The organism is Brevibacterium sp. VCM10 (assembly GCF_000583215.1).
Taxonomy (GTDB): Bacteria; Actinomycetota; Actinomycetes; order Actinomycetales; family Brevibacteriaceae; genus Brevibacterium; species Brevibacterium linens.
Window position 1 is genome coordinate 1 of sequence record NZ_JAJB01000019.1, and the last position, 57,671, is coordinate 57,671.

Consider the following 57,671-nt stretch of genomic DNA (forward strand, 5'->3'; position numbering starts at 1 on the left):
CCGAATGCCGCTTCCCTACATGAATGTCGCTAACTGTACCTACTTGACAACCCAACGGTCTCTCGCGTCATCCCATTGAGGTACCTTAAACAGCAGCGCGGATGTCGGGGCGAAATCTTCTGATGGTAACAACGGCGTATAACTTTCTTTGGGAGTCCCCCAGAAAAAGGACGATATCGAGTCGACATTCAAGGATCGAGTCGAATAGTTTCTGGCTATTCTATAGAAGTAGAAGAAGTCTTGAGACGAAAAGAATTCGATGTTCGTGCTTGCTCTTGTATGCTCGATGGGCACCAAAACCGCTGCCGAGCCATCTACGTATGACCCTTCGGGAAGTACGCTCGCGCGAGGATAATAGGAAAGGTTGGGCACCACAAGGGCTTTCTTGCCGGCTACCATCGACTTGAAGCTAGATGGTACTAACGAATTGTCTCCATATTCTATTGGTACATTGTTGGTTTCGATGGCACCATTTTTGATGTTCCGGGCTCTAATTATTGCCACGTCACCGGTCGGGCCTGTGTGCGATTTAGTGATCTTCCTATCCCGGTAAGGGGTGTGTGTGCCAAGATGAAGTTTCTTAACCACCTCATCGAAAAAAGAGTTCCGGTAGATCACCCATGACGGAAAAGTGGACGTCGTAATGTAGTGCTGATTAACCCGTTTTCTCATTTTGAGAGGTGTGGATGTGATTTGCGTGGTTGACGGAACTGCTGCTGATGATATTGAGAGTCCGATCGTCTCAATATTAATTGTGTGGAACGCGTCCTCTCCATAGTCGTCGATTGCTGTTATTGCGAGTTGATCAGCTATGTGGCCACGAATGGAGTGCATTTCTCTCGAGCTAAGGAATGATTTCGGAATTACGAACGATACTTGTTTTGCTATCCTCATAGACTTTTCGAGGAACTTACCATATATCTCGCGTATTCCAAAGCTTGAGTCAACTTTCGGGTTGGATGGCCCTGTGAGACCAAATGGCGGGTTACCAATTACGTAGTCATAACCAGACCTTGTAAATTCGGTTAGGAAGTCTTGCTTGAAATAGTTGATCGTAAAATTATCTGGTACACCGACGAGGTCAAGCAGCTGTTTGGTCTGGTCTAGTGCATCATCGTCGATGTCGACCAAGTCCAGCGTTACTGGATTCTTGTCGAATTTTGCGAATAGCTCTGGTAGGAATGCCCCCGCACCGACTGATGGTTCCAAGATTCTCAATGGGCGTTTAGGCTTAGGCGGCCCTACACTGCTGAGTAGATTAAAGACCGTGTCTTGGCGAGTGTAATAGGCTGCGTGTTTCTTGGCTTGCTCCGACGTTGGTTGCGTGTACCTCAAGTACTCAGCTGTGTTAGGCGTTGACTTCGATTCTGGGTCGAGCTTAGGTGGCCTACCGGCTTTCAGCATAGTTGGGCGGCAGTCCCTGATGTTTGATGCAATCGACTTAAAGACCGGTGTTGGTACGCCCTCGCCAAGACACTGCCGAATATTTATTTCATGAGTTCGAAGGAATTCGCGTTTACTATCTAACGGCAGTTCGTTTAGTTCTTCGAGCGGAAAGTTTGCCCATTGGAAATCGTCTGGCACTCCCATCATCCGGGACAGTTCACGAATACTGAACACTCGGTCGTCTTCGGGGTGAACTGTTGATTGGCTGGCCAGGATGTCGTTGCGCGTGTGTACGCACGGTGCCACTTTGCCCCATAGCGCTCGGCGGTACTTATCGCCGTTGGACGACTTGTTTTCAACTATTCGTCCGTCAATGATGCGATGTGGGCGTAGTTTAGCTGGCGCGTTCTGGAACGCCGATTCGCCCGGATTTAGGTCTTTAATCCACGGGCGCATTCGGGGGTCGTAAGAGCGGAATCCATGATATATGTCGTCCTTGGAAATCTGTCCCATAGTAGCTAGTCGAGGCAGATCGGAGATTAGGTTCTCTAGGGTGGGAGCGGGGACTCTCGCGGGCCATATTGAGTTTGGTGTAACATCATGCAAATCTCGCCGGACTCCGATCACCAAAGTTCGGGTGCGGCTGGACGGCGACCCGAAATCCTTGAGGTTGATGACATCGGATTTGATGCTGTACTCGCCTGCGAGGTGCCTCTCGATAGCATCTTTTATGGTACGTGTTTCCCCATCGCTATCTAAGCAGGCGGAAGTCAAAAAGGCTCGTACGTTTTCGAGTACGAAGAACTTTGGCTTCAAGGACTGGATAATCTCTAATGAGTGGACTACGAGAGAATTTCTCGCAAGTTCGTTGCCTTTTTTGTGGTTTGCGACTGACATTCCTTGGCAAGGCGGAGTTGCGATAACGGCAGTGAGTTCTTGTTTCTTCTTTTTAGTCCAGTTGTTCACCTGGGCGAAAAGCTCTTCGCGAATGAGTTCCTGACTGAGGTCGCCCAGGATGTATGCGTCCGCTGCTGTTGCTACGGAGTTAGCTTTTTGGACCTCAAGCCGCCGGGGCAGCAGTTCTGCAGTCGCTACACATTCGAACCCGGCTTGCTTGAAGCCGAAGCAGCCGAGTCCTGCGCTACTGAATAGGGAAACGTAACTCTGATTGGTGTCCATCGTGTTTCAGGGTACCCCACTGAACTGACATGATGTTGTCGCGAAGGAGGTTTTCGATGTGATTGTTGTTTATTTTCCTTCGTTGGGTTCATGTGGGCTGATGGGATGCGTGATTTTATGGATGAACCCGTCGATTGGAGAGCGACTAGAGGGGTTCGAGTCCTGCGTGAGCGCGGTGCGACAGCTGTGCGTATGTCTCCCACGCGAAAGTCGCGAGCCAATGGGACGACACATACTCGTCTGACACCGCGGCTTCTAGGCCGGGCGCTATCAGTGATTCGACTCGTGTGAGCATGCCTTTTGCTTGAGCCATGAGCTCATCGTGGCCAGTATCTTCAGCGATCACCTCCAGCCTCGGCGCCAACCGCATCACCGATGCCGCGACCGAGAGTCCCAGCCCGTAGAGGTGGCTCTGGTGTCCATCGGTCGGGTCGAGGACCTTGACCGGGGTGAGCGCCGGTGATTCGGGAGAGAGCTCGGACAAGAAACCGGGCAGCCACGTTGCCAACTCGTCCTCGGTGAAGGCTTCGGCCATGAGGTCGGCCTCGCATAGGCCGGGGGAGAGGAAGTCGTGGCCGCTGCGCTCCTGGCTGAAGTTCCAAGCGGCGTCTTCCGAATAGAATCGGCGTGCCGCACCTGCGATGACATCGACGACATCGTGGCGGTCAGCCGCCCGGGCACCGATGAGAATCCGACGCAGCCCGAATGCGGTGTTCGAGTGCACCCCATGACGAACCGGCTCGGCCACCTTCGGCAGCCACGTCGCTGATAGATCGAAGACGGTATCCGCGAGTACTTGAGTGTTTGCGCCGAGTGCCCGCAACTCCGCAAGGTCATTGGCATTCAGCACCCGATTGAGCTCGACCGCCCACGCCCAGCCATACGGCCGCTCCCACGAAGGATTCTCATGAAGGAAGGCTGCCTCGGCGAGCATATTCTCCTCGCTCAGGTGTGAAGCCAGAACCTCAATCGCGCGTTCGCGCCAACCCGCTTCCTGCGCTACCTCCGTCTCCAGCAGTGACGCCAGCAGGTAATGCATGTGCACGCTCGAATGCCAGTCATAGGAATTTGCGAACGCCGGGTTCTTCTCGGCCGCGGGCACGATATCGGCCAAACTCCGCGCCAGATGATGGGAGGCAAACGGATACTCACGGGTGATGTTGTTCAGCGCCACCTCGGCGAAGGGGTGGACATAGTCGTCAATCTGCGGCATGGATCCTCATCGGCTCGGGGTCTTCCACTCTACTGGGATGATCACCGGACCAGGTGGCGAACCGCAGCGGCTAGGCTGGATCGGACCAGGATCAGTCCAAGTCGCGACGAGCAGGAAGGAGAGGCAGGCAATGACGCGGACCCCCGCAGTATTCGGCCCGACGGTCGATCAGCACACTCGGTGCGTTCACTACGCGACCGAACTCGACATCATCGCTATCCGCTTCGCCTGTTGCGACCGCTACTATCCTTGCCACCTTTGCCACTCGGAGGTCGCGAACCATCCCGCACAGCAGTGGCCACCAGAGAAGTTCGATCAGCCCGCCATCCTGTGCGGGCACTGCTGGACCGAACTGACGATCACGGCCTACAAAGCAGCCGACAGCTGCCCGAACTGCGAGGCCGCATTCAACCCCCGCTGTGCCGCCCATTCGGACTACTACTTCGGTTCCTGATCTCACACAGATCACCCCTTCGGTCGGCGGCTGAAATGTGAGATTCTGAAACCACTATGACTGAGTCGAACGCCTCCGCAGATCCCAACACCGCCTCTCTTCCCCTCACCTCGCCGACTTCGACGAACCAGATCCCCACCAGCCAGAACCTCCCCACCCGCACTGAGACCGACTCGATCGGCAGCCTCGAGATCCCCGACACCGCCTACTGGGGTGTGCACACTGCCCGGGCGAACGAGAACTTCCCCATCGCCCGCCGCCCCATCTCCGTCTACCCCGACTTCGTCCGCGCCTTCGCCTGCGTCAAACAGGCCGCAGCCCGAGCCAACGCCGAGATCGGTGCGCTCGACGACCAGCGTGCGAACCTCATCGACGCCGCCTGCGAAGAGATCAAGTCCGGCAAGCTCCACGACCAGTTCGCCGTCGGCGTCGTCCAGGGCGGAGCCGGCACCTCGACGAACATGAACGCCAACGAGGTCATCACCAACCGTGCCCTCGAGATCGCCGGCCGCTCCAAGGGCGACTACGCGTTCATCCACCCCAACGACCACACGAACCACAGCCAGTCGACGAACGACACCTACCCGACCGCGATCAAGATCGCGCTGGCGTTCTCACTGCAGAACCTCCTCGGCGAACTCACGCTCCTTGCCGATGCTTTCGCCGCGAAGGGGCGCGAGTTCGCCCACATCGTCAAAGTCGGGCGCACCCAGCTCCAGGACGCCGTGCCGATGACGCTCGGCCAGGAGTTCAACGCCTTCGCCACCACCCTGCGCGAGGACGTCGAACGTCTCGAGGAAGCCGTCGCCCTCCTCGGCGAAGTGAACATGGGCGCCACCGCCATCGGCACCTCGATCAACGCCCCGGTCGGGTACAAGGAAGCGGTCATCAAGCACCTGCGGCAGATCACCGGACTCGACCTGAAAACGGCCGGCGACCTCGTCGAATCCACCTCCGACACCGGTGTTTTCATCACCTTCTCGGGTGCGCTCAAGCGCAGCGCGCTGAAGATGTCGAAGATCGCCAACGACCTGCGCCTGCTGTCCTCGGGGCCGCAGGCCGGCATCGGTGAGATCAACCTGCCCGCCCGCCAGGCGGGATCGTCGATCATGCCCGGCAAGGTCAATCCCGTCATCCCCGAGGCGGTGTCCCAGGTCGCGTACTCCGTGGCCGGCGCCGACGTCACCGTGTCGATGGCCGTCGAAGGCGGGCAGCTGCAGCTCAACGCCTTCGAACCGATCATCGCCCACTCGCTGTTCCAATCGATCACGTGGTTAGAGCGCGCCGCCCAGACCTTCCGCATCAACTGCGTCAACGGCATCACCGCCAACGAGGCGCACATCGAAGACACCGTCGACCGCTCGGTCACCGTCATCACCGCGCTCGCCCCGGTCATCGGCTATGTCGCCGCAGCAAAACTGGCGAAGGAAGCATTGGCGAAGAACGAACCCATCGCCGATCTCGTCGTCGAGCACGGACTGCTCGAGCGGAATGAGCTCGGCGAGATCCTCCGCCCCGAACGGCTGACCGGCATGTCCGCCGATGATTCCGTGGACAACACCGCCACTAGCGCCGAGGCGGTTCCCCGGGATGAGGTGACCACCGAGCTTCCGATCATTCCCGACCCGGAGGGGTGAGCGGGCCGCGGAGGGCCCGCAGCTCCCTGTGCCGGATCAGGACTCGGGGGACCGCCAGGCATCGTAGGAGCCGGCGAGCTCGGCGACCCGGTATCCGGCACGGCGCAGGGCGCTGGCGGTGATGCTGCTGCGGGTGCCGCTCTGGCAGTAGGTGACGATCCGGCCGTCGCTGGGCAGGCGGTCGAGTTCCCACAGGGCGCGGCCGCCGCTGAGTTGGGTCGCACCGGGGATGTGGCCGCCGGCGTGCTCGTTCTTCGAACGGACATCGACGAGGCGGATGTCGGCTGCGTCTGCCAGGTTCGCCGGGGCGACCAGCTCGACCGGCTGCAGATCCATTCCGGCAAGCGAGGTCACGTAGCCGGTGACCGTGTCGATCCCGACCCTGATGAGATGATTGCGGAACTCTGCCGCCTGCTCGGCGTCGTCGGCGAGGACGATGATCGGCGTTGACTCTGAGGCCGGGTCGAAGACCCAGGCTCCGAAGCTCGCGGCCTTTCCGGACCCCGGGATGTGCAGGGCCCCGGCCGGGGTCCCGGCATGGACGTCTGCGGTCGGACGGGTGTCGATGAAAGCCGCCGAGCCCTCCTCGATCCTCTCCTGCACGCGACCGGCGTCGAATTCCTCGAGCTCGCCGAGTGCGCCGAGGAGTGACGGGCCCTCCCGGTTCTCGGTCTTCATCCTGGCGAAGTAGGCGTGGGCGTCGGGCTGCCCGGACAGCAGTTCGTCGACGAAGCCCTGCTCATCGCCGCTCTCGAGGAACGGCGACCACCAGGCGAAAGCGCGCTCGTAGCCGACGGTGGTCGTCGGAACGGCCCCCAGGGCCTTCCCGCAGGCGCTTCCGGCGCCGTGGGCGGGCAGGATCTGCACGTAGTCGGGGAGGGTGAGCAGGCGGTCGCGGAGGCTGGCGAAAAGGTCGCGGGCACCGGCGAAGCGGGTGTCGGAGCCGCCGGCCGCCTCGTCGAGGAGATCCGGGCGTCCGATGTCTCCGACGAAGACGAAGTCGCCGGTGAGCATGAACCCCGGTGCGTCGGCCTGGGCACCGTCGGTGACGAGGAACGACAGGTGCTCGGGAGTGTGGCCGGGGGTGTGCGAGGCGCGCAGGGTGATGTTGCCGAGGGCGATCTCGTCACCGTCGTGCAGGCGCACCGCGTCGTCGAAGCCCGCCCCGTAGGACCAGTCGGGTCCGCCTTCGTCGGAGACGTACATCGTCGCGCCGGTGGCTGCGGCGAGTTCGCGGTTGCCGGAGAGGTAGTCGGCGTGGATGTGGGTCTCGGTGACGGCGGTGATCGTCAGTCCATGGCGGTCGGCGAAGTCGCGGTAGACCGCGATGTCCCGGCGGGGATCGACGACGATCGCTTCCCCGCTGGCCTGGCAGGCGATGACGTAGCTGGCGTGGGCGAGGTCGGCGTCGAAGATGCGTTCGAGGAGCATGGGAGTCTTCTTTCCGTGGTCGAGGGGGTGTCTGGTCAGCGGCCGAAGAGGCGGGAGAAGAAGCCGGGCTTGGCCGCTCGGGCCGCATCCTCTTCGGCCTGGGTGTGCTTGCCGTTGCACCACTGGCCGGCCGGGACCGTGCTCTTCACCGACTGGATGTGCTGTCCGCATCCTGCCCACGTGGTCTTTCCGCACACTCGGCACGTCGCTGCTCGACACATAGCTGTCTCCTTCTTCGGCCATCGCGGGCCTGTTCATCATTGGTTTCATATACCCTCGGGGGTATGCATTCAATATACCCTTAGGGGTATAGTTGATGTCAACATCGAGAATGTGAAAGGACGACGATGAGCGAACGCGACACAGCTCTGACCGAGCCGACAGGGGCAGAGGGAGACCCGGGGGAGCGGATGCTGGCCGACCCTGCTGCGCAGAAGAAGATCCTCAACCGACTGCGTCGGGCACAGGGGCAGCTCGGTGCGGTGATCACCGCGGTCGAGGACGGAAGTCACTGCCGCGACGTCATCCATCAGCTCTCAGCGGTGTCGAAGGCCCTCGATCGGGCCGGTTTCCTCATCATCTCGACGGCGCTGCGGGAATGCCTCGAGGACGACGAGGACGATGTGCGCACCGACGAGCTCGAGAAGCTCTTCCTCTCCATGGCGTGACGGGGTGCCTGACGCAATGCCTGACGGGGCATGTGCCTACGGCCCCTACCCCTCGAGCAGCCCCTTGATGTCTGCGGCCGTGACCGTCTGACTGAACGCCTGACCGCCGGGGCCGCGACCCTGGTAGGTGCCGGCGTCGGACATGAGGTCGTCGAAGAGTTCGGCCTTGCGCTTCTGCAGCGCCAGCACCTTCTGCTCGATCGTGCCCTCGGCGACATAGCGGTAGACCATGACGTTCTTCGTCTGCCCGATCCTGTGCGCCCGGTCGATCGCCTGATTCTCCGAGGCGGGATTCCACCACGGATCCATGAGGAAGACGTAGTCCGCCTCGGTGAGGTTGAGCCCGAACCCGCCGGCCTTGAGACTGATGAGGAACACCGGCACCTCACCCGACCGAAACGCATCAACGACCGCCCCGCGATTGCGCGTCGACCCGTCGAGGACGACATAGGGAATCCCGCGAACGTCGAGCTCCGCGGCGACATTGGTCAGGAACGACGTGAACTGGCTGAACACGATCGACCGATGCCCCTCGGCGATGACATCGTCGAGCCGCTCCAGGAGCGCAGCCAACTTCGACGACGGCACCTCAGCGTGTTCGGCATCGACGATCGAGGGGTCGAGTGCGAGCATCCGCAGCAGGGTCAGCGACCGGAAGACGATGAACCGCTGCTTGTCGTATTCGCTGTCGATGAACCCGAGGATCTTCTTCCGCTCCTTCTGCAGAATCCGATCGTAGAGTCTCCGGTGCGCGGGACTGAGTTCGACAGAGATGACCTGCTCCTGCTTCTCCGGCAGGTCAGCGGCGACGAGATCCTTCGTCCGCCGCATCATGAACGGCCGGATCCGCCGCTGCAGGCGCTGCATCCGTCCCGGGTTCTCACCCGACTCGATCGGTCGGACGTATTCCTCCTCGAACCGATGCGGGCTTGGAAACAGTCCGGGTGCCGTGATCGAAAACAGTGACCACACGTCCTTGAGCGAGTTCTCCAACGGAGTCCCGGTCAGCGCCAAGCGGAACGGTGCCCGTACTTCCTTCGCCGCCAGGTGCGTCTGTGCGGAGGAGTTCTTCACGAACTGCGCCTCGTCGAGTATGAGCCCCGCCCACTCCATCCGCGAGATCGGGGTCTCCTCTAATCTCAGCATCGCATACGACATGACGATGACATCGGCACCACGGACCACCTCGGCGAGGTCGATCCCACGCGCCCGAGTCGACTCCGCGATGACGCGGACATCGAGGTCAGGGGTGAACGCGGTCGCTTCCTTCACCCAGTTCGGGACGACCGAGGTCGGAGCGACGACGAGGAACGGAGCGCTCGCTTTCGCGTGCGCGATGAGCGCGAGCGTCTGCAGGGTCTTGCCCAAGCCCATGTCGTCGGCGAGGATCCCGCCGAGGCGGCACCGGTAGAGCAGTGCCAACCAGCGGAATCCCTGCACCTGATACGGGCGCAGTGTCGCACCGTTCAGGTCGGGGACCCCGGTGGCGGGCAGGTGTTCGAGGTCGGCCAGGGCACGCACTGAGTCTCGCCAGGTCACGGCTGGTTCGGACCCGTCGGCGAGGTCCTCGAAATCCGACCACAGACCCACATGCATGCGGGAGATCTTCGGTGCTCCGGGCTCCCATTCGGGGATGAGGTCCGCCTCGGCGAGGAGGGCCTTGAGCTTGTCGAAGATCGGCTTGTTCAGCGAAAGGAACGAGTCGTCGGAGAGCTTGATCTTCTTCGTCCCGGCTGCCAGCGCCTTGTACAGCTTGACGAAGGGGACCGGGCGGCCGTCGATGCTGATCTGGAAGCCGAGGTCGAACCAGTCGTTCTTGTCCGATTCGACCGAGGTGATCTTCACGTTCGGCTCCCCGCCGAGCTCCCGGTACGGCTGCTTCTTCCCGCGCGTGATGACCTTGACGTGTTCGATCTCTTCGAGCCCGGGCAGGACGTTGACGACGAAATCCGCGGTGTCGGCGTCGTCGAGTTCGACGTCTCTGATGGTCGGCAGGGCGGAGCCGGTTTCATGGGTGTCGGCAAGGAGTTTGTCGACCTCGGTGACGACGGCATCTTCGAAGTCGAGTTCGCGTTGCTCCGCGTATTCCCTCGCCGAGGCGGCGCTGAGCCTCAATCGGTCGATGACGGGAAAGGTGCGGCGGGGTCCCTGGTATTCCCAGTACCAGCGTAAGGAGAGTTTGTCGCCGGCGCCGAATGCGGCGAAGACGACGAGGCGGGGGTGGCCGTACTGCGGGAAGGTGACGGTGGCGTCGCTGCTGATGACCTCGGCGCTGGAGCGCAGCTGCGGGTAGTACTCCTCGAAGAACTCTTCGGCCTCGGCCGCGGGGATCGTGATCGGCCCGGGGGACTGGAGCACGGGCAGCGCGGATTCCTTCGTTGGGGTCTCCGCAGGGGCGAGGGTGACGGTGAAACCGCTGGTGACGTCGATGCCGAAGAAGCCGTGCGTCCAGATCGGTTTGATCAGCCCGGGGGTATATTCGCGTTCGTCGATGGTCGCCCGAGTCTGCACGTTCAGGCGGTTCTGGCTGCGGCGGATGTCGATGGCGGCTTTCGCGTTGTGACCGATGCGGATGGTCATGGCCGGATTGATGCCGACGAATTCGATGCCGAGTTTCTTTCCCTGCGTGAAGTGATCCCACAGCAGGGGAGTGCGGAAATCGCCGAGGTGGTACGGCGCACCGTCGGGCGTGAAGTCGGTCTTCCCGCGGGTGCGTAGTCCCGCGAGTTGGGTGAACCATTCCTGGTGGGCCGGGTCGATGTCGAACTGCCGGGCCATGCGGTCGATGGTGCGCCAGGTCAGGGACTTCTTCACCCAGTTGCCGGATTCGCTGAGCATGAGCGGGCGGATCGCGAGGCTCGGATTCGCGCCCGGGGTGACGTCGTCCTTGTCGAGGACGACGGAGTGCTGGGCTTCGAACCATGTGCGGGGGATGACCTGGACGAGCTCGAATCCCAGGGCCACGGGCGTGTGTGAGTGCGGAGCCGCCTCGGCGAGTGGGGCGAAGGCATCACGCCAATCGGCGGGGATGGCGGTGGGGGTCGGTCGATTTTCGGGCACGGAGACATCCTCTCACCGCTCACCGTCGTCGGTCGTCGTTCGGTCGTCCTCGTCCTGGGCATCTTCGTCTGAGGCGTCCGCGCGTGAGCTGCGGTCGAAGAGGACGATGAAGGTTGCGACCGCGAGCACGAGTCCGGAGGCGACGACGGCGATCGGTCCGAAGCGGAAGGGCAGCACCTCGTGGAGGAGGCCGCGCAGCGTCGACGTCGGATCCGCCAGCGTTGCAGCGGTGAAGATCGCGACGAGGACGGAGACGCCGAGAGCCGCGAGGCGATTCCATCGGCCGTCGACGTGGTGGGACAGGAGCCGGCCGGCCTTGATGATCCGCCCGGTGCGCAGGATCCGCAGGGCACCGATGAGGCGGATGAGGCGGAAGAGCTGCACGGGTCCGAGGGCGAAGAGCACGCCGAGGATGATGAGGATGGTGAGGACGATGAGCCACAGGTGGCGGCGCAGCCACGCGACACGGTCCTCGGAGACGATGAAGAGGATGAGCGTCTCGCCCACGAGCACGAGCCCGGAGAGGAGATTGACGATGCGGCCGGCGGCGCTCCACGGCTCCGAGAGGAAGGAGAGGAACACGGCGGGAATCGACACGAGTGCGGCGATGAGCACCGGCATGGCCAAACGGCTGCGCCAGCGGTCTTCGCGGGACGCAGGCGTCGGATGATCAGTCATGGCATTCCCAGGATACGGGCCTCGGTCGGTGTCAGGGGCGCGGAGTAGCCTGGTCCCTATGAATGAGAACAATGAGGTTCACACACAGTTCTTCGACTCCTACACCCGTGCCCTGATCGATCGGGAGGCGGCGGCGATCGCCGAGCACTACGCGGTGCCGGCGCTCATCGAGTTCCCTGGGCAGCGGATCCTGGTCACCGATGCGGGACAGACCCGTGACTTCTTCGCACAAGCCGTCGGGCAGTACGACGGGGTGACTGAGGTCGACACCGCTGTCGAGGTGGCTGCATCGACCGCACACAGCATCTGGGTCGACGTCACTTGGACCTACCACGGAGGTGCCCCCGACGAGCGGAATATGTACCAGCTCGTGCGGACCGACGAGGGCTGGAAGATCGCCGTGCTCACCCCGCTGGAGTACGGATGAACCCTGCGAGACGGGAGAGGGGGACGTTGCATGACTGAGTATCCGCAGCTGCTGCACACCGTCATCGACACGACAGAGCCGAGACGATCAGCCGAGTTCTACCGACTCCTGCTCGGCTACATCTATCGCCCTGGTGACGAGCCGTCGACAAGCGAGGTCGACGAAACAGACTGGTTGGTGCTCACCGACGCACAGGGGCATCGGAAGCTGGCTTTTCAGCAGGTCGACCAGTTCGAACACACCACTTGGCCGCGGCCCGATGTGCCGATGCAGATGCACCTTGACTTCACGGTGTCGGACCGGGATGCCCTCGAGTGCCAGCGTGAGCGGGCGGAGGACTTGGGTGCCCGGCTGCTGCTCGACCGCGCCGCCGATGACGACGAGCCGCTGTACGTCTTCGCCGATCCCTCCGGCCACCCGTTCTGCGTCTTCGTCGGATGAGCGTGGACGAGTACACCGACGACGAGAAGTGGCTGATCGTCAAAGGACGCCGGTGGCGACGAACCGATCCGGGCCTGGAACCGCGCGTGGTCGAGGAGCTCAAGAGCCACCTCGGTGCGGCACGAAACGCTGTCGGGAAAGCGAAGAAGGCGGGTGCGGAGGACGATCTGGCCGAAGCCCGGCGGCGGGTGAACGCCGCGAAGATCGGGCTCGGCGAACGTGCCGACTACTGGTGGGAGATGGCGATAGAGGATCGGCGTGCGCGTGCGGAAGCGGCCCTGAGCGAACTGCGGTGAGTTCGCTCAGGGCCGCCGGAAGCGAGCGGGCGCTCCGCAGGGTTGTCCAGCGGATTCCCGGCAGCGTTCAGTCCTGCGAGACCGCTGCGGCGAGATTGCCGAGTGAGGACTCGAGGTCCTGTTCGCTGACGACGGGGAAGCTGATCTTCTTGAGCAGCTCCTTGTCGGTCACCGCGCTCCAGTCGTAGGTGACAGAGACCTCGGTCGAGTGCCGACCCAGCGGCGTGAGTTCCCAGACCCACTCCCAGCCCGGAGGTTCTTCGCCTGCCGGCGCGGTCTTCCAGGCCAGCAGCTTGTTCTCCTCATAGCCGATGACGTGGTTGTCGGTCTTGTAGTCGCCGCCCATCTGATCCCACTGCATGTTCATGGTGAACTTCTGACCGGTCCTGGTGATGCGATCGCTCGTGTCATCGGAGACCACCATGCCCGAACCGTCGAGCTGCGCGTGACGCTCCGGATTGTTGAGGACGTCGAAGATGTCCTCGGGTGCCGCATCGATCGTTCTCGAAGCGCTGATTTTCGTATCGGTCATTGACTTCGCCTTTCGTTGACGGTCATCAGATCTCAGGGCGCCGGCACGGGAGACCGGTGCCCGGTCGCCACGCTATACCGTCTCCGGTGCGGCGGCTAGAGGGGTCGGCCGTGGCGGATGCGCGGCCGGCAGGTCTCAATCCGGTGACGCCGAGGCGGTATTGACGGAGAGCTTCGAGCGCGCTGATAAAATGCTGGGAAGAACTGCAGTGACGATGCGCAGAAGCATCGTTCGACTCCGAAGGGAGGGTCCTCATGGGCTCCCTGTTGATTATGATCATCGGGCTGGCGATGCTCATCGCCGGCTATCTCCTCTACTCGAAGTTCCTCGGGCGCAAGATCTTCAAGCTCGACGACTCCTTCACCACTCCGTCGCACGAACTCCACGACGGGGTCGACTACGTGCCCACGAACAAATACATCCTGTGGGGCCACCACTTCACCTCGGTGGCCGGAGCCGCGCCTATCGTCGGCCCGGCGATCGCCGTCATCTGGGGCTGGCTGCCCGCCTTGCTGTGGGTGACATTGGGCACCGTCTTCTTCGCAGGCATGCACGACTTCGGGACGCTCTGGGCCTCCGAACGCAATAAGGGACGGTCGATCGGAGCCCTGTCGGCGCGCTATATCGGCAAGCGCGGGGCGAACCTCTTCCTCATCGTCATCTTCCTGCTGCTGCTCATGGTCATCGCGGCCTTCGCCGTGGTCATCAAGAACCTGCTCATCAGCACCCCGTCTGCCGTGATCCCGGCCTGGGGTGCGATCGGCGTGGCGCTCATCGTCGGTGTCTGTGTCTACCGTCTGCGGGTGCCGCTCATCCCCGTCACCATCGTCGGCGTCGTCCTGCTCTACGGCCTCATCGTGCTCGGCAACTATGTTCCGGTCGCCCTGCCCGATGACTTCCTCGGCGTGGGACCGGCGACCTTCTGGATCGTCGTGCTCTTCGCCTACGGGGCGATCGCCTCGCTGCTTCCGGTGTGGGTCCTGCTGCAGCCGCGCGACTACATCAACGGCGTGCAGCTGTTCATCGGACTCATCCTCCTCTTCGGCTCCGTGCTCACGGCGACCCTGTTCTCGGCGACGAAGCCCGAGATCGTCGCCCCCGCCATCAACACCGCAGTGCCGGAGGGCACCCCGAGCATGGTGCCGCTGCTGTTCGTCACGATCGCCTGCGGTGCGATCTCCGGGTTCCACGGCATGGTCGCCTCGGGAACGAGTTCGAAGCAGCTGGACAAGGAGACCGACGCCCGTTTCGTCGGCTACTTCGGGGCTGTCGGCGAAGGTCTGCTCGCCCTAGGCACCGTGCTGGCCATCATCGGCGGCATCAAGTCCACCGCAGCGTGGCACGAGATCTACTCGGCCTTCGGCGAAGGCGGAGTCGGCGCCTTCGTCCAGGGCGGCGGCGCCCTCATGGAGCACGGCCTCGGCCTGCCGGCATCGCTGTCGGCGACGGTGCTCGCAACCATGGCGGTGCTCTTCGCCGCGACGACGATGGACACCGGCATGCGTCTGCTGCGCTTCGTCATCCAAGAGGTCGGCGATGCCGTGAAGATCAAGATCACGAACGTCCCGGCCACGCTCCTCGTCGTCGTCATCGGCCTCGGCCTCACCTTCTCCCAGGGGCTCGGCGGAGAAGGCGGACTGCGGATCTGGCCGCTGTTCGGCACGACGAACCAGCTCATGGCATCCCTGTCGCTGTCGATCATCGCCGTCATCCTCATCCGCAAGCGACGCAACCCGGCACCGGCCCTCGTGCCGCTCGTGTTCGTGTTCGTCATGTCGTTCTGGGCGGCCATCGAGCAGCTCGTCAGCTTCACCACGCCGGGAAGTCAGGACTGGCTGCTCTTCGCCATCGACGTCGTCATCATCATCGCCAGCATCTGGGTGGCGATCGAAGCGATCCAGGCGATGCGGCGAGCATGGGCGGAACCGCCCGAGGACCCGGACGCCGACGAGAAGCTCGTCGCGACCCGAGAGAACGTCTGAGCCGATGTCCCAGTCGCATTCCGGGAGCTCGGGTGGTCTCGGACAGTGGTGGTCGTCGTTCCGGGACGGACTCGTCGAGTTCTACGTCGGCCCCTACCGGCAGACCCTCAAGCGCGAACAGCAGGCCGAGGACGACTTCTTCACCGTCGTCGTCCTCGGCGAGGCGCTCGGGGTGCCCGACCCGGCGGCCTACTACACGGCCGAGCTCATGCCCGCCCTGTGGGAGAACTTCCATGCCTGGCATCGCCGCATGGGCCTGCCGCGTTCGCCCCTGGACCACATCGCATGCTGCTAGACATCGCGCGCGACCGCCGGTGCCTGTTCGTCGGCGGCAAGGGCGGGACGGGGAAGACGACTGTCTCCTCGGGCCTGGCCATGGCCCGGGCCGACGACGGCGGACGCGTCCTGCTCGTGTCCACGGATCCGGCGCACAACCTCGGCGACATCTGGGGACAGGAGCTCGCGGACGAACCTCGGCGGGTCCATACGGGTGAGCGCGGATTCGTCGATGCCCTCGAGGTCGACCCCGAAGCGACGATCGACGCGCACTTCGCCTCAGTCGAACGGATGATGACGCGGATGCTGCCCGAGAGCACTCACCGCGCGGCTCGGGCGCATCTGGCCTCGGCCAGGTCGGCTCCCGGCAGCCACGAGTCGGCGGTGCTCGAGCGGATCGCGACGATCCTCGCCGAGGCGGCCGACTACGACCTCGTCGTCGTCGACACGGCGCCGACCGGCCATACCCTGCACCTGCTGGCGCTGCCGGAGCGTCTGACCGATTGGGCGGAGACGCTGCTGTCCAACCGCGACCGGTCCGAGCGTTTCGCCGCCGCGGCCCGCCATCTGGTCAGCCCCAAGGAGGAGACGCCGACGCCGGATGCCGAACTCCGGCAGAGGCTGCAGGCTCGTCGCGATCGCTTCGCCGCGCTGAGACGGTCCATCTCCGACTCACGGCAGACCGGGTTCCTCATCGTCACGATCGCCGAACAGCTGCCCGTCGCCGAGACGCTCGGTCTCGTCACCGACCTCGGCGGAATCGGCATCGAACTGTCCGGGATCGTCGTCAATCGACGCTCACCGGCCGACGCCGGAGAGTTCCTCGCGGACAGACGACAACGGGAGGACGAACACGTGGCACGGCTGAGGTCCGCGGTGCCGACGGTTCCGCTGGCACAGCTGCCGCTGACCGCGACCGAACCGACCGGGGTCGGGGGGATCACCGGTCTCGCGGCTCTGCTCGCCGAGCGCTGAGCCCAGCGGGACTCTGCGCGCTGCGGTGGGCGTTCGCCCGTGTGCCGAGCGTGGCCGTTCCGATCCGGCTCCACCTGTGCATCCGTTCCAATTAGACTGGTGCGCATCCGCGATCGACACGGCACCGGCGGAAGGACCTGACCGTGGGTTGGAGCACGAGCGAACTGGCGCGTCTGGCCGGCGCCACGGTCAACACCGTCCGGCATTATCACAAGCTCGGGCTGCTGACTGAGCCTGAACGGATGAGCAACGGCTACAAGCAGTACGGTGCCTCCCACCTGCTCCGACTCCATCAGATCCGGCGAATGCGCGAGCTCGGGATTCCGCTGTCCGATATCGGCGCGGTCGACGACGACCACGAGCAGCAGCAGATCGCGCTCAAACAGCTCGAGGGTGACCTCGATGAGCAGATCGCAGCTTTGGAAAAGGCCCGCGCCGAGGTGGTCCAACTCCTCGAACACGGGGCGCCGATCGATACGGCCGCGGGTTTCATCGACATCGCCGCGCGGATGTCGAGCGCGGATCGCAGCCTGATGAACATCTACTCGAGCCTCTACGAAGACTCCGCGTTGGCGGAGATGAGAACCATCATGTCCGAGACCACACCCTACGATCGGGAGATCGACGAACTCGCCGAGGATGCCGATGAGGACACGCGGACGCGTCTGGCCGAGCAGATCGCTCCGAGCATGAAACGCCATCTCGAGACCAAACCCTGGCTCCTCGCGCCGACCGATCGGATGACCGGGGACGTGAAGATGGGACAGGCCGCGATCATCGGAACGATCAGCGAGCTCTACAACGACGCGCAGATCGACGTCATCCAGCGCGCCTTCATCTCCGTCTTCCCGACGCTCGAGATTCCAGACGAAGATCGCGAGAGGTTCACCGCTTTCATCAAGCACGTTGCCGCGCAAGTGGAAGAGAGCTGAGGCAGGGGGACTGAGGCGCAGGAAGAGGAGTGAGGTAGGGAGCTGAGGGAGAGGGCTGAAGACAGCGACTGGGAAATATAACTGAGGATTCGCAGGGTTCGCCGATGAGGGCTTGACCCTGTTCCGAGAACACAGTCTGTACTGAACGTATCAACCGTCAGATCTGGCTCTTCCGGGCCGGGATCTGACCAACACGTTCAGGAGGACACCATGAACCCGATCATCGAATTCTTCCAAGGTCTCGCCGCTCACGTTCCCGACCTGCTCCAGCCGTTCATCATCGCCGCCGCCGGAGCCATCCCCTTCATCGAGGGAGAGATCTCCTCGATCATCGGCGTCTGGGCTGGGATGAATCCCGTGCTCGCCGGCATTGCCGGGGCCATCGGCAACTTCGTCTGCGTCACTGTCATCGTGCTCCTCGGGGCACGGGCCCGTCGCGCGGTCGTGAGCCGTCAGAGGGGAAAGCGAGAACTCGCGGCCGTCGGCGCAGGCGGTGGGGGCGGGTATGCCGGTGCCGTGACGGCTGAGTCCGCGGCGTCGAACTCCGGTGCCGATCTGTCGGGGACCGATGCTCCCGCCGACCTCTCGTCGATTGAATCTCCCGTCGATATCACTGCAGGCAGAACGGCCGCGGAGGGCCACCTCGGTGAGGGTGAGAAGTCCGAGTCCAAAGGGCGAGTCAAGTTCAAGAAGTTTCTCACCCGTTTCGGCGTCCCCGGGGCGAGCCTGCTCGGACCGCTGGCGATTCCCACTCAGATCACCTCGACGATTCTCGTCAGCACGGGTGTGAAGACGTCGTGGATCCTGCTGTGGCAGGGCATCGCGATCATCGCTTGGACGACCCTGACCACTCTCATCGCCACCGGCGCGCTCACGCTGCTGGCCGGCTGAATTCGGCACATTCGCACTGCGCGAGAGAGGAAGCTCCGTGACTTTCGCCCACCGCCGCCCGGTGCTCGGCGCGCAGGAGCCCGAAGATCGTAAGATGGAGTGGATGTCTGATTCCGGGAAAGCTCACACCTCGTCACCGGCCGTGCTCGGAGCGCTGCTGTTCATCACCGCACGCAGCCTCGACGACGCCGACGTTCCCGGCACGCCGGCGAGTGCCGACCCCGCTCAGCTGAGCCCGGCAGACAAGGAGATCCTCGCCGAGGTGGAGCTCGCCCTGACCGCCCAGACCGACGATTCCGGTCGGTCCGAGAGCTCAGCCCCGACCGACGATTCCGCGCAGTCCGGAGCAGCCGCGCCGACCGACGACTCGACGTCGTCGGTGACATCGACCCTCGCCGAGGTGGCTGCAGCGGTTGCGTACGTCCGTGGCCGGGCGGAGGTCCCGAGTCTGACCGCCAGCCGGTACGACCAGCTGCGCAAGACGGTGCTCGAGAGCCTCGGTGCCGCCTCAGCGCAGGGGGCCACGAACTGGCCGCCGACCAGCCAGACCGCGGTGCAGAGGTTCGGGTCGTGGAACGAAGCGCTCAAGGCAGCAGGTCTGGCGACGAACAAGACCGGCCGAGCCAAGGGGCAGCTGCGCTTCGATGCAGATGCCTATGCCACGGCGATCGCCGAGTTCCTCGCCGACTGCGAAGCGCGCGGCACCGCCGCGACCTACAAGGCCTACACGGAATACGCCGCCGAGCACAAGGGCGAGGTGCCCTCGGCAGCGGCGGTGCGGAAGTTCTACGGTTCCTGGAGCGCCGCGCTCGCTGCCGTGCGGTGAGGGGAAAGCGCAGGAACTGTGCGGTTCTGCCTCGTGACCGACTGATCACCGGTACGGCTGTCCCGGAGATTGCGGGACTTGTCTGACGGGGACTTCTTCGCTGTCGACCCCACCGGTGCTACCGTGGACAATCGAGAATGACGGGGCTGTCGGCATCGGTGGTTTCGTGCCATGACCGACGACGGAAAGACAATTGATCGTGATCTCGACCAAACTCACCCGGGGCCTCGCCGGTGCGGCCCTCTGCGCTCTGGCCCTCTCAGGCTGCACCTCGTCGCAGGATTCGGACTCCAACGACAAGGACTCGGCGGCCGACGGCGGGAACGGCAGCAGCGACGGCGCGACGCCCAGCGTTGAGAACATCGATCCCGACGACGTCATCGTCAAACAGGACGTCACTGTCCCGGGATCCGACAAGAACAAGGCGACCATTGCCATCCACTCGCTCGAGGTCGACGGGAAGACGCAGACCTTGACGATGGTCGTCACGCCGCACTTCACCACGGCCGACAGCGACGCTTCGATCAGCGTCTACGACGTCTGGGGCGAGAACAAGTTCGACCCGCAACTTGTCGATACGGACAACCTCAAGGTCTATTCCCCGATCTCGGACACCTACGAAATGTGGGCCTCGGATTCGGTGTTCACGGAGACGAAGAACAACCGGCCGATGATCGTGTGGGCCGTCTTCAAGGCTCCGGAGAACGACATCGATGCCGTCGACATCCGGGCTCAGGAGAACTGGCCGAAGTTCACCGACATCCCGATCACGGAGTCATGATGCGTCGAGGGAACACCAGGAAGTGCACCGCTGTTCTCGTCGGCGTCGGACTGCTGATCGGTTCCGGGGCAGGCGCGACGGCCGGTGCCGGCGCCGGCATCGCCGCCGAATCCGATCCGACGTCCCCGGCGGACCTGCCTGAACCGACACAGGAGCAGCTGGATTACTCGGTCCAGCGGTGGGAGCCGAACAACGTCCAGGAATGGAACACCTCGGAATCCGTCGTCCCACTCGTGACGAACGAGAAGGACGGCGACGACGCGGTCATCACCCTGGCCAGCGACATCCTCTTCGACTTCAGCAGCGCCGAGATCTCCGACAAGGCTGAGAAGGCCATCGCGAAGACCGTGGAGAACGTTCCCGACGGTACAAAGGTCACAGTCTCCGGATACACCGATTCGATCGGCGACGATGCGGCGAACAAGAAGCTATCGAAGAAGCGGGCACAGGCTGTGGCCGATGTCATCGCCGACTCACGGTCCGGCCTCGACCTGACCGTCAAGGGCTACGGGGAGGCCGACCCTGTCGCAAAGAATACGACGAAGAAGGGTGAGGACAACCCGCAGGGACGGGCGAAGAACCGACGCGTCGAAATCAGCTACGACGACAGCTGAGTGTCGGGCAGTGCCTGTTGAGGGCCATGCTTCATCGACCGCGCATCGTCCCACCGACCGCTCGCGTTATACACTGCGCGGTCGACGCTAAGTTGAGCGCTCGGCGGCCCAGCTACCGCTGGCTCATCGCTCGCGGGCCCAGCTCCCGCGGGCTCATCGTTCGCCGGCCCAGCCACCGCGGGCTCAGCTCCAGCGGGCTCATCGCTCGGGGGCTCACCGGCTCGCGGCATCACCGAGCTGCGGCGAAGGCCTCCAAACGGTTGCAGGCGGTGGTGATGGTCTCGTCCGAGACTGCGAAGGTCAGCCGCAGGTAGCCCTCACCGGCCGGGCCGAAGGCCGAACCGGGAATCGTCGCGAGATTGTGGTCCTCGAGCAGTCGGGTGGCGAGGTCCCATGATGACAGGCCCCACTCTGACACGTTCACCCAGGCGTAGAACGTCGCCGCCGGTGGCAGCAGACTCAACCCGTCGATGGCATTGATGCGCTCGACCATGAGCTCACGCCGCCTGGCATACGAAGCGACCATCTCATCGACCGCGTTCTGCGGTCCCTCGATTGCGGCGACCGCTGCCTCCTGGACGAAGCCGGGCAGACTCGAGGTCAGGCCCTCCTGCAGCAGTGCCATCGGCGCGATGAAATCCTCCGAACCGATGACGAAACCGCACCTCCACCCGGTCATCGCATAGGTCTTCGAGAAGCTGCCGATGGCCAGGAACCGATCGAACTCAGCCCCCACCTCGGCGGTGGATGGTTTCACCTCGGCGATGGAGGTGTACTCCGCCTCGAAGACCATCTCGTCATAGACCTCATCGGAGATGACGGTGAACCCGTGCTCATCGGCCAGCGCGGCGATCTGCTCGAGGTCGGCCCGATCCATCACCGAACCCAAGGGGTTCGAGGGACTGTTGATGATGATCGCCGCGGTCTTGTCCGTGATCGCTGAGCGGACATCCTCGGCGCGGAGCTTGAAATCGTTGTCTTCGGTGACGGGAACGGACACGGCAACCCCGCCGAGGCGGTGCACCTGCCCCAGATAGTTCGGGAAGCTGGGGTCGGGGATAATGACCTCATCCCCTGGGGATACGGTGACATCGAGGGCGAAGGTGAGTGCTTCCATAGCACCGAAGGAGACCATGACGTTCGCAGGCTCGATGCTGCGATTCCACCGGGCCGAGTACTTCCGCGCGATCGCGGCCCGCAGTTCGGGGATGCCGGCGTTCGCGACGTAGCGGGTGTTGTCGTGCTCGATCGCGCGGATGCCCGCGGCCTTGATGTGCTCCGGGGTGGTGAAGTCCGGCTCGCCGACGGTCAGCTTCACGGCATCGGGGAAGTCGAGGGCGAGATTGAACATCTTGCGGATGTCTGAGGCCGGGTAGGTCTCTGCCATGGGGGAGATGCGGGAGTCCGTCATGGCTTCAGTCTGCCCTGAAACTGCGGCGACAATAGGGCCAAGTCACAGCGCGAGACTGTCGTGGTCGGCTGTGCGCGGTCATGTTCTGCCGACCGCTCGACTCAGCGTCGAGCGCTCGAGATATAGCGCGGTACAGCGACGGCAATGTGAGCGGTCGGTGAAGTGGGCCGCTAGCGTGGGGCGCGCGGCCGCCCGCTACTCGTGCAGGACTCCGCCCCGCCTACTCATGCAATCCGGCCAGGCGGGATCCGAACCGTGCGAGCAGGCTCGTCTTCTTCGCCCCGGTCGCTGACTCCCACGCATCGGCGAGGCCGAAGATCTTGTACATCGACCGGATGCCCAACCACCGGATCGGTTCGGGCTCCCACTGCCCGGAGACGTGGTCGTTCCACGGCAGCGCGGTCAACGGCGTCGCGGCTCCGGCGGCCCGATCGAGCAGGGTCTTCGCCGCCAGGTGCGTCGCCGTCACCCCGTGCCCGGCATAGCCGCGGGCCACCCCGATGCGCTGGGCCGGGTCGAAGAAGACGCCGGCGCACCAATCCCTGGTCACCCCGAGCGCACCCCGCCAGGCATGCGCAACCTCGAACTCGAGGTCCGGGAAGAGCGAGGACAGGCGCCCGGCCAGGAGGTTCACCACCTCGGCGGGGACCTCACCGTCGCCGGGCAGACCCGACCGGAAGGCATAGGGCGCCCCACGGCCGCCGAGCGCGATCCGGCCATCGGCCGTGCGCTGGGCGTAGATGAACGTGTGCGCCGTGTCGCCGAGGCATTCGCGGCCCTCCCAGCCGATCGATGCCCACGCCTCGCCCGGCAGCGGTTCGGTCGCGATCATCGACGAGAACACCGGGATGACCTGGCGTCCGTCCAGTCCCGGCAGGTCGCCGCCGACCGTGTCCGAATACCCCTCGAGACACACGAAGATCGTGTCCGCGTGCACCGGCCCGCGGTCCGTGGCGACCGAATTCTTTCGGATATGCCTCGCCGAGGTGGCCTCACAGATGGTTACGCCCTGTTCCCTGAGGACGTGGCCGAGTCCGCGGGTGAGCAGTGCCGGGTCGATGGCGGCGGTACCGGGGAAGTAGAGGCTGCCGAGCGCGCCGTCGACGTTGATGCGGGCACGCGTCGCCTCGGCGTCGAGGAACTGCATGTCCTCGGGCCCATATCCGAACTGCTCGTTGCCGGCCTCAAGGTCGCGCAGTCGGGACAGCCCGGCTTCCGACTGAGCGATGTCGATATGGCCGCCGCGCACCTGGTGGGCATCGATGCCTTCGGTCTCGCAGACGTCGAGGACTTCGTCGATGGAGTCGAAGAGTGCGGACTGGAAGGCCCGGACGCTCGCCACGCCGTCGAGCCCGGCCGAGCCGACCGGCCCGGTGGGATCGTCCCTCCGGGAACGGTCGACTGCCTCGGCGAACTTGGTGCGGTTGCCCGGCAGCAGGGTTGAGAGCCATCCGCCGTTGCGGCCGGAGGCACCGTAGCCGATGTGGCGGGCCTCGATGATCGTGATCGCCCACTCGGGGTGGGCCTGCCTGGCGTAATAGGCCGACCACAGGCCGGTCAGCCCGCCGCCGACGATGACGAGATCCTGCTTCTCGCGCGGTAGTGGGGCGGGGTCGACGGCTTCGGCGGGGGAGGCCGCCAGCCAGTGCGAGGCTTCGCCGTTGAAGTAGGACATGGATCATCTCCTGAGCTCGAGACAGACCAGACGGTCGCCTACGGAAACAGTTCTATCCCACGACTGATGGGAAGTAAATAGTTGCGTCGGTTGAGATCGGATGCTGAAACGAATTCATTGCCCTACTGATTTCTTCGTCATGGCGGAGAGTGGGCGGGCCATCTGCTTACACTGGTCGCATGAGCGCAATGGAGCCGATCAACACCCACGATGTCCCACTCAGCCACGAACCCATCGAGGGCTGGCAGAATGTTCCGGCCGCCTCGGCGGGAGGAACCGACACGGTCGGGTCGGTCGGGTCGGAAGGGTCGGCCGCCTCGGCGATGGAGTCGGTGACGACGGGATTCGCCGAACTCGGCACCATCGGCGGCGCCGACTTCGGACTGTGGGAGATGAGTGCCGGAGCGATGCGGGATATCGAAGGCGACGAGGTCTTCCTCGTCATCTCCGGGACCGGCCGCATCGAATTCGACGAACCCCGGCGTGACCCCATCGAATTGGCGCCGGGGTCGCTGGTCCGCCTCGATGAGGGGACGAAGACGCGCTGGTACATCGACGGGGCTCCGCTGCGGAAGCTGTTCATTGCGCCGCACGAGAGCTGAACCCGACGCGCGAACCACCCCGGACACGGACACCGCTGACAATCCCAGGTCAGGTGCTCTATCGTGAGTGAACCGGTGCACACCGTGCCCTGGGGCGGTTCCGTCCTACGGCGCGCAGCACCCACGGACACCCCAGCCCCGACACCACAGTATTGCCCTCGAAGAGATGGACCACGAAGAAGGAGCCGACGATGAAGACTGCTCGCCGCTTGGACAACCTCGGCACCGAGACCGCGTTCCGCGTGGCCCAAGCCGCGGCCGACTGGAAGGCTCGCGGCAATGAGGTGTTCCCGTTCCACCTCGGCGATCTCAATTTCCCGCTGGCCGGCCACATCGTCGAAGCCCTCGACCAGGCGATCGCCGACGGCAAGACCGGCTACTGCCCTGGACCGGGAATTCCGGAACTGCGGGAGGCGCTCGCCGATGACATCGGCTCGCGGCGCGGAATGACGATCGACCCCGCCGAGGTGGTCGTGACCACCGGAGGCAAGCCCGTGATCACGAAATTCCTCCAATCGGTGATGAACCCCGGCGAGGGTGTGCTCTACCCGAATCCCGGATTCCCCATCTACGAGTCCCAGATCGAATACCTCGGCGGTACGGCCCTGCCCTACCGGTACGTCCCGACCTCCGACGGGTTCGCCATCGACCTCGACCACCTGCGGGCATCGATCGATGAGAACACCACGGCCATCATCTACAACGACCTGCAGAATCCGATCTCCGCGGAATCCACCCCGGGTGAGCGTGAGGCCATCGCTGCGATCGCGCAGGAATTCGACCTGTGGGTGCTCTCCGATGAGGCGTACTTCGAGATGCGCTATCGCGGGAAGTCTCAGTCGATCGCCGCGCTGCCGGGCATGCGTGAGCGCACCGTCATCCTCTACACGTTCTCGAAGAAGTACGCGATGACCGGGTCACGGCTCGGCTGTGCGGTGGCGCCGAAGGAAGTCGCCGAGGCGATCTCGCTGATGAACACCAACGACGAATCGTGCACGAACCAGTACGTGCAGTGGGCGGGCATCGCTGCCCTGCGCGGACCGCAGGGGCCGGTGGGGCAGATGTTGGAGGTGCTGCGCAAACGGCGCGATGCCACCTGTCGACTCATCAATGAGATCCCCGGCATGAGTGTGGCGACACCGGGATCGACGTTCTACGTCTTCCCCGATGTCACCGAGGCGATGGAGTCGAAGGGGCTTGCGACTCTGGCGGACTTCTCCACCGAGGCGCTGCATGCCACGGGTGTCTCATTCTGCACCCGCGAGCACTTCGGCTCGCCGCAGCCCGGGGAGGACCGGTCATATATCCGACTGGCCTATTCGGGTATCGATGAAACCGCGATCACTCGCGGCCTGGGCCGCCTCAAGGAGTGGATCGAATCCTGAACCGGCCGGGGCCGGCCGTGCGGTGGGGCGGCCGGCAATGGCGATTCGGGTGCAGCCGAGAGTGCAAGCCACGCACGACGGCGGCTCGGCTAGTTCCAGCTGCTCCGGGCAGGCCGCCGAGTGCTCGGCAGTGCATTGTCGCGGCGCCACTCGTGGAGCCAGTCGGGCAGTTCAGGTGCATTCTCCGGCACCCCGAACGCCTCGATGAGGTCGTCCCTGGTGAGCGGGCCACTGTCTGAGATCACGCGTGTGGCGACATAGGCGCGGGTGTAGATCTCTCCGTCGACGACCAGACGGTGTTCGAAGAACACGGTGCGGTCATCGATTCCGCAGACCTTGGTCTCGAGGCTGTAGCGCTGCCAGAGTTTCAGCGACTTGCGGAAGCTGATGGTCTCGGCGCTGACGACGCCTGTCCAGCCGCGGTCACGCATCGCCTGCCATGCTCCGCTGCGCACCATCATGTCGAGTCGACCGAGGTCCATGATCGAGAAGTACTTGCCGTTGTTGAGATGCATGAAGATGTCGATCTCGCCCAGGTGAACGCGCATGGGCAGGGAGTACGTGTCCCAGATATCGCGCGCAGTGCGTCGATGGGACCTGAGTAGGTGCAGAATCATGCGGAAGAAGTGCATGCAATCTATGTTACTTTACGGTATCTTTCTGCGTGGAGGCTCTGCATCTCGTCGGGTAGGCGGCACTGCATTCTGCTGGGTGGGCGTCACCACGGAGGGGAACGTCACCACGGATCAGGCGTTACCAGGGGCGGGGGCGCGGCCCCGGGCTTGGAGATCCGCCTCGGGTGAGGCGTCACCACGGATGGGAAACGCTGCCATGGACCTGGGGAGCCGCCTCGGCGAGGGTTTCCGTCAGTTCTTCGCGGGCTGGGGTTCGCGACCGGGGATGAACGGTGATTCTTCGGGTTCGGGGTGGCGTTTCCACTGGACGAGCATGATGATGACGCCGAGTGCGACGGCGCCGATCGCGCCCCAGACATTCGTCCGCAGGCCGAGGATGACGAAGCTCGGGTCGAGGCGGATGGATTCCCAGACGATGCGGCCGGCGCCGTACCACATGAGGTAGACGGCGAAGAGGCGTCCCCACTGGAAGAAGATGTGGCGGGACAGGTAGAGCAGGACGAGGGCGCCGAGGCTGTTCCAGATGACCTCGTAGAGGAACGTCGGGTGGAAGAGCGTGCCAGGGGGAGTGCCCAGCGGAATGGCCGGGTTGCTGGGATCGATCTCGAGACCCCAGGGCAGGGTGGTCGGCAGGCCGAAGAGCTCCTGGTTGAACCAGTTGCCGAAGCGCCCGCAGGCCTGGGCGAGGATGAGGCCCGGGGCCAGGGCGTCGAGCAGGGTGGTGAGTTTGAGGCCGAGCCTGCGGCACATGATCCACGCGCCCAAGGTGCCGCCGATGAGCGAGCCGAAGATGGCGATGCCGCCCTCCCAGATCGCCCAGACCGAGCCGGGTTCGAACGGATTCCAGGGATTGCGGCCGGGTCCGAAGTAGTCCGTGTAGTGCGTGATGACGTGGTAGATGCGGGCGAAGACGATGGCCATCGGGACGGCCAGAGTCGCGATGTCGAGGACCTGCCAGTCCTCGACGCCGCGCTTGGTCAGGCGACGGTTGGTCAGCACGATGGCGATGATGATGCCCACGAGGATGCACAGCGCATAGAAGTGGATCGTCAGCGGTCCGAGTTGGAAGCTCGAGATGGACGGGCTGGGGATCGCTGCCGAGACGTCGTGCGGAAGTGTGGTCTCGGCGAGGAGTGCGCTCGTGGGAACTGCAGGCATGAGCCCAGTCTATTTGTGGTGGCTGGGAATCGCGCATTTGCTGGAACTGAGCGCGCGGCAGGCAGTGGCCGGTGGTGTGGGCCGACGGGTGCGTGTTGACACAGCGGTGCTCTTGAAGCAGTCCTGCGCAGCTACGTGCCGAAGAGGCCGTCGATGATGTCGTCGGTGATGAACCTCGAGTGGAGGATCGGCGTGCGAGCGGGGTCGATGCTTTCGGGCGGTCGCCATGCCGGTCGCCCGTCGGTGAGCATGAACACTTCCCAGTCGGAGCGGTCCGTGAGGTGGTGGTGGAAGGAGCAAAGACAACACATGTTGTTGATGTCGGTCTTGCCGCCCCTGGCGTGCGGCACAACATGGTTCACATCGCACCATCCAGGGGGCGCGTCACATCCGGGGAACACGCATCCGCGGTCTCGAGCGGTGATGATCGCGGTCTGCTTCTTGTTGGCGAAGCGCTGATCTGTGCAGACTTCCACCGTGCGAGCCTTTTCGTCCATCAGATGGAAGAAGACAGTGCCGTTGAGACCACGTCGAGTGATGTCGTCCATAGGGAAACGGTCGCCGGAGCCTGTGGTGGCTTCGCCGGTGCCGTTGGCGATGTCGGACGCTTTTGCTGTGACGACCAGAGCGTAGGGCGAGCCCTTGGCGGCTTCTTTCATGCTGATGCGCGAGATGAGAGTGGCGAAACGCTCGTAGATCCAGGCCTTCGCTTTAGGCTGCTCGCTCATGAGATCGACGGACGCTCCATCGGGGCGGACACCGTGGCCGGCAGGAACGGACCGATTGGCAGAGGAGTCTTCGGATTCGCCGGCGGCCTCGATGACGGCCCACGGTGGAGCATCGAAGCGATCTCCGGTGAGGACGGCGTCGAGAGGCTCGAACTTTTCCTCGGCGCTCGAGGATCCAGCTGTGCTTGTTGTGTTGTCTGTCGCTGTGGCGTCTTCCGCGGATTGGATTCTTGAGGTCAGCAGTCCGTGCAGTTCGGATCCCGCTACAGGGTCGAGGACGCCCTCCAGCCTCCAGTCTCCGTTGCGCTTGGGCCGGGCAGTGATGAAATAGGCGGAACGGTCGCTGGGGTCGAGCGGCTCGGCGCCGTCGGGGTCGATGACAGCGAGCATCTGACGGAAGATGTCGCGGAGCTCGCTGACAGTCACCGACTTCCCGTACTTGACGAGGTCGGTTTCCACGCGGGACCTCGTCTCGTGGTCCACCCAGGCGGGCAGCACCTTGAGGCAGTCTTCGATGACAGTGAGATGTTCCGTGGGCAGGGTGCCGAGGTGGAGCTGTTCGGCGACGAGCGGGTGTTCGGGCTCAAGCGGTTGGCCGTCGAGAGCGACTCGTCCGCCGAGATTCTCCGCGAGCTTTGCCCGACGGTTCGCTTCTCGACCCGAGAGGTTGAGACGTTCCTGGATGAGCGCCTTGGTCGACTTGGCGCCGCTGTCTTTGGGGGTGCCGACGCGTTCGTAGACGGCAACTGCCAGTGTGGACAGGGATTCACTCAGCCGACGCAGCGCCTCTGCGCCGTCGATGACCTGCAGGGCTTCGCCGGGCCCCATCGGCCGGTCGAATGCCCGAAGCCCTGCGACCAGTCCGGTCAGTGAGGCGATCGAGTCGGTGATCTCGGGAGTGCTCGCGGCAAGATCGTTCCAAGCGGAGTCGGTGAGGACTGGGTGGAGCGAGGTCCGTCGTTGAAAGTCTTCTTCGGCCTCGGGCTGAGCGGCGGCGGGGGTGCTTGTGGTGGCCGGGGCGGCGGAATCAGTGGATGCAGGCTGCGTGGTTGAGCGGTTTTGCTCACTTGTTTCGAACAGTGCGGTCGGGTTCGGCTGTGAAAGCGAGTCCGTCGGAGCGTTCGGCTCGATCTCGGTGGATGATGCTGAAGCGTCGGCTGCATTCGGGTGTTCGGTGTCGGCAGTCGACGCAGCTTCGTTCTGCTCTTCGCCGTCGGTCGAGACGGGGTCAGTCGCTACGGGGTCTGTCGAGACGGGGTCGGTCGATACGGGATCAAGGGCCTCGAAGACCTCGGCGAAGTGGTGGCCGCTGAGGTCGAGGCCGGCTGCCTTGAGCTGCTCAGCCAGAGATTCAGGGCGTGGTGACTCGCTTTCGGGGTGCATGGGGACGTTGTCCGCGGTGTCACGAACGGCACGAGAAGGGACGTTGGTGGGATCTGCGGGGACCGAGGCGTTCGGTGGCCGTCGACTCGCCCCGCCGCGTGAGTCAGCGGCAGCGCGGCGGTCGCGCTTTCCTGACTTGCGTCGCTTGCGGTCGGGGGTGAATGTCATCGCTGTCGAGTTCCGTTCGCCGTTGAAGGTCTCTTACTGAAATTATATGCAGTCGTGATGGAGAAAACAATAGAAACTTCGAAAAAGATTCGATTAGAATTTTCGTTACACTTGAGAATGACTATTGAGATGATGGTTACCGCGTCATTGACGTGTTTGAGGGTGATTCTATCTGTCGGCACCGACACGAGATCGACGTGAAACTGACCCGAGATCGACGCGGATTGCCGCGGCCGTCAAAGGCTCCGCGGCGAACCGCCTCGGCGGGGCTGTGTCTGCATGCATGGCCGCTGCGGGTGGGATGATGAGGGATTATGGCACTCGATTTCACGCTCGTGCAGCTGCGGTACTTCCAGGAGGTCGCCCGGCGGGAGCATATGACCGAGGCGGCGAAGCAGCTCAACGTCACCCAATCGGCGATCTCGACGGCGATGGCGCAGCTCGAGCGGACCCTCGGCCTCGACCTCTTCATCCGACAGAAGAACCGGTCGGTTGTACTCTCCCCGGCGGGAAAGCGCTTCCTCACGGAGGTCACACCGTTCCTCGAGTCCTCCGACAACCTCGGTGAGACCGCGCTCGGGCTCTCTCGGTCGCTGAGCGGTCAGCTGACCGTCGGCGTGTTCTCGCCGATTGCTCCGACGAGGCTGCCGCTCATCCACGACGAGTTCGAGAAGCGCTATCCGGACGTGCGGGTCAACTACCTCGAAGCGGACCTGGAGGAGCTGCAGCGTGCGGTCACGGCCGGTGACTGCGACATCGCCCTGACGTACATGCTGGGACTGAGCGACCGCTTCGACACGTATCTCATCGATGTCGTCAGGCCGCACGTCCTCGTATCACTCGAGCACCGCCTCGGGGCCGGAGGGCGTCCCCGCCCCGTGCATCTGCGGGAGCTGGCAGACGAGAACTACATCCAGCTCGATCTTCCCTACTCTCGCCAGTACTACGACGAGCTGTTCCGGATCGCCGGGGTCGTCCCGCGCATTCGCCACTCGTTCTCCGGGTACGAGACAGTGCGCTCGTTCGTGGCGATGGGGCTCGGCTATTCCCTGCTCAGCCAGAGCGTCTCCTCGGGGACCTACATCGGTTCGAAGACCGTCGACATCCCGCTCCTCGACGACTTCCCGAGCATCGACCTCGCATTCATCTGGCCCAACGACGTCCGACTCAATCGGCGGGGCCGGGCCTACTGCGAGCTGACGAAGGAGATCCTCGGCCCGGCGTCGGGTCATCAATCGGATCTATGAGCTACCCAAAAAGTAACTGTTGGACTGATGTGATCTGTGCCGCAAAGATGGTGCCAACCATCACGCGACTCCAGGAGCACCTCGATGTCCACCCCAACAGTTGAGCAGGGACGCACGTCCACGAGCATGCAGCGGAAAGTGCTGCTCGGCGGCAGCATCGGCCAGTTCGTCGAGTTCTACGACTTCACGTTGTACGGACTCTCGGCAGTCATTCTGTCCGAATACTTCTTTCCCGACGGCGACCGGATCACCGGCCTGCTGGTCATCTTCGCGACCTTCGGCGTCGCCTTCGTCATGCGCCCCCTCGGCGGACTCTTCTTCGGAGCCCTCGGGGACAAGGTGGGCCGGCGGAAGACGCTGACCATCACGATCTTCCTCGTCGGAGCCTGCACGGCGCTCATCGGCCTCCTGCCCGGGTTCGACACGATCGGATGGCTCGCCCCGATTCTGCTCATCCTCGCCCGACTCGGCCAGGGCTTCTCCGCCGGCGGCGAATCCGTGGGCGGACCCTCCTTCGTCTACGAACACGCCCCGGTGGCCAAGCGCGGTCTGTGGATCAACATCACTTTGGCCGCAACCGCTCTGCCCTCGGTGTTCGCCGGCGGTCTCATCCTGGTGCTGTCGACGGTGATGAGCGATGCGTCCTTCGATTCCTGGGGTTGGCGAGTGCCGTTCCTGCTGGCCCTGCCGCTGTCGGCCGTCGGTCTGTGGATCCGGTCGAAGACCGACGAATCCGAGCTGTTCAAGCAGACTGCTGCGGAACGCCCCAAGGAGTTCAGCCCGATCCGCGAATCCTTCCGCGAGAACTGGGTCGGCATGCTCCAGGTCTTCTTCGTCCTCGGCGTCACCGCACTCGGCTTCTACATGCTCTCGGCCTACTTCGTCACCTACATCCAGACCACGGGAGACCTCAGCCGTGAGCAGTCGCTGCTTATCAATGCGATCGCCATGGCCAGCTACACGATCTTCCTGCCCATCGCGGGCCACCTCGGTGATCGGTTCGGTCGGCGCCCGATGCTCATCGCGGGCACGATTCTGCTGGCGGTCACCTCGGTGCCGGCATTCGGCCTTGTGACCAGCGGACACATGGGGCTGGCCTTTCTAGGGCAGACCATCTTCGTCCTCGCCCTCTGCTGCTACGGCGGCGGCTGCTACACCTTCTTCTGCGAGCGCTTCTCGACGAAGACGCGGTTCACCTCGGCGGCCATCAGCTACAACATCTCGTACGCAGTGCTCGGCGGCACCGCACCGTTCGTCGGCACCTGGCTCGTCGACATCACCGGCGTCAACACCGCTCCCGGCTACTACATGGCCGCAGTTGCTGCCCTGTGCCTCGTCCTCATCTTCGTCACGCGTCTGCCCGAGACCCGCGGACGGTTGGGGTGAGCGCGGGTGAGCCTGCATTGACATCGAGTTTCGTCCACTTTCACATCACATTTTGTACAGATCATCGGGATGAAAAGCGATGAACTGAACGAAAAGCGATGTGCGAGCACCACCCGAGCCCCAACCGAGCCACCCGCGCCTGCCACCCGCGCCCCCAGTCCCTTGCAAACCACTACCCACCCTCATGAGAGAAGCGATCAGCAATGAACCATCAGGCAGTCCCGTCCTCCGATGCGGCCTTCCTCGCAGACTTCCACTTCGTCGCCACCATAGGTGCCACCGACAACAACGGCGTCGATCGACAGGCGCTGACGGCCGAAGATAAGCAGACGCGTGACTGGATGCGCGGCTGGGCGGCCGACAACGGCTTCGACGTGCGCGTCGATGCGATCGGGAACATGTTCGCGTGCCTCGAATTCGTTCCCGGCGCCCCGTACGTCCTCATCGGCTCCCACCTCGACTCGCAGCCGCTCGGCGGGCGCTTCGACGGAGCCTACGGAGTCATCGCCGCCCTCTTCGCGGCCCTGCGAGTCAAAGAGGAGCTCGCCGAATCTGGTCTGAAACCCGCGTACAACCTCGCCGTCGTCAACTGGTTCAACGAGGAGGGCGGTCGCTTCGCCCCGTCGATCATGGGCAGCTCCGTCTACGCCGGGCTCTTCGACCTCGACGAGATGCTCGCCGTCACCGACCTCGACGGCACCACCGTCGCCGAGGCGCTCGACGCCATCGGCTACGCCGGCACCGACACCCCGCCCGAGGCGATCTCCTACGCCGAGATCCACATCGAACAGGGCCGCATCCTCGAACGCGAAGCCACGGACATCGGCGTCGTCGAGGCCAGCTGGTACACGCAGAAACTCGACATCGACGTCCTCGGCGAACAGTCCCACACCGGTGCCACAGCCATGGCTGACCGGCATGATGCGCTCGTCGCAGCCGCGAAGGTCGTCCTCGCGGTCGCCGAGGTGGTCGATGAGTTCGAGGAAGAAGCCCTCGTCTCCTCGGTCGGCCAGCACGTCGTCGAACCGAATTCGCCGATCGTCGTTCCCCGCCGCGTCCATATGGTCGCCGACCTCCGGTCGACCGATCCGGCCATCGTCCAAGCCGCCCGCGACTCGCTGAAGTCCCAGATCGCCGAGATCGCCCGCGCCCACGACATCACTATCGACGCCCGCGACTTCGACATCCGCGACAAGCGCCGCTTCCCGACCGAAGGCGTCGAACTCGCCGAGAAGGCTGTCGCCAACGAGGGCCTGAGCATCCGCCGGTTGGAGACGATGGCCGGTCACGATTCGGTGGCGATGAATCACCGCGTGCCCGCCGTGATGATGTTCGTGCCCAGCGTCGACGGCGTCTCCCACTGCGAACGCGAATTCACCACCGACGACGACATGCTCCGCGGAGTCCGCGTCCTCACCTTGGTGGCCGGCGAACTCGTCCGCGGTGAACTCGCCGACGTCCGTGACGGTGCCGTGTGGGTCGGTTCCTCCGTCGCCGAGGCGCGCGCATGAGCACCGATAATCGGCGCATCCGCTACGGTGACAGCAGCGACCTGCTGCGAACTCATATCGAGGTGACCCCATGACCGCCAATGCAACCGGTCCAGCCACAGCGCCCGACCTCACTCAACCCTGGACCCTGTCCGCCACGGAGGCGCTCGCCGCGTTCCGGGCCAAGGAGCTGTCCCCGGTCGACTACCTGAGCTCGCTCATCGGTCGGATCACCTCCGACGATGAGCGCATCAATGCGGTCACCGAAGTCGTCGAGGAGGCGGTCACCTCGGCGCGGGACGCCGAGACGTTCTATGCGAACGCCACCGATGATGACCTCGCCGAGGCGGCCGCCGCCCGTCCGCTGCTCGGACTTCCCGTGATCGCCAAGGAAAAACACGCGCTCGCCGGCCGCGGCCTCACCCAAGGGCTGCTCCACGAACGCGACACCATCGCCGACAACGATGCCGCGATCATCGCCCGCATCCGCACCGCCGGGGGATTCGTCCACGCCCGAGCCACCTCGCCGGAGTTCAGCTGCGCGACGATCACGCACTCGCCGATGTGGGGCGTGACCCGCAACCCGTGGAACCTCGACCTCTCACCCGGCGGGTCCTCCGGTGGGTCCGGTGCTGCGCTCGCCGCTGGGTTTGCGCCCCTGGCCACCGCCTCCGACATCGCCGGTTCGACGAGGCTGCCCGCCGCGTTCACCGGCACAGTCGGGTACAAAGCCCCCTATGGTCGGATACCCGGAGCGCAGCCCCTGGCCGCGGACTGGTACCGCGGGGATGGGCCGATGGCGCGCACCGTGGCCGACGCCGCCCTCCTCGCCCGCGTCATGGTCGGCGTCGATCCGAGAGATCACGCGACGATCGCCTCGCCCGGGTTCCTCGACGACTTCGACCCCGCCGAGGCGGCCGACCGACTCCGCGGACGCAGGGTCGCGCTGTGCGTGCGATTGGGGGACTTCCCCGTCGGGAAGGACATCGAAGCGAATACCCGCGCGGTCGCCTCGGCGCTGGAATCGGCAGGGGCGGACGTCCAGGAGATCGCACTGCCGTGGACGTCCGAGCGGATCTTCGAGACCGCGTTCACGCACTTCGGAAACCTGCTCGCGCCCGCCATGCGAAAGGCCACTCGCGGCCATGAACACACCCTGGCTGAGTACACGGTGCGGTTCATGGCCGATGCGGAAGCCGTCGCCGCACGCCGGTCCTTCTATGACGGACTCGCCATGGAAGCACAGATCCAGGCGGAGCTCGCCGCAGCCATGGACGGTTTCGATGTGCTCGTGGCGCCCACCTCGGCGGTGGCGGGGTTGGAAGCCGGAGCCAGCTACCTTGATGGGATCACCATCGACGCCGGGGGAGTGGGGCGCGAGGGGCACTCAGATGCGGGAGGCGCCGGTTCGAGAGGTGCCGGAAACGACGGACAGGTGGGCAGTGCGGAGCACCCGGTCGAGGGGTCCCGACTCGACCATTATTGGCAGGCGCACATGACGATGCCGTTCAACATCTGCAACCGGGTGCCGATCGTCAATGTGCCCTCCGGGATGGCCGACTGCGGGATCCCCACCGGCGTCCAGGTCGTTGCTCACCCCTTCGACGACGGAACTGCCTTCGACGTCGCCGCAGCGATCGAAGCGCTGCGCCCATGGGCCGGACTGGCGCCGACAGTTCAGATAGGCTCATCGGATGGATGAGCAGACTCTCGCCGAGGTGGAGCGTGCCGGAACGCAGTTCAACGCCGTCACAGCGATGACCGTCGACCGCGCGAATGCCCTCACCGCGGAATCGATCGACCGCCGCGATTCCGGGCAGCCGCCTCGGCGATTGGAAGGGATTCCCTTCGCGATCAAAGACGTCATCGACCTCGTCGGATACCCGACGACAATGGGATCGAACGTGCGCAGCGATGATCCCGTGACCGCCTCGGCGACGGTCGTGGAGCGACTCGAAGCAGCGGGCGCGATCCCGGTCGCGAAGACGAACTGCCAGGAGTACTCGTACGGAATCCTCGGCGACGAGTCGGCCTTCGGCCGCGTCGTCAATCCTGTCGATGCGGCACTGTGCACCGCCGGGTCGAGCTCCGGATCGGCCGCGCTCGTCGCCGCCGGGGCAGTGCCGTTGGCGCTGGGCACCGACACGGCCGGGTCCGTGCGAGTGCCGGCGGCCTGCCAGGGGGTGCTCGGGTTCAAGCCGACCTTCGGCGTCGTGCCCGTCGACGGTGTCTTCCCACTTTCGCCGGCCTTCGACACCGTCGGACTCTTCGCCTCCGACCTCGGCGTGCTGACCACTGCTTACGACGTGATCGCTGGAGCCGGTTCGGGTGATGACCGAGGGAACAGTGCACACACCATCGATGTCAGTCTCCTCGGTGATGGGTCGAACCTGGCGCTGGACCTGTTCGCTGGCGTTCCCGCCCTCACGATCACCTCGGCGAATGGGCCTGCCCTGGACGAACTCCTCGACGATCTTGCACCGATCTACGACTTCATCCGCCTCTATGAGGCGTACGAGGTCCACGCAGACCTGTACGCCGAGCACTCAGCGGACTACCAGCCAGGGGTGGCCAAGAAGATCGAGGCCGGCAGAGACCTCGGCGAGACCGAATACCGGAAGCAGCTGGAAGCGCTCGCGGACCTGCGGAAACGGTCGCTCACGGTCTTCGAGGGCGCCGATTTCCTGCTCACCCAGGCCATCGACGGTCCAGTGATCCGCTGGGATGAGATCGACTCCGGCACGGCGGCGAAGTTCATGCGCTATTCGATGCCATTCAACGTGCTCGGCTGGCCGGCCTTGACGATCCCGCTGCCCAGGGCCGGAGGCGGCGAAGGACCGCAGGCGGTGCAGCTGGTCGGCCGCCCCGGCGGTGACCGCGACCTGCTCGCCTTCGCCTCTCAGCTGGTCTGACTAGACCCGTGGCCGGTCTGACTTGGGGATCAGTCCGATTGCATCGGGGATCGCCTGATCTGACTCGGTGCCACCGGTCCGATTCGGAGATCGGCCGAGTCGGGCCCACCCTCGACTAGGCTGAACTCGAACAGCCGCCGCGTCGAACGAACCGGAGCCGGGCCGATGAGACCCACGCACAGTCAGATGCTCACCCTCTCCGACGACTCGCGCGCAAATATCGCGGGAGTCCCTGCGCTCATCGTCAGCGGCATCCTCGTGTTCGGATTCGACTTCGACCCACTGGGTTCTGGCCCGAGCATGGCTGCATCGCTGGCCCTGCCGCACGAGGTCATCAACCTCTTCCTCGTCTTCTGGCCGCTCTTCGCGCTCACCTATCTGCTGTGGACGCATGCAGGGCTGGGAGACCTCGACGAGACCGAGCTCATCGTCCACTCCCGGTGGGCGGTGGTGAACCGTCGCCGGTGGTGGTCGAAGTGGTTCGGGATGGGCGGAGCGGTGTCCTGGGCGACAATGGCCGCCTACCTCGCTTTCATCTTCAACATCTTCCTCGTCACCTCTGGCTCGGGCGGAGACATCGTCATCTCGGCCGGGCTCGGCATTGCGAATGTCATCGCCTCGTGGGCGGTGCTCGTGTATTCGTTCGCACTCGAGTTCATGCGTCTCGACCTCAGCGGCGGCGGCAGCCCGGGGGAGCGGCAACTCGAATTCGAGATGGAAGGCCCACGCGAGTTCGGCGACTACCTGACCTTCTCCGTGCTGTCATCGACGATGACGGCCGCGCTCCCCGGCCGAGGGGTGTCGCGGAAAGCCTGGCGATTGGTGCGCACGAACGTCATCGTCGCCTTCGCCTTCAACTCCGTTGTTGTTGCGACCCTCGTATCGATGATCCTCTCCTACGTCATGTGACCGTCACCGGCACAACCCAACCCTGTGAATATCGCCGAGGCGGCCCACCCCGTTCAGGGGTGGACCGCCTCGGGCGTATGGGCTCCTCAACCGGGCGGGCCGCCTCGGTGAGGACAGATTCCCCAACTGGGTGGGCCGCCTCGGTGAGGGTGGGAGGTCACAGCCTCCAGCAGCTGTCGAGCGGAGCCTTGCCCGCGAAGGTGCGACTGGTGAAGGTCTCGATGCGGGGCAGGGCTGCGACGTAGCCGCCTAAGTGAGTGGGCCCGAGATTGTCCTCGAAGGCCAACCTTGTGACCGGCTCGGCACCAGGTCGACGCGAGCTCCTTGCCCTGATCGAACGAGATGACGTCGTCGAGGCGGCTGTGGTTGACCAGCAGCGGAACATCCGGCACCGCGGCCTTGCCCAGCCGCTGCCGGTCAACGATGTCCGTGAAGTGCTCGTCGATGATGTCGGTGAACGACTCGCCGTTCTTCGTCAGCGACTTTCCATCCGTGAAGGCTGTCGAGAGCAAGGCTTCGACGGTGCACTTGTCCGCTGTTTCGGCCACCATCTTCTGCCCTTTCTCGTTGAGGAAGTCGCTTGTATCGATGTCAGCCTGATCGGCGAACCCGACGACGCCGTAGAGTGCGAATGCCGTATAGACGCTCGAGAGCCCGGACACCGTCTTATGCAGATCGACCGGCACGGCGCCGGCCGAAGCGGAGGCGATGTTGAGCTCAGGCGCCCACTCCTTCTGGAGCTCCAGGGCCGCCGTCGTGGCATGACCGCCCTGCGAGTAGCCGCGCAGCTGGAGCTTGGTGTCCTCATCGATCTCGCTGCCATCGACCTGCTGGACGGCACGTGCCGCATCGAGGACCGACCGACCCTCTTCGACGCGATTGACGAAGTGGTGAGTGCCCTCGGTGCCGAGACCCATGTAGTCGACGACGACGACAGGATGCTTCGCGGCCAGCGCCGATGCGACCGAGATGCCTTCGTATTCGGTTCCCATGCCCATCTGACGACTGGGAGCGCACTTGTCAGCGATGCCCTGAGTCCCCGGTGAGATGACGACGGCATCGTCGGCGTGACCGCTCGCACTGTTCGGCGTGAGCAGAGTGGCGGTCGCGGCTCGGGCCTGGCCCTTCTCATCGGTGGTCTTGTACATGAAGACCGTCGACTTCGCGTCATGCTTGATGAGCTTCACCGGGTCGAGGTAGAAATCGGAGTCGGCCTGCTTGAGCACCGTGCCGTCCGCGCTCGGCAGCGAGTCCGGGGTCCGATAGAAGTCCTCGGGGACTCCTGATGCCGGCAGGTCCTCCTGCGCGGCGGCATATTCGACATCGGCGGGAGTGAGTTCGTCGGTCTTCTCGACGGCCTTCTGCGCCTCTTCGACGCTGATGCCCTCGGGGACGCTGTCGCGATCGAGCGTGCTCGGATCCTCCGCCGCACGGTCGTCGAGGAACTCTTCGGCTTCGTTCTCGGTCTGCGGAACGAGTTCGGCGGCCTGGGCCGGAGCGGTCGTCGTGCACACGGTGAGTGCGAGGCCGACGACGGCTGCGGCGCTCAGGGCCCGCAGGCGACGACGGGAACCGTGTGAGGAGGTGGTCGGCAGTGCTGTGGTTGGCGTGCTCATAGGCGGTGGTCCTGTTCTGCCTGGTCTCTCGGCATTGAGAAGGTGCGGGACAGTGGTGTCGATGCAGACCACGATGGTGTGCATCGTGACGGTGAGAGCAGTGTCGCGACGGGGTGCCGTCGGCCAGGGTGTTCACCGTCGGACGCCCTGATTGTGACGGGCACCACACACATTACTTGATAGTAGGACTGAGCGGTAGTTAAGTGACGAACGTGGTCTGTCGCCAGGTCAGGTGAGGTGCGAGCGGACGACTTCGACGATGACGAGGAGCGCGCCGACGATCGAAGCGCCGACCGCGAGGCGGTAGAGGAGTCGACGGTCGGCGCGTCGGATGACGAAGTTCGACAGCCACAGACCGATGAGCATGAACGGCAGCAGAACCGCCGCCGCGATGAGGTGCCTGGTGCCGACTTCCCCGCCGATGGTCAGCCCCGTCAGGGACAGGATGCTGCCGAGAGTGAAGTAGGCGCTCATCGTCGAGCGCATCGATGACGGGTCGAGTGAGCGCATGATGAGACTGATCGGCGGTCCGCCGATGCTCGTGGCCGTGCCGAAGATCCCCGAGGCCGACGAGGCGATGAACATATTGCGATGCGAGGCCGCCGGTGACCAGCCGACCAGGCTGAATGCGGCACCGGCGAGAACGGTGATCGCGAGCATCAGGGACAGTCCGGAATCCGGCAGTAGCACCACGGCTGTGGTACCGATCGCAATGCCGGGAAGCCGTCCGAGGGCACCCCAGCCGACGAGCTTCCAATCCACGTCTTGACGCTCACGGGCAAACGCGGTGAAAGAGGTGAGGGTGGCCAGGAACAGAAGCGCCGATGGCAGCAGGTCGGGGCGCAGAAGCGCGAGCACCGGTGCGGTGATCATGCCGAGGCCGAATCCGATGGAGCCCTGCAGGCAGGCTGAGCCCAGCACCACGATCCCGATGATCAGGTACTGGATGATCTCCATCGGTTCCTCATTCCTCCACCCCGGCCCATTGGACCATGCGGCGCATATTGCGCGTTCTGAGCAGCCATCTTATGCGCATAACGCACAAATCGGCATCTTTCTCGTCGAACCTCTTGCGCACAACACGCATGTATGGGCTAGTCTTTACGAAGATTGCGCACGGTGATGACGCGGACCAATCCTTGCATCATTCATCGGGCAATCGCTCAGATGTCCATCTACACATGGGAGTGCAGCCATGGCCGCCGATGTCCATAGCGTGAAACGCAGCTCTGTCAATTCGATGCCCGCGCAGAATCCGCTGCCGCGCGGCCTCGGTCTCGTCACCTCGGTCGGGCCCGGTCTGGTGCTGGCCATGTCGTTCCTGGGCACCGGCGACCTCGTCAGCTCCTCCGTCTCCGGTGCCTCCTATGGGTACGCGCTGCTGTGGACGCTCATCCTCTCTCTCATCGCCCGCACGTTCATCATCTCGTCCATTGCGAAGTACACGCTGATGAACAAGCACGGTGACACGCAGATCCTGGACGGCTTCGCCCGCCTCTCGCCGGTCCTTCCCGGAATCATGGGTGCCGTCGTGCTCATCGCCGGATTCATCACCCAGGCCACCTTCCTCCTGGCCGCAGCCGTCGGACTCCACGAGCTCACCGGTGGTCAGTGGGGTGGAGCCTGGGGCCGGTTCTTCTGCGCGATCTTCATCGTCGCGCTCACTCTGTCGCTGGTCATGCTGCGCAAGCAGTTCGTCGTCCTCGAGTACTTCGCACGTTTCGCCTCGGTCGCGATGATCATCGCCTTCATCTATGCGCTCATCAAGATCGGCACCTTCGACATCGCCGGCTTCGTGCAGGGAATGGCCTTTGAGATCCCGCAGGAGCAGAACACCTCGGCATTCGCCCCCATCGTCATCGCCTCCGCCACGATCGGCACGATCGCCGGCAACATGCCCAATCTCCTCTACTCCGGGTTCATGCGTGACAAGGGCTGGGTCGGGCCGAAGTATCGGAAGATCCAACAGTTCGACCTCATCGCCGGTATGGCCCCGCTGCTCATCATCAACCTCCTGTTCTGGATCGTCGCGGCCGAGTTCAGCGCCGCCAACCCAGGCTTCTCCATCGGCGACGAGTTCGACCTCTCCCATATGCTCTCGGTTGCGGTCGGTCCGGTCGGTCCGTATCTGCTGTGGATGTGCATCTTCTTCGCTGCGATGACGAGTTTCCCGCCGCAGTCGCGCGGCTTCGCTCAGCTGGCCATCAACGGCATCAACCACACCGTGCCGTCGATGCGGAAGTTCCTCGGCCGCGACGAGGAGAATCCCGCCTTCCGATGGATCCAGGCGATCGTCTTCATCATCCTGCCCCTGGCCTCGACGATCCCCGGCGCCCCGGATCTCATCTCGCTCAACATCGTCGGCACCGCGATCTCGACCGTACTCAGCCTCCCGATCATCGTCGTCTGCATCCTGTTGCTGACCTCGCGGAAGAAACACATGCATGCCTACGCCGTCAATCGGAAATGGCAGACCGGCCTGCTGCTTCTCCTCGGTATCATCGCCATCGTCGTCGGCGTCCAGATCGCCATGCAGATTCCCGCGATGTTCGCCACCGCGTTCGGATGATCGGGTCGAATCGTCGCCGGGGAGGACTCCCTCGCCGAGGCGGCCCACCCGACCGACGAGCATGGCCGTTCCACGGAGGATTCCCTCGCCGAGGCGGCCGGGCCCTGCGTTGTCCGATGATTGTTGCCTAGACATGGAGGAGAAACCCATGAATCTGCTGTCCCAGCCCTCGCTCGACCGTGTGCCGGCGCCGCCGGCGGACGGACGACTCCGCTTTTTCGAGGACGACGGCTGTGCCGCGGCCGCCATCCCCACCGACCGTCGTTCGAACCACGCTCCGTCGATCCTTGCGCTTCGGGACGGCAGCCTGCTGGCCGCCTGGTTCGGCGGCAGCGACGAGGGCAATGGGGACATCGACATCCTGGTGTCCCGCTTCGACGCGGACACGGGGGAGTGGACCGCCTCGGCGAGCGTCACCCATGATGAGATCCGGTCCGATCAGAACCCGGGGCTCTTCGCCGCCTCGGACGGAACGATCTGGCTCGTTTACACCTCCCAGCTGTCCCGCCAGTCAGGAGTCCCGGAGACGTTCAACCTCCAGCACACCTCCGTGGTCAAGGTGATCCGCTCGGCAGACGACGGAGTGAGCTGGAGCGAACCGGAGACGCTCTTCGACCATGAGGGGACGTTCTGCCGCCAGCCGATCCAGATCCTCCACAATGGGACGTGGGTGCACACTCAGTGGCTGTGCTTCGACGACGATTCGAAGAACGGCTCCGACCAACCGGTCGTTCAGTTCTCCGCGGACCAGGGCGCCTCCTGGCGTCAGGTCGAGTTCCCCGAGGCTGCCGGTCGAGTCCACCCGAACATCGTCGAGCTCGAACCGGGACGTCTCGTCAGCCTGTTCCGTTCCCGCTTCGCCGACTGGGTCTACCTCAGCCGCTCCGAGGACGGGGGCGAGACCTGGTCGGCGCCCGAGGCCACCGAGGTGCCGAACAACAATGCGGGTCTCAGTGCCTTCCGGCTGCCCTCGGGCAGGCTCGCACTCGTCTCGAACGAGCACCAGGTGGCCACGGAACCCGGCGAAGTGGTCTGGCCCTATGAGCGGATGCGGATCGTCATCGCCGTCTCGGACGACGAGGGCCGCACGTGGCCCGTGCGTCGGGTGATCGAGCCCGGTGACGGGTTCTCCGGTGAGGGCAATCTGCGCAGCAATCGTCGGCAGGAGTACCCGCACGGCATCGTCGACGCCGACGGACTCATCCACGTCGTCTACGCCTACAGCTCACGACGGGCCATCCGTCACGTCGTCTTCGCGGAGGACTGGATCTCCGGCGTCGAAGACCAGGTCCACACCGACTGCAAGCTCTGGGGCTGAACCGCCGGAACCGTCGTCGAGCCGCGCGCATCCGCCCGACGCACACCGCAGACACAGCAGAGGCCCCGGAACTCCGACGAGTCCCGGGGCCTCTGCATGCCCTCGTGCCGTCAGCTATGCACGGCGCTGCCCATCTGGTCGACGCGAACCACGGTGATGCCGCGGTCTTCGAACAGTTCGATCTGCGCGGGATCGGCCGAATCGTCGGTGACGAGCGTCCAGCCGGTGCCGAGGTCGGCCCACGCGTGGAAGGGGCGCTGGCCGAGCTTCTCGGCATGGGCGACGACGAAGACGTGGGTGGCTCGGCGGCTCATCAGCTCCTTGAGTCGCACCTGTTCGGGCAGGGCCTCGCACACCCCGTCTTCGGCGGTGACGGCATCGGCGCCGAGGAAGGCGAAGTCGAAGGTGAACCTCTCCAGCCCCGCCTCGGTGATGGGTCCGATGAATCCCTGGCTGACGGGCCGGTAGCGGCCGCCGAGGAGCGTGAACTCCACGCCTTCGAGGTCGGCCATCTGCTGCAGCGAGGTCAGTCCGGAGGACACCACAGACAAGGGTGCTGTGTCGCGGAGTGCGCGCGCGATCTGCGACGTGGTCGTCCCGGCGTCGAGGAGCACATGCGAACCGGCCGGCACCTGCTTGGCGCACCAGGATCCGATGGCGCGTTTGACCTCGGGGGCTTCATGGGAGCGCTCGGCCAACGTGGTCTCGGACTCCGTCGGGACGGCGATGACTCCGCCGTAGGTGCGGGCCAGCTCGCCCGAGTCAGTGAGCTTCGCGAGGTCGCGACGGATCGTCGACGCCGTGACCCCAAGCATCTCCGAGAGGGCATCGACGCTCATTTCACCCTGCGTGCGGGCCAGCTGAAGGATCTCCTCGCGACGTTCGCCAGCGTTCATCTCTCTCCTGATCGGTTGTCGTTGATCGCCACTGTATCGCGGATTATCGCGCGGACTGCGCAGGGCCGCCTCGGTGAGGGCGCCGACCCCGGACTGTCGGCCGCGCAGACCGCGCAGAGAAGAGACTCAGACGACGGCGAGAGCCGCGGCCTGACGCATCGCCTCGCTCATCGACTCGGTGTCGACCTTGCCGGTGCCGGCGATGTCGAAGGCGGTGCCGTGATCGACCGAGGTGCGGATGACCGGCAGTCCGACGGTGATATTGACGCCGGCATCGATGCCGAGGACCTTGATGGGTCCGTGCCCCTGGTCGTGGTACATCGCGACGATGAGGTCATAGTCTCCGCGGCCGGCGAGGAAGAAGGCGGTGTCGGCCGACAGTGGTCCGACCGCGTCGATGCCGTCGGCCTGCAGCTGCGTGATCGCCGGAGTGATCTTCTCCTCCTCTTCCCCGTAGCCGAAGAGCCCGTTCTCGCCGGCGTGCGGGTTGATCGCGCAGACGCCGATGTGCGGTCGTTCCAGCCCGGCTCGGACGAGGGCGTCGTGGCCGCGGCGGACGGTGCGTTCGACGAGGCCGGGCTCGATCTTCGCCACGGCGTCGATGAGCCCGATGTGGGTGGTCACGTGGATGACGCGCAGCTTGGGGGACGAGAGCATCATCGAGACCTCCTCGGTCCCGGTCAGCGAGGCGAGCATCTCGGTGTGCCCGGGGTACTTGTGCCCAGCGGAGTGGAGGGCCTCCTTGTTGAGCGGCGCCGTGCAGATCGCCTGCACCTCACCGGACATCGCCAGCTGCGCGGCGCGCTCGATGTAGCGGAACGCGGCATCTCCCGCGACGGGGGAGAGTTCGCCCCAGGGCAGATCGCCCGGAAGGAGGGCGAGGTCGATGACGTTGATGACGCCGGGCACGTGCTCGGCATCGGCAGGGGAGTCGATCCGGCGGATCTCGGCCTCGACGCCGAGCACCTGCGCGGCTTGCTCGAGTCGTGCGGCATCGCCGATGACGACGGGGGCGGCGACGGCGAGGACCGAGGGGTCGAGGCAGGCGGCGATGCAGATCTCGGGGCCGACCCCGGCCCCGTCGCCCATGGTCACTGCGACTGTGGGAAGCGCGTTCATTGGCTCTCCTTCGTGGTTCGCGGCGGTGGCCGCGGTGGTCGTGGTGGGCTCACCGGAGTTCAGAGCCGCATGGATGAGGGTGAGGGAATCGGGTCCGCCCTGACCGCCGGGCCGGGTAACGACGGCGGTGAGATCGATCTCGTCGATCGTCCTCGCCGAGGCGGCCCCGACCGTGGACAGCACGGCCCCCGGGTGGATCTCTCGGACCGTTTCGATCCGGTCCACGCCGAGGCGGTCGAGGACGGCCCTGGCGGTCTCTCCGCCGGCGGCGGCGAGGGCGACAGGTCCGACTCCGGTGAGAGCGCGGGCGGTGAGTTCGGCGAGGAGGCCCGGCAGGGGCCGAGGGTCGACGGAGCCTCCCGCGTCGGTGAGACGGACGACGAGGTGGGACTCGGTCAGGGCGGCGCGGACGCGTGCGGCGGAATCGTCGAGACGGTGGGGTTCGTCGGCCCATGCGGCTACCTCGGCGGCAGGGAAGTCGAGCACACGAGTGTCCGAGTGGTCGCACAGGTGTGCGATTTGCGCCTCGATTCTCTCTGCTGCGGTGCCCAGCAGAGTGAGGACCCGTGCAGGCGTGCGCGGAAATGATGAGGGGTCGGGCCGTTCAGCTTCTGCGTCACCAGCATCGGCCAGGGCAGATGCGTCGCTCGGCGCAGTGAGTCCGCCTCTTCGACGCTCGGCCAGGGCGCGCGCGAGTGCGGAAGTGCCGACGAGGATGGCTGAGGTCGCCTCGGCGAGAGCGACGATACGGGTGAGATCCTCCCTCGACTCGGCATCGGCGGTGATGAGGCGCTCGCCGCCGAAGCCGGCATTCGAGGCGTCGACACTGGCTTCCGAACTGACGGCGGCGTCGAAGACGTCGGCAGCATCGGAGCCAGGCAGCGATCGCAGTTCGTCGAGGCCCAAGTGGCGGGCGGCGACAGGGCACAGATCCGAAAGCGTCTCCGGAGCACTGCCGTCCTCGAGGCTCCACGCTCGGGTGCGGCTCAGGCGCACTCCGTCATCGAAGGGCACTGCTCCGACGACCGTGCGGTTCTGCTCCGGAAGCGCGGGAGCGAAGATCACGGGTCCGCGTGCGTGATCGAGGGCCGCAGTGATCGCGGCGCAGATGTTGCCGCGCAGCAGGGAATCGACCTTGATGAATATGGCGCGGGACGAGCCGAACTCACGAAGTGCAGCAGACGTGCGTGCGCCCGCCGACCGAGCCTGCTGATACCGGCAGTCGATATCGACAACGAGGTCTCGGGAGTCGGTGCCGACCGCCTCGGCGACGGAGTGATCGGCTTCTGATCCGGCATCCGCCTCGTTGATGGTGTCTGCTGATCCGGCCGCGGAGTCCGCGCTCGCCGAGGTGAGCACGATCGGCGTACCCGGATCGAGTGTGGCGGCGACCTCGGCCGCGCCGCTGAGATCGTCGGCGATGACAAGGACGCCGGATTCGCCTGCTGACATGGCACTCCTTTGCGTCCGGTCCGGCTGAACATCTCTACAGTGACATGTATGCGCGAAATGCGCAACTTGTTGCACGATCCACGCATAAGTGGGAAGATCGGGGTATCGACGATCTGCCCCACTCAACGAGGAGACCCTTGTGAACACAGACTCGACAATCACCCTCGACGGAGTCTCCGTCCCGCTGTCCCGGCTTGTGCTCGGCACGATGACGTTCGGCGACACGGTGGCCGAAGCGGACGCGCACGAGGTGTTCGAGGCGGCCATCGCCGCGGGTATCACCGGCATCGACACCGCCAACGGCTATGCGAAGTCGACGACCGAGGGGCTCATCTCGCCGCTGGTGAAGAAGCACCGTGATCGGATCGTGTTGGCGACGAAGGCCGGAATGCCCCATGCCGATGCCGGCGAGCACTCGCCGCTGTCGGCGAAGGCTCTGCGTGCGAGCGTCGAAGGCTCGCTGCGTCGTCTCGACGTCGACTCGATCGACCTCTTCTATCTCCACCAGCCCGACCGGGCGGCCACCCTCGACGAGACGCTCGAGACCATCGCCGCGCTGCGTGCCGAAGGCAAGATCGCCGCCCTGGGCATCTCGAACTTCTCCGCGTGGCAGGCCGTCGATGTCATCTCCGCGGCCGAGCGTGCCGGCGCCCCGCGACCGATGGTGGCGCAGAACGTCTACAGCGTGCTGGCCCGTCGGATCGAAGACGAATGGCTCGAATGCGGACAGGCTCACGGCATCGCGACGATGGCGTACAACCCGTTGGCCGGCGGACTGCTCGCCCGCCGTCCCTCGACCGACGGCACCGGCGACCGATTCTCCGGCTCCGTGCTCGCCGAAATGTACTCCCAGCGCTACCTCTCCGACTCCGTCCTCGCCTCGGTCGAGGCCTTCGCGGCCGTGGCCGATGGCGCCGGGGTCCCGCAGGCCGAGCTCGCCCTGCGCTGGGTGGCCGAGGCGCCGGGCGTCTCAGCCCTCCTGCTCGGGGCCAGCCGCGTCGGGCAGCTCGAAGCGAATATCGCGGCCATCGCGAAGGGGCCGCTGCCGGCCGATGTGCTCACCGCCGTCGACGAGGCGACCGCTGCGGTGCGCGGCTCCCAGCCGAAGTACAACCGCTGAACCATCTCTGTCTCGACTCGACCAATCCTATGAAAGGATCACCATGACCTCTCTCAACGGCATCCTCGCCGCCATCGCCACGCCCTTCGACGAGGAGGAGCGCATCGTCGAGTCGGCCCTGCGCGCCCATGTCCGCCGTCAGCTCACGGCCGGAGTCCACGGCATCTTCGCCCTCGGCACCAATGGCGAGTTCTACGCCCAGTCCGCAGCCGAACGCGCCGAGGCGGCCCGCATCGTCATCGACGAGGTAGCCGGCGCCGTCCCCGTCGTCATCGGCGCCGGCGCCGCGACGACGAAGGAGACCATCGCGATCGCATCCGATGCGGCTGCGGCAGGAGCCGATGCGCTGTCGATCATCACCCCGTACTTCGCCGCCGCCTCTCAGGTCGAGATCGAGAACCACTTCCGGGCCGTGGCCGATTCCGTCGACGTCCCGGTCATCGTCTACAACATCCCTGCACGCACCGGCAACGCCGTGGCCCCGGCAACGCTCGAGACGCTCGCAGAGGTGGAGAACATCACCGCGGTCAAAGACTCGAGCGGCAACTTCGACACGATCCTCCAATACCTCGAGCGCACAGACCGAGAGACCTTCGACGTCATCTCCGGCAACGACTCGCTCATCCTGTGGACCCTGCTTGCCGGCGGGGCGGGAGGCATCAGCGGGATTGCGAACATCTACCCGCAGACGATGGCGTCGATCTATGACCTGTTCGTCGCCGGGGACGCGGCGGCTGCGCGCACCGCGCAGGACAGCATCCGTCCGATCCGCAACTGCCTGGCACTCGGGAACCCGAACACAGTGGTCAAAGCGGCCGCGAACGAGCGCGGATTCGACCTCGGCCCGGCCCGGGCGCCCTTCAATGCGCTCTCGGAGGAGGCGAAGAAGCAGGTCGCCGCGACAGTCGCCGCCGATGTGGAGCGCGGCCTGGCCTGAGACGAGGTGGCCCGAGACGAACTGGCCGGATCTGTCTGAGCTGATCCGACCGGCCCGTGGCGATTGCAATCGCCGGAATCCTTCACCCGGCAAGTTGTGGCGATTGTAATCTCCACGATGGGTCAGATCGGCCCGCGTGGCGATTATGGTCGCCAGCATGCCGGACACAGACGCCGAGTGCACGCGCTATCTGCGCCTCGGCGGATTCCCCGGAGTGCACATGCTGCACCTCGACGAAGCCGACGCCCGCTCGATGATCATGGACATCTACAGATCCACACTCGTGCGGGATGTGTTGACGCGGAATCGGATCCGAGACGCGGATATGTTCGAACGCGTCGCCGCTTTCGCAATCGACAATGTGGGCGATCCGTTCTCCGCTCGACGCGCCGCTGATTTCATGAAGTCCCAGCGCCGGTCGATCGGCCATGAGACCGTGCTCAACTATCTGACGGCACTGTCCGAAGCCTTCGTGATCGCGCGAGTCCCTCGGTTCGATCTGCATGGCAGGGCCATCCTCGCAACGGATGAGAAGCATTTCGTCGGTGATCACGGCATCGTCGACGCCCTGTTCGGCTACTCGGACCAGCGTTTTCCGGGAGTGCTGGAGAACATCGTGTGGATGGAGCTGCGGCGACGCGGCTACGACGTCACCGTCGGCCGGATCGGAGGAGCTGAAGTCGACTTTGTGGCACAGCGTGCCGATGAAGTCATCTACCTCCAGGTCGCCACGACGATCGCGACTGAGGAGACCAGGCGCCGAGAACATCGGCCGCTCGAAGCGATTGCGGACAACCCTCCGAAATACCTTCTGACACTCGACCCACTTGTCGGAGGAAACGCGAACGGAATCCAACACCGCAGGATCCCCGAATTCCTGCTCGCCGATGAGGTCTGAATCATCTCCGGGACGCACCGGAGCTGATATCCGAGCCTGCGGAGGCGAACTGAGCTGATCGACGTATCGGTCAGGCGACGGGGAAGCGCGGTTCCTCGCCCTGCAGCACGCGGACGACGTCCTCGACTGCCCAGGTTCCCATGTTCGCGTTGGCGACATCGGAATAGGCGCCGATGTGCGGGGTGGCAATGAGGTTCGGCGCGGCCAGCAGCGGGTCGTCCGATGCCGGCGGCTCGGTCGCGAAGGCGTCGAGCGCGGCGAAGGAGAGGCGGCCCGATTCGAGCGCCGCGGCCAGTGCTGCCTCGTCGACGAGGCCGCCGCGGGCAGCATTGATCAGCCCCGCACCGTCGGGCATCGTGGCGAGAAGCTCGGCGTCGAGAAGCGGCTCGTCGCCACCGGGGAGGTGGAGGGTGAGGAAATCGGACCCGGCGACCACCTCGGCGAGGGTCTGGGGCGTGGCCCCTGCCTCGGTGATGGCCTCGTCGGGGACGAATGGGTCGTACGCGGTGATGCTCAAGCCGAACCCTGACGCGCGCTTGGTGACCTCCCGACCGATGCGACCGAAGCCGAGGATGCCGAGGCGCTTGCCGCTCAGCTGTGAACCGAAGAACACGCCCCACTCACCGGCACGCAGCGAATCCTCGGCTGCTCGGATCCGGCGGGCGCCCATGAGGAGGAGCCCGAGGGTGAGGTCGGCGACGGATTCGGCATTCGCTCCGGGGGTGTTGACGACCCGAACCCCAGCGGCAGCGGCGGCGGCCAGATCGATGTTGTCGACTCCGGCACCATGCTTGGCCACGACCTTGAGGTCGGGACAGGCGGCGAGCACCTCGGCGTCGATGCGATCGAGACCGACGAGGACCGCCTCGGCGTCGGAGATCGCCTCGATGAGGTCCTGGCCGGTCTTGGGATGATTCTCGGTCCGGTAGTCGAGGTCGAGGCCGAGCTGCGCGGATCGCGCACTCGGTCGCTGCGAATACTTGCCGAAGGACGGGGTGAGGACGGTGAGGCGCATCAGGCTCCGATCTCGATTCCGAAGGTCTTGAACACGGTGTAGATGCCCAGCAGGCCGATCGCCAGGGAGGCGAAGACGAGCATCACCGTGAAGAAGTGATTGGATTTGAACTTGGTCGGCACCTCTCGGGAGCGAAGGTACCAGACGGCGATGACGACGGCGACGAGGAAGACGCCGCTGGCCACCCCGCCGATCTGGACCATGATCACCGGGGACTGGATGATGAGGTAGCTCAACGCCCAGATGATCGGGAAGACCACGGTGAGCACACGGATGATGCGAGTTCGGGTGCGCATGTTCTCCCAGTCGAAGACGCCGAGGATGGACACGGTGTTCGTCCACAGGCGGGGAACGCTTGCGGTCGAGGCGATGAAGGTCGAGAAGAGGACGGCGAAGGCGCCGATGAGGAAGATCCAGTGTCCGGCCTCGCCCATCGTCGAGGAGTACATCGACGACAGAGTGGTGATCATGTCGTTGCCCTCGGGAACGAGGTTCTGCGGGTGGAGGATGGCGGCGCCGATAACGTAGAAGGACATCGTGCACACGGTCGAGACGATCCAGGACACGAGCACATCGGTGCGCATGACCGAGATCCAGCCGCGGGCGCGGCGGGCACGTTCCGCGGTGCCGTCGTTCGGGCCGGTGTAGCGGGCGTAGCCTTTCTCCAGGCACCAGTAGGTGTAGGTCGTCATCTCGTCGGCGCCGACTCCGGTGATGCCGAACATCGCCACCGCGAAGCCGAGCGTGCCGGCGGGAACGGCGAAGGTGAGGCCGCTCATGACGTCCGCCGAGGTATAGGCGAAGTCGGTGAAGGGCAGCGAGATCGCCAGCCCGACGGTGGAGACGGTGAAGATGATGACCGCGCCGACGGAGAACTTCTCGACGATGCTGTAGCGGTTCGTCACGAGCAGGGCGATGACGACCGCGAGCGACACGACGGTCCAGAAGACGAGCGAGGGGGTGGACAGCGGTTCGCCGATGACGGGCACCATGATGCTCAGCGCCGCGACGGCACCGCCGATGATGCCGCCTCGCTGGAGGACCTTCGCGAAGTCCATGAGGATCCACAGCAGGTTGATCCACCCTGCCCGGCCGATGAGGCGGGGGCCGACGTGGCCGTAGCCTTCGAGCGCGGGCTTGCCGGCCAGGATCGTCCACTGGGCGAGTTCGAGCTGGACCCAAACCTTGACCGCGGTGGAGATGATGACGAGCCAGAGCAGGACGAATCCGGCCTTGGCGCCGAGCGCAGTCGTCGTGATGAGCTCTCCGGAGCCGATGACCGCTGCCGAGATGACGAGACCGGGGCCGAGGTACTTGAGTTTGCCCGCAAAGGTCGTGGGCGGTTCGAGCACGTCCTTGGGGTCGAGATGGTAGGGGTCGACAGCGGCGTCTGCGCCTGTGCGGTCGTCCCGGTCGATGTTCTGTGCGGTCATACTCGGCTTCCTTGCACGAAGGTGGATCTGATCAGTGATCGAGCCGGCGGCCCGGGGCACATCGGTGCGCGACGGCCCCGTTGGCGCGGCTCATGCAAGTGTGCCACCGAATGCGTGATGTGCGCAACATGGGTGCATGAAATGCGCATATCTGAGGAGTCTGACGACGGTTTAATGCTCGTTGTGAGCGAGACACGGCGAAGGCCGCCGGTCGGCAGCACTGAGTGCTGCCGACCGGCGGCCGTGGGGGAGCGGAACCACCCCGCCGAGGTCAGCTGCCCGGACAGGGCGGGGCCGCCTCGGCGAGGGTGGGAATCACTTGCGCTCGAGTTCCTCGAGGCTGGGGTAGATCGTCTCCGTCGGAGCGACTCCGCGGTTGCGGATGAGCACGTAGTAGAGGACGAAGGTGACGATGATGCCCACGAGCCACGAGATGTCCGCTCCGCCGAGCTTCGCGACCAGCGGTCCTGTGTAGAAGGACTGGGCGAGGAACGGGATCTGCACGACGACACCGACCCCGTAGGCGGCCAGCGCACGCCAGTTCCAGTTGCCGTAGCGACCGTGCCGGTCGTAGAAGGCGGGGATGTCGAAGCGGTCCTTCGAGATCAGGTAGTAGTCGGTGAGGTTGATGACGCTCCACGGGGTGAAGACCATGAGCAGGGCGAGGACGAAGTTCTTGAAGTTCGCGAGGAAGTCCGCCGAGGCCAGCAGCGCCACGAGCACGGTGAGGGTGACGATGCCGACGACGAAGACCGCGCGGGTCCAGCGGCGGATGGTCGCCTTGTTGCCGAACGAGGTGAGGATCGTCAGCGTGCACATGAACGCACCGTAGGCGTTGAGGGTGTTGACCGTGAGCTTGCCCAGCAGGATGACGATGAAGATGAGCAGGGCGAACACACCCCCGCCGACGATGTCGCCGACATAGGCGACCTGGTTCTCGACGAATTCGTTGCCGGATTCGGTCATGGCGGCCGCACCGATGAGCGCGCCCAGGGTCATCGACCACTGCGAACCGATGACCGATCCGCCGAAGGTGAACCAGAAGGTCTTCGACGACGGGGTCGAGCGCGGCAGGTACCGCGAATAGTCGGCGACGTACGGTCCGTAGGTCAGCTGCCAGCCCACGGACAGGGCGATGGCCGAGAGGAAGGCGGGGAAGGCGAACGACGAACCCGAGATCAGTCCGGGGACGTCGACCTGGGTGAGCACGCAGTACGTGATGAAGAGGAACCCGAGCAGGCCCGTCACCGAGGAGATCCGACCGAGCACGTGGATGTACTTGTATCCCAGCAGGGCCACCAGCGCCGTGAGCGCACCGAAGATGACGATGCCGACCCATGGGGTCTGAACGCCGATGATGAGGTTGACGGCCTGGCCGGACAGTACCGCGCCGGTCGAGGCGAAGCCGATGTACATGAGCACGACGAGCACGAGCGGGATGATCGCGCCGATGATGCCGAACTGGGCGCGCGAGGAGATCATCTGCGGCAGACCCAGCTGCGGACCCTGCGCCGAGTGCAGTGCCATGACGATGCCGCCGATGATGTTGCCGATGAGCAGGCCGATGATGGCCCACAGCGCATCGGCGCCGAAGACGACGGCCAGTGCTCCGTCGACGATGGCGGTGATCTGAGTGTTGGCACCGAACCACAGTGTGAACTGGGAACGCGGCGTTCCGTGACGCTCGGCGTCAGGCACCATCTCGATGGATCGCTTCTCGATCCCCGAACTGGTCGTACTCGCCATGTTTCTCTCCTTTGAACTGATCGACCTGGTTAAGTGTGGCACCGCCGGTTCGCGTCCCACGAGATCCGAGTCACAGGTTTCGTCCGAGATATCGGAAAATCTCGCCGAGGCGGCCCTCGCCTCCCGTGGGATCGACGAGTTCCGGACGATGCGTGCGGGTTTTCGCCTCCAAGTTCCGCACAGATCGACCGGAACTTGGACGACGTGCACTCAAGCGACGTGCACTGAAGCGACGTGCACTGAAGCGACGTGCACTGAAGCGACGTGCCGATCGTAGACCTGGACAAGTTTCGGTGCTGTTTCGCGCCCGGCCTCCCGGACACCGGCGCCTGCGTTCCGTGCCCGCAGCTACTTCGCCAGGGAGCGCGCGATGATCGTGCGTTGGATCTCCGAGGAGCCTTCGTAGATGCGGTAGATCCGGGCATCGCGAACATAGCGCTCGAGGGGAAAGTCCCGCGTGAAGCCGTAGCCGCCGTGGATCTGCAGGGCCTCGTCGGCGATGAAGGCGGCCGCCTCGGAGGCAGCGAGCTTCGCAGTCGCCGAGGACCGGGTGAAGTCGACCCCGGCATCGCGCTGTTCGGCAGCGTCCATCGTCAGCAGCCACGCCGAGCGGTACTTCGTGTACATGTCCGCGAGCTTGAACGCGATGCCCTGGAGGCGGCCCAGCGGTTTGCCGTTGATCTTCCGCTCGCCCGCCCACGCCACGGCGGCGTCGAGTGCGGCCCTGCCGATTCCCAGGCTCATCGCCGCGACCTCGATGCGACCACGGTCGAGCACCCGCATGGCTGTGGTGAAGCCCTCGCCTGCGTTCCCGAGGAGGGCGTCCTCGGGGACGACGGTGTCGATGACGAACTCATAGACCGGGCTGCCGCGCAGACCCATCGTCTTCTCCGGGGGATTGAAATCCAAGCCCGCCGAAGCGGCCGCGGTGTCGACGATGAATGCGCTGATTCCCTTGTGGCCGGCATCGACGTCGGTCTTCGCGTAGACGATGATGAAGTCCGCGAAACCGGCGTTCGTGATGAAGCATTTCGTACCCTTGAGGTGCCAACCGCCGTCGACGCGCGTGGCCTTCGTCGACATCTCCGCCGGGTTCGACCCGGCACCCGGCTCGGTGAGCCCGAAGGACCCGATGACCTCGCCGGCGGCGGCCCGCGGCAGCCACGCTTCGCGCTGCGCGTCGGTGCCGCCGAGGAGGATCGAATCGGTGGCGAGGAACTGCGCGGTGATGATCGACGCCGTCGAGGCGCACGCCTCGGTGATGGCGGCGACCATCTGGCTCATCGCCACCGATCCGACTCCGGGCCCGCCGAACGCCTCGGGCAGATTGAGCCCCATGACCCCCACCTCGGCGAGGGTCTTCAGGGTTTCGGCGGAGACACGTTCGTTCGCGTCGGCGGCCGCGGCCCGAGGGGCGAGGACGTCCGTGCTGATCTGGGCGACGGCGTCGACGAGTTCCTGTTCGTCGGCGGTGATGTCGAAGGCCATGAGAGTGCTCCTTAATGGTGTCGTGGATGTGGTCTGAAGCTGAAGGGATCGCCGAGGCTGGGCCGGTCGTGGGATGACGAGGACGCGCTCGCCGAGGCGGTCGTGGGGTGGGCCGATTCCTTCGACCCGGGGCTCAGTTGGTCGGTTCCGTCAGGTCCGCCGTTTCCGCCTCGGCGAAGTCGGCATTGTGCTCGCCGAGGTGCGGTGCCGGAAGCGTCGACGCTGGGCGGGCGCCGTCGACGAGGAGCGGATGGCCGAGATAGGTGTGACCGGTGCGCGGATCGGCGGCAGTGAGTCCGCGACCTTTGCCGATGGGCCCGGTGACCGCCTCGGCGAAATCGAGGACGGGGGAGTTGGGGACTCCGGCGGCATCGAAGATCTCGCACAGCTCGGTCACGGTGCGCCCGCTGGTGAACTCTTCGATCTCGATGCGCAGTGCCTCGTCGTTGTCCGAGCGATGGCCGTCGGTGGCGAAGCGCGGGTCGGCGGCGAGCTCCGGCTTGCCGAGCGTGGCGGCGAGAGTGCCGAAGAGGCGGTCGTTGGCCACGGCGATGACGACGAGTCCGTCGGCGGCGCGGTAGGTGTCGAAGGGGGCGGAGACGGGGTGGCGGTTGCCGACCCGCGACGGAGAGGAGCCGGCCGCGTGGAGGGAGGCATTCGTCGGCTGCATGGCGAGCATGACATCGAGCATCGGAATGTCGATATGGGCTCCCTCGCCGGTGGTCTGACGGTGGAAGAGCGCCGAGGAGATGCCGAAGGCCGCGAACACTCCAGCGGAGACGTCGGCGATCGATTCTCCGACTCGGGTGGGAGAGCTGTCGGCGAAGCCGGTCGAGGCCATGAGTCCGCTCAGTGCCTGGATGACCGTGTCATAGGCGGGACGTCCCGCCTGGCTGCCGGCCTGGCCGAAGCCGGAGATCGAGGCATAGACGAGATCGGGTCTGACGGCCCTGAGGTCCTCGTAGGACAGGCCGAGCTTCGCGGCGACGCCGGGGCGGAAGTTCTCGACGACGACGTCGCATTCGGCGATGAGTTCGAGCAGTCGTGCGTGGTCGTCGGGGTCCTTGAGGTCGGCTTCGATCGAGCGCTTTCCGCGGTTGAGGCCGGTGAAGTAGGTCGACCCGGATTCGGTGAAGGGTCCGAGATGTCGGGAATCGTCGCCGTGGCCGGGCATTTCGATCTTGATGACTTCGGCGCCCTGATCGGCGAGCATGGCGGTGGCGTAGGGACCGGCGAGAACTCGGGAGAAATCGGCGACCCGGACACCGGTCAGCAGCTGCTTCGTTGCGTTCATGATCCTCATCCTCGGTGGTGACCAGGGCGAAGACAACGGGGCTGATGAGGATTTCGTCCGAAGTGTCGGATGCTGTGAGATTCCGGGGCAGTCCAGCTCAGCGGAGAAGAGAGAGCCTCGGCCTGCTCTGCTGCGAACCGGGGCCCTCCCAGCGGAATTCCTGCCGCGGCAGGAGAGCGAGAGTTCCGGACGATCCGTGCGGGAAATGGGTGTCTGTTTCCGCACGGATCGTCCGGAACTCGGGGCTGACGGGGCGGATCGTCTGGCGAAGAGCTCAGGCGACGCGTTCGAAGACGGCTGCCATGCCCTGGCCGCCGCCGATGCACATGGTCTCGAGGCCATAGCGCGACTCGCGGCGATCCATCTCTCGCAGCAGCGTGGCGAGGATGCGTCCGCCGGTCGCGCCGACCGGGTGGCCCAGTGAGATGCCCGATCCGTTGACGTTGAGCCGCTCGGCGAAGTCGGACTTCGTGAGTTTCCACTCGGTCGTGCAGGCGAGCACCTGCGCCGCGAATGCCTCGTTGAGTTCGATGAGGTCGATATCGCCGAGTTCGAGCCCGGCCCGTTCCAAGGCCTTGGCCGTGGCGGGCACCGGACCGATGCCCATCGTCTTCGGCGGCACTCCGGCCACCGCCCAGCTGCGCATGCGGGCGAAGACCCGCAGACCCAGCTCAGCGGCCTTGGCCGCGGTGGTGACGATGCACAGCGCAGCGCCGTCGTTCTGACCCGAGGCATTGCCCGCGGTCACCGTGGCCTCAGCGTCGGACTTCCCGAGCATCGGCGTGAGCTTCGCGAGTTTCTCGACCGTCGATCCGGGACGGATGTGCTCATCGGTCGTGATGACCTGTTCGGGGGTCTTCCGGGTGGCCGGCAGCGTGATCGGCACGATCTCGTCGGCGAACTTCCCTTCCTCCGTCGCCGAGGCGGCCCGACGATGCGATTCCACCGCGTAGGCGTCCTGGTCCTCCCGTGAGATCGTGTACTCCCGACGCAGGTTCTCTG

The 57,671-nt window shown here is 64.8% G+C and carries 49 protein-coding genes (1 of these 49 running past the window's edge); 27 read left to right on the plus strand and 22 right to left on the minus strand.

The genetic code is table 11. From position 1 onward, the window contains the following. Window positions 1-39: 39 nt before the first annotated feature. A complete protein-coding gene (locus tag AD89_RS19585; RefSeq protein WP_081770342.1) occupies window positions 40-2,565 on the minus strand; it encodes a DNA cytosine methyltransferase in 2,526 nt (841 codons plus the stop codon). Between the two features lie 145 nt (window positions 2,566-2,710). After that, window positions 2,711-3,739: a DUF2891 family protein gene (locus AD89_RS0104855; RefSeq protein WP_231488441.1), complete on the minus strand. Its 1,029-nt coding sequence runs from the start codon at window positions 3,737-3,739 to the stop codon at window positions 2,711-2,713. Between the two features lie 169 nt (window positions 3,740-3,908). On the opposite strand from AD89_RS0104855, the gene AD89_RS0104860 reads away from it, so the two are divergent. Continuing rightward, a complete protein-coding gene (locus tag AD89_RS0104860; RefSeq protein ID WP_025777487.1) occupies window positions 3,909-4,232 on the plus strand; it encodes a CHY zinc finger protein in 324 nt (107 codons plus the stop codon). A 56-nt stretch (window positions 4,233-4,288) separates the two neighbouring features. After that, on the plus strand, window positions 4,289-5,869 hold the full coding sequence (locus AD89_RS0104865; RefSeq protein WP_081770343.1) for an aspartate ammonia-lyase: 1,581 nt from the start codon (window positions 4,289-4,291) through the stop codon (window positions 5,867-5,869). A gap of 36 nt (window positions 5,870-5,905) precedes the next feature. Here AD89_RS0104865 and AD89_RS0104870 read toward each other — a convergent pair whose 3' ends face one another. Both AD89_RS0104870 and AD89_RS0104875 read right to left on the minus strand, forming a co-directional pair. Next, on the minus strand, window positions 5,906-7,300 hold the full coding sequence (locus AD89_RS0104870) for an MBL fold metallo-hydrolase (protein ID WP_025777489.1): 1,395 nt from the start codon (window positions 7,298-7,300) through the stop codon (window positions 5,906-5,908). Window positions 7,301-7,335: 35 nt separating this feature from the next. Further along, window positions 7,336-7,521, minus strand: a complete 186-nt coding sequence (locus AD89_RS0104875; protein ID WP_025777490.1) for a hypothetical protein — start codon at window positions 7,519-7,521, stop codon at window positions 7,336-7,338. A gap of 189 nt (window positions 7,522-7,710) precedes the next feature. Here AD89_RS0104875 and AD89_RS0104880 point away from each other — a divergent pair, with 189 nt between their 5' ends. Next, on the plus strand, window positions 7,711-7,968 hold the full coding sequence (locus tag AD89_RS0104880; protein ID WP_051505072.1) for a metal-sensitive transcriptional regulator: 258 nt from the start codon (window positions 7,711-7,713) through the stop codon (window positions 7,966-7,968). Window positions 7,969-8,013: 45 nt separating this feature from the next. On the opposite strand, the gene AD89_RS0104885 is transcribed toward AD89_RS0104880, so the two are convergent. Together AD89_RS0104885 and AD89_RS0104890 are read right to left on the minus strand one after the other, a co-directional pair. Continuing rightward, entirely contained in the window at window positions 8,014-11,028 is a 3,015-nt protein-coding gene (locus AD89_RS0104885) for a DEAD/DEAH box helicase (RefSeq protein ID WP_025777492.1), read from the minus strand. A 12-nt stretch (window positions 11,029-11,040) separates the two neighbouring features. Continuing rightward, window positions 11,041-11,706, minus strand: coding sequence for a hypothetical protein (locus tag AD89_RS0104890; protein WP_025777493.1), 666 nt, complete (start codon window positions 11,704-11,706; stop codon window positions 11,041-11,043). A gap of 58 nt (window positions 11,707-11,764) precedes the next feature. Here AD89_RS0104890 and AD89_RS0104895 point away from each other — a divergent pair, with 58 nt between their 5' ends. From AD89_RS0104895 to AD89_RS0104905, 3 genes are read left to right on the plus strand one after another with little or no spacing between them, the layout of a single operon-like run. Continuing rightward, the gene (locus AD89_RS0104895; protein ID WP_025777494.1) at window positions 11,765-12,133 is read left to right on the plus strand and encodes a nuclear transport factor 2 family protein; all 369 of its coding nucleotides are present in this window, start codon (window positions 11,765-11,767) and stop codon (window positions 12,131-12,133) included. Window positions 12,134-12,163: 30 nt separating this feature from the next. Next, window positions 12,164-12,574: a VOC family protein gene (locus AD89_RS0104900; RefSeq protein ID WP_025777495.1), complete on the plus strand. Its 411-nt coding sequence runs from the start codon at window positions 12,164-12,166 to the stop codon at window positions 12,572-12,574. Next, on the plus strand, window positions 12,571-12,870 hold the full coding sequence (locus AD89_RS0104905) for a hypothetical protein (protein ID WP_025777496.1): 300 nt from the start codon (window positions 12,571-12,573) through the stop codon (window positions 12,868-12,870). Before AD89_RS0104900 ends, AD89_RS0104905 begins: the two co-directional genes overlap by 4 nt. Before the next feature lie 67 nt (window positions 12,871-12,937). Here AD89_RS0104905 and AD89_RS0104910 read toward each other — a convergent pair whose 3' ends face one another. Next, the gene (locus AD89_RS0104910) at window positions 12,938-13,402 is read right to left on the minus strand and encodes an SRPBCC family protein (protein WP_025777497.1); all 465 of its coding nucleotides are present in this window, start codon (window positions 13,400-13,402) and stop codon (window positions 12,938-12,940) included. A 254-nt stretch (window positions 13,403-13,656) separates the two neighbouring features. Between AD89_RS0104910 and AD89_RS0104915 the strand changes: the two genes are divergently transcribed. The 8 genes from AD89_RS0104915 to AD89_RS18140 all read left to right on the plus strand — a co-directional run bounded on the left by AD89_RS0104915 (window position 13,657) and on the right by AD89_RS18140 (window position 20,679). After that, a complete protein-coding gene (locus tag AD89_RS0104915; protein WP_025777498.1) occupies window positions 13,657-15,384 on the plus strand; it encodes a carbon starvation CstA family protein in 1,728 nt (575 codons plus the stop codon). A gap of 4 nt (window positions 15,385-15,388) precedes the next feature. After that, window positions 15,389-15,679 carry a cory-CC-star protein gene (locus AD89_RS0104920; protein ID WP_025777499.1) on the plus strand — a complete coding sequence of 97 codons (291 nt, stop codon included), beginning with the start codon at window positions 15,389-15,391 and terminating at the stop codon, window positions 15,677-15,679. Further along, the gene (locus tag AD89_RS0104925) at window positions 15,670-16,635 is read left to right on the plus strand and encodes an ArsA family ATPase (RefSeq protein ID WP_025777500.1); all 966 of its coding nucleotides are present in this window, start codon (window positions 15,670-15,672) and stop codon (window positions 16,633-16,635) included. Before AD89_RS0104920 ends, AD89_RS0104925 begins: the two co-directional genes overlap by 10 nt. 143 nt (window positions 16,636-16,778) lie before the next feature. Further along, window positions 16,779-17,567 (plus strand): helix-turn-helix domain-containing protein, encoded by a 789-nt coding sequence (locus AD89_RS0104930; protein WP_025777501.1) that lies wholly within the window; start codon window positions 16,779-16,781, stop codon window positions 17,565-17,567. 210 nt (window positions 17,568-17,777) lie between these two features. Continuing rightward, window positions 17,778-18,458 carry a hypothetical protein gene (locus tag AD89_RS0104935; protein ID WP_025777502.1) on the plus strand — a complete coding sequence of 227 codons (681 nt, stop codon included), beginning with the start codon at window positions 17,778-17,780 and terminating at the stop codon, window positions 18,456-18,458. A gap of 37 nt (window positions 18,459-18,495) precedes the next feature. Continuing rightward, window positions 18,496-19,284 (plus strand): homing endonuclease associated repeat-containing protein, encoded by a 789-nt coding sequence (locus AD89_RS0104940; RefSeq protein ID WP_025777503.1) that lies wholly within the window; start codon window positions 18,496-18,498, stop codon window positions 19,282-19,284. A gap of 199 nt (window positions 19,285-19,483) precedes the next feature. Next, window positions 19,484-20,065 (plus strand): hypothetical protein, encoded by a 582-nt coding sequence (locus AD89_RS19230; protein WP_155807372.1) that lies wholly within the window; start codon window positions 19,484-19,486, stop codon window positions 20,063-20,065. Then, window positions 20,065-20,679, plus strand: a complete 615-nt coding sequence (locus AD89_RS18140) for an OmpA family protein (RefSeq protein WP_025777505.1) — start codon at window positions 20,065-20,067, stop codon at window positions 20,677-20,679. The genes AD89_RS19230 and AD89_RS18140 overlap by 1 nt, the downstream gene beginning before the upstream one ends. A gap of 229 nt (window positions 20,680-20,908) precedes the next feature. On the opposite strand, the gene AD89_RS0104955 is transcribed toward AD89_RS18140, so the two are convergent. Continuing rightward, complete coding sequence (locus tag AD89_RS0104955; RefSeq protein WP_025777506.1) at window positions 20,909-22,090, minus strand: pyridoxal phosphate-dependent aminotransferase; 1,182 nt, start codon at window positions 22,088-22,090, stop codon at window positions 20,909-20,911. A 220-nt stretch (window positions 22,091-22,310) separates the two neighbouring features. After that, window positions 22,311-23,765, minus strand: a complete 1,455-nt coding sequence (locus AD89_RS0104960) for an NAD(P)/FAD-dependent oxidoreductase (protein ID WP_025777507.1) — start codon at window positions 23,763-23,765, stop codon at window positions 22,311-22,313. Window positions 23,766-23,944: 179 nt separating this feature from the next. Here AD89_RS0104960 and AD89_RS0104965 point away from each other — a divergent pair, with 179 nt between their 5' ends. Both AD89_RS0104965 and AD89_RS0104970 read left to right on the plus strand, forming a co-directional pair. Further along, a complete protein-coding gene (locus AD89_RS0104965; protein WP_035319957.1) occupies window positions 23,945-24,367 on the plus strand; it encodes a cupin domain-containing protein in 423 nt (140 codons plus the stop codon). A gap of 191 nt (window positions 24,368-24,558) precedes the next feature. Next, complete coding sequence (locus AD89_RS0104970) at window positions 24,559-25,752, plus strand: pyridoxal phosphate-dependent aminotransferase (protein WP_025777509.1); 1,194 nt, start codon at window positions 24,559-24,561, stop codon at window positions 25,750-25,752. Window positions 25,753-25,841: 89 nt separating this feature from the next. Here AD89_RS0104970 and AD89_RS0104975 read toward each other — a convergent pair whose 3' ends face one another. The 3 genes from AD89_RS0104975 to AD89_RS0104985 form a co-directional block, all read right to left on the minus strand. After that, window positions 25,842-26,384 carry an acyl-CoA thioesterase gene (locus tag AD89_RS0104975; RefSeq protein WP_025777510.1) on the minus strand — a complete coding sequence of 181 codons (543 nt, stop codon included), beginning with the start codon at window positions 26,382-26,384 and terminating at the stop codon, window positions 25,842-25,844. Window positions 26,385-26,618: 234 nt separating this feature from the next. After that, window positions 26,619-27,545 (minus strand): prolipoprotein diacylglyceryl transferase, encoded by a 927-nt coding sequence (gene lgt, locus AD89_RS0104980; protein WP_025777511.1) that lies wholly within the window; start codon window positions 27,543-27,545, stop codon window positions 26,619-26,621. Between the two features lie 131 nt (window positions 27,546-27,676). Continuing rightward, window positions 27,677-29,824, minus strand: a complete 2,148-nt coding sequence (locus tag AD89_RS0104985; protein WP_025777512.1) for an HNH endonuclease signature motif containing protein — start codon at window positions 29,822-29,824, stop codon at window positions 27,677-27,679. Window positions 29,825-30,138: 314 nt separating this feature from the next. Between AD89_RS0104985 and AD89_RS0104990 the strand changes: the two genes are divergently transcribed. The 6 genes from AD89_RS0104990 to AD89_RS0105015 all read left to right on the plus strand — a co-directional run bounded on the left by AD89_RS0104990 (window position 30,139) and on the right by AD89_RS0105015 (window position 37,768). After that, window positions 30,139-31,071: a LysR family transcriptional regulator gene (locus AD89_RS0104990; protein ID WP_025777513.1), complete on the plus strand. Its 933-nt coding sequence runs from the start codon at window positions 30,139-30,141 to the stop codon at window positions 31,069-31,071. A gap of 84 nt (window positions 31,072-31,155) precedes the next feature. Continuing rightward, window positions 31,156-32,457, plus strand: coding sequence for an MFS transporter (locus AD89_RS0104995; protein WP_231488449.1), 1,302 nt, complete (start codon window positions 31,156-31,158; stop codon window positions 32,455-32,457). Between the two features lie 203 nt (window positions 32,458-32,660). Beyond that, window positions 32,661-33,968, plus strand: a complete 1,308-nt coding sequence (locus tag AD89_RS0105000; RefSeq protein ID WP_025777515.1) for a M20 family metallo-hydrolase — start codon at window positions 32,661-32,663, stop codon at window positions 33,966-33,968. A gap of 70 nt (window positions 33,969-34,038) precedes the next feature. Then, window positions 34,039-35,649, plus strand: coding sequence for an amidase (locus AD89_RS0105005; RefSeq protein ID WP_025777516.1), 1,611 nt, complete (start codon window positions 34,039-34,041; stop codon window positions 35,647-35,649). After that, entirely contained in the window at window positions 35,642-36,859 is a 1,218-nt protein-coding gene (locus tag AD89_RS0105010; protein WP_025777517.1) for an amidase, read from the plus strand. The genes AD89_RS0105005 and AD89_RS0105010 overlap by 8 nt, the downstream gene beginning before the upstream one ends. Before the next feature lie 165 nt (window positions 36,860-37,024). Next, complete coding sequence (locus AD89_RS0105015) at window positions 37,025-37,768, plus strand: DUF1345 domain-containing protein (protein WP_231488451.1); 744 nt, start codon at window positions 37,025-37,027, stop codon at window positions 37,766-37,768. A gap of 86 nt (window positions 37,769-37,854) precedes the next feature. On the opposite strand, the gene AD89_RS18145 is transcribed toward AD89_RS0105015, so the two are convergent. Continuing rightward, a complete protein-coding gene (locus AD89_RS18145) occupies window positions 37,855-39,384 on the minus strand; it encodes a lipase family protein (RefSeq protein ID WP_051505062.1) in 1,530 nt (509 codons plus the stop codon). A 228-nt stretch (window positions 39,385-39,612) separates the two neighbouring features. Next, window positions 39,613-40,341 carry a sulfite exporter TauE/SafE family protein gene (locus AD89_RS0105025; protein WP_025777519.1) on the minus strand — a complete coding sequence of 243 codons (729 nt, stop codon included), beginning with the start codon at window positions 40,339-40,341 and terminating at the stop codon, window positions 39,613-39,615. 259 nt (window positions 40,342-40,600) lie between these two features. Between AD89_RS0105025 and AD89_RS0105030 the strand changes: the two genes are divergently transcribed. Both AD89_RS0105030 and AD89_RS18150 read left to right on the plus strand, forming a co-directional pair. Further along, window positions 40,601-41,953 (plus strand): Nramp family divalent metal transporter, encoded by a 1,353-nt coding sequence (locus AD89_RS0105030; RefSeq protein WP_169251098.1) that lies wholly within the window; start codon window positions 40,601-40,603, stop codon window positions 41,951-41,953. Window positions 41,954-42,101: 148 nt separating this feature from the next. Then, entirely contained in the window at window positions 42,102-43,271 is a 1,170-nt protein-coding gene (locus AD89_RS18150; RefSeq protein WP_051505063.1) for a sialidase family protein, read from the plus strand. 110 nt (window positions 43,272-43,381) lie between these two features. Here AD89_RS18150 and AD89_RS0105040 read toward each other — a convergent pair whose 3' ends face one another. Together AD89_RS0105040 and pdxA are read right to left on the minus strand one after the other, a co-directional pair. Further along, window positions 43,382-44,167, minus strand: a complete 786-nt coding sequence (locus AD89_RS0105040) for a DeoR/GlpR family DNA-binding transcription regulator (RefSeq protein ID WP_025777521.1) — start codon at window positions 44,165-44,167, stop codon at window positions 43,382-43,384. 126 nt (window positions 44,168-44,293) lie between these two features. Beyond that, window positions 44,294-46,738: a 4-hydroxythreonine-4-phosphate dehydrogenase PdxA gene (gene pdxA / locus AD89_RS0105045; RefSeq protein ID WP_025777522.1), complete on the minus strand. Its 2,445-nt coding sequence runs from the start codon at window positions 46,736-46,738 to the stop codon at window positions 44,294-44,296. 139 nt (window positions 46,739-46,877) lie between these two features. Here pdxA and AD89_RS0105050 point away from each other — a divergent pair, with 139 nt between their 5' ends. The 3 genes from AD89_RS0105050 (at window position 46,878) to AD89_RS0105060 (ending at window position 49,693) form a co-directional block, all read left to right on the plus strand. After that, window positions 46,878-47,858, plus strand: a complete 981-nt coding sequence (locus AD89_RS0105050) for an aldo/keto reductase (protein WP_025777523.1) — start codon at window positions 46,878-46,880, stop codon at window positions 47,856-47,858. Window positions 47,859-47,901: 43 nt separating this feature from the next. Beyond that, a complete protein-coding gene (locus AD89_RS0105055) occupies window positions 47,902-48,795 on the plus strand; it encodes a dihydrodipicolinate synthase family protein (RefSeq protein WP_025777524.1) in 894 nt (297 codons plus the stop codon). 157 nt (window positions 48,796-48,952) lie between these two features. Next, window positions 48,953-49,693, plus strand: coding sequence for an ATP-binding protein (locus AD89_RS0105060; protein WP_197021714.1), 741 nt, complete (start codon window positions 48,953-48,955; stop codon window positions 49,691-49,693). Window positions 49,694-49,763: 70 nt separating this feature from the next. On the opposite strand, the gene AD89_RS0105065 is transcribed toward AD89_RS0105060, so the two are convergent. The 6 genes from AD89_RS0105065 to AD89_RS0105090 all read right to left on the minus strand — a co-directional run. Further along, a complete protein-coding gene (locus tag AD89_RS0105065; RefSeq protein WP_035319958.1) occupies window positions 49,764-50,708 on the minus strand; it encodes a phosphoglycerate dehydrogenase in 945 nt (314 codons plus the stop codon). Beyond that, the gene (locus tag AD89_RS0105070) at window positions 50,708-52,141 is read right to left on the minus strand and encodes an Nramp family divalent metal transporter (RefSeq protein ID WP_025777527.1); all 1,434 of its coding nucleotides are present in this window, start codon (window positions 52,139-52,141) and stop codon (window positions 50,708-50,710) included. The genes AD89_RS0105065 and AD89_RS0105070 overlap by 1 nt, the downstream gene beginning before the upstream one ends. 315 nt (window positions 52,142-52,456) lie before the next feature. Beyond that, the gene (locus tag AD89_RS0105075) at window positions 52,457-53,887 is read right to left on the minus strand and encodes a purine-cytosine permease family protein (RefSeq protein WP_035319960.1); all 1,431 of its coding nucleotides are present in this window, start codon (window positions 53,885-53,887) and stop codon (window positions 52,457-52,459) included. 348 nt (window positions 53,888-54,235) lie between these two features. Then, window positions 54,236-55,375 (minus strand): acyl-CoA dehydrogenase family protein, encoded by a 1,140-nt coding sequence (locus AD89_RS0105080; protein WP_025777529.1) that lies wholly within the window; start codon window positions 55,373-55,375, stop codon window positions 54,236-54,238. Window positions 55,376-55,508: 133 nt separating this feature from the next. Further along, window positions 55,509-56,669 (minus strand): CaiB/BaiF CoA transferase family protein, encoded by a 1,161-nt coding sequence (locus tag AD89_RS0105085; protein WP_025777530.1) that lies wholly within the window; start codon window positions 56,667-56,669, stop codon window positions 55,509-55,511. Between the two features lie 274 nt (window positions 56,670-56,943). Further along, window positions 56,944-57,671: the 3' portion of an acetyl-CoA C-acetyltransferase gene (locus AD89_RS0105090; protein WP_025777531.1), read on the minus strand. Its footprint extends 496 nt past the window's final position; the window shows 728 of its 1,224 coding nt (coding positions 497-1,224); the start codon falls outside the window, past its right edge — the gene reads right to left on this strand; its stop codon occupies window positions 56,944-56,946.

What these genes read in the sequence shown, in the direction of transcription:
- AD89_RS19585 (WP_081770342.1), bottom strand. Translation starts at nt 2,565, where the DNA reads ATGGACACCAATCAGAGTTACGTTTCCCTATTCAGTAGCGCAGGACTC.
- AD89_RS0104860 (WP_025777487.1), top strand. Translation starts at nt 3,909, where the DNA reads ATGACGCGGACCCCCGCAGTATTCGGCCCGACGGTCGATCAGCACACT.
- AD89_RS0104865 (WP_081770343.1), top strand. Translation starts at nt 4,289, where the DNA reads ATGACTGAGTCGAACGCCTCCGCAGATCCCAACACCGCCTCTCTTCCC.
- AD89_RS0104870 (WP_025777489.1), bottom strand. Translation starts at nt 7,300, where the DNA reads ATGCTCCTCGAACGCATCTTCGACGCCGACCTCGCCCACGCCAGCTAC.
- AD89_RS0104875 (WP_025777490.1), bottom strand. Translation starts at nt 7,521, where the DNA reads ATGTGTCGAGCAGCGACGTGCCGAGTGTGCGGAAAGACCACGTGGGCA.
- AD89_RS0104880 (WP_051505072.1), top strand. Translation starts at nt 7,711, where the DNA reads ATGCTGGCCGACCCTGCTGCGCAGAAGAAGATCCTCAACCGACTGCGT.
- AD89_RS0104890 (WP_025777493.1), bottom strand. Translation starts at nt 11,706, where the DNA reads ATGACTGATCATCCGACGCCTGCGTCCCGCGAAGACCGCTGGCGCAGC.
- AD89_RS0104895 (WP_025777494.1), top strand. Translation starts at nt 11,765, where the DNA reads ATGAATGAGAACAATGAGGTTCACACACAGTTCTTCGACTCCTACACC.
- AD89_RS0104900 (WP_025777495.1), top strand. Translation starts at nt 12,164, where the DNA reads ATGACTGAGTATCCGCAGCTGCTGCACACCGTCATCGACACGACAGAG.
- AD89_RS0104905 (WP_025777496.1), top strand. Translation starts at nt 12,571, where the DNA reads ATGAGCGTGGACGAGTACACCGACGACGAGAAGTGGCTGATCGTCAAA.
- AD89_RS0104910 (WP_025777497.1), bottom strand. Translation starts at nt 13,402, where the DNA reads ATGACCGATACGAAAATCAGCGCTTCGAGAACGATCGATGCGGCACCC.
- AD89_RS0104915 (WP_025777498.1), top strand. Translation starts at nt 13,657, where the DNA reads ATGGGCTCCCTGTTGATTATGATCATCGGGCTGGCGATGCTCATCGCC.
- AD89_RS0104920 (WP_025777499.1), top strand. Translation starts at nt 15,389, where the DNA reads ATGTCCCAGTCGCATTCCGGGAGCTCGGGTGGTCTCGGACAGTGGTGG.
- AD89_RS0104925 (WP_025777500.1), top strand. Translation starts at nt 15,670, where the DNA reads ATGCTGCTAGACATCGCGCGCGACCGCCGGTGCCTGTTCGTCGGCGGC.
- AD89_RS0104935 (WP_025777502.1), top strand. Translation starts at nt 17,778, where the DNA reads ATGAACCCGATCATCGAATTCTTCCAAGGTCTCGCCGCTCACGTTCCC.
- AD89_RS18140 (WP_025777505.1), top strand. Translation starts at nt 20,065, where the DNA reads ATGCGTCGAGGGAACACCAGGAAGTGCACCGCTGTTCTCGTCGGCGTC.
- AD89_RS0104955 (WP_025777506.1), bottom strand. Translation starts at nt 22,090, where the DNA reads ATGACGGACTCCCGCATCTCCCCCATGGCAGAGACCTACCCGGCCTCA.
- AD89_RS0104960 (WP_025777507.1), bottom strand. Translation starts at nt 23,765, where the DNA reads ATGTCCTACTTCAACGGCGAAGCCTCGCACTGGCTGGCGGCCTCCCCC.
- AD89_RS0104965 (WP_035319957.1), top strand. Translation starts at nt 23,945, where the DNA reads ATGAGCGCAATGGAGCCGATCAACACCCACGATGTCCCACTCAGCCAC.
- AD89_RS0104970 (WP_025777509.1), top strand. Translation starts at nt 24,559, where the DNA reads ATGAAGACTGCTCGCCGCTTGGACAACCTCGGCACCGAGACCGCGTTC.
- AD89_RS0104975 (WP_025777510.1), bottom strand. Translation starts at nt 26,384, where the DNA reads ATGCACTTCTTCCGCATGATTCTGCACCTACTCAGGTCCCATCGACGC.
- lgt (WP_025777511.1), bottom strand. Translation starts at nt 27,545, where the DNA reads ATGCCTGCAGTTCCCACGAGCGCACTCCTCGCCGAGACCACACTTCCG.
- AD89_RS0104985 (WP_025777512.1), bottom strand. Translation starts at nt 29,824, where the DNA reads ATGACATTCACCCCCGACCGCAAGCGACGCAAGTCAGGAAAGCGCGAC.
- AD89_RS0104990 (WP_025777513.1), top strand. Translation starts at nt 30,139, where the DNA reads ATGGCACTCGATTTCACGCTCGTGCAGCTGCGGTACTTCCAGGAGGTC.
- AD89_RS0104995 (WP_231488449.1), top strand. Translation starts at nt 31,156, where the DNA reads ATGTCCACCCCAACAGTTGAGCAGGGACGCACGTCCACGAGCATGCAG.
- AD89_RS0105000 (WP_025777515.1), top strand. Translation starts at nt 32,661, where the DNA reads ATGAACCATCAGGCAGTCCCGTCCTCCGATGCGGCCTTCCTCGCAGAC.
- AD89_RS0105005 (WP_025777516.1), top strand. Translation starts at nt 34,039, where the DNA reads ATGACCGCCAATGCAACCGGTCCAGCCACAGCGCCCGACCTCACTCAA.
- AD89_RS0105010 (WP_025777517.1), top strand. Translation starts at nt 35,642, where the DNA reads ATGGATGAGCAGACTCTCGCCGAGGTGGAGCGTGCCGGAACGCAGTTC.
- AD89_RS0105015 (WP_231488451.1), top strand. Translation starts at nt 37,025, where the DNA reads ATGAGACCCACGCACAGTCAGATGCTCACCCTCTCCGACGACTCGCGC.
- AD89_RS18145 (WP_051505062.1), bottom strand. Translation starts at nt 39,384, where the DNA reads ATGAGCACGCCAACCACAGCACTGCCGACCACCTCCTCACACGGTTCC.
- AD89_RS0105025 (WP_025777519.1), bottom strand. Translation starts at nt 40,341, where the DNA reads ATGGAGATCATCCAGTACCTGATCATCGGGATCGTGGTGCTGGGCTCA.
- AD89_RS18150 (WP_051505063.1), top strand. Translation starts at nt 42,102, where the DNA reads ATGAATCTGCTGTCCCAGCCCTCGCTCGACCGTGTGCCGGCGCCGCCG.
- AD89_RS0105040 (WP_025777521.1), bottom strand. Translation starts at nt 44,167, where the DNA reads ATGAACGCTGGCGAACGTCGCGAGGAGATCCTTCAGCTGGCCCGCACG.
- pdxA (WP_025777522.1), bottom strand. Translation starts at nt 46,738, where the DNA reads ATGTCAGCAGGCGAATCCGGCGTCCTTGTCATCGCCGACGATCTCAGC.
- AD89_RS0105055 (WP_025777524.1), top strand. Translation starts at nt 47,902, where the DNA reads ATGACCTCTCTCAACGGCATCCTCGCCGCCATCGCCACGCCCTTCGAC.
- AD89_RS0105060 (WP_197021714.1), top strand. Translation starts at nt 48,953, where the DNA reads ATGCCGGACACAGACGCCGAGTGCACGCGCTATCTGCGCCTCGGCGGA.
- AD89_RS0105065 (WP_035319958.1), bottom strand. Translation starts at nt 50,708, where the DNA reads ATGCGCCTCACCGTCCTCACCCCGTCCTTCGGCAAGTATTCGCAGCGA.
- AD89_RS0105070 (WP_025777527.1), bottom strand. Translation starts at nt 52,141, where the DNA reads ATGACCGCACAGAACATCGACCGGGACGACCGCACAGGCGCAGACGCC.
- AD89_RS0105075 (WP_035319960.1), bottom strand. Translation starts at nt 53,887, where the DNA reads ATGGCGAGTACGACCAGTTCGGGGATCGAGAAGCGATCCATCGAGATG.
- AD89_RS0105080 (WP_025777529.1), bottom strand. Translation starts at nt 55,375, where the DNA reads ATGGCCTTCGACATCACCGCCGACGAACAGGAACTCGTCGACGCCGTC.
- AD89_RS0105085 (WP_025777530.1), bottom strand. Translation starts at nt 56,669, where the DNA reads ATGAACGCAACGAAGCAGCTGCTGACCGGTGTCCGGGTCGCCGATTTC.